The sequence below is a fragment of the Paenibacillus dendritiformis genome (genome assembly GCF_021654795.1).
Lineage (GTDB): Bacteria > Bacillota > Bacilli > Paenibacillales > Paenibacillaceae > Paenibacillus_B.
This window is the reverse complement of record NZ_AP025344.1, coordinates 1,095,760-1,153,430: the sequence shown is the minus strand read 5'-3', so window position 1 is coordinate 1,153,430 and position 57,671 is coordinate 1,095,760. Positions and strand designations below refer to the sequence as shown.

Annotated in this window: 43 protein-coding genes and 1 riboswitch (2 of these 44 only partly in view); of the genes, 7 read left to right on the top strand and 36 right to left on the bottom strand. The window is 57.7% G+C overall.

Annotation, left to right across the window (positions count from 1 at the left end; translation table 11 throughout):
- The 5 genes from L6439_RS04940 to L6439_RS04920 form a co-directional block, all read right to left on the bottom strand.
- Positions 1 to 929 carry the 5' portion of an ATP-binding protein gene (locus L6439_RS04940; RefSeq protein ID WP_168181627.1) on the bottom strand. The gene continues 286 nt to the left of window position 1, outside the view, so 929 of the gene's 1,215 nt are visible here — the first part of the coding sequence; the start codon lies at positions 927 to 929; the stop codon falls past the left edge of the window.
- An 11-nt stretch (positions 930 to 940) separates the two neighbouring features.
- The gene (locus L6439_RS04935; RefSeq protein WP_168181639.1) at positions 941 to 1,807 is read right to left on the bottom strand and encodes a CheR family methyltransferase; all 867 of its coding nucleotides are present in this window, start codon (positions 1,805 to 1,807) and stop codon (positions 941 to 943) included.
- Positions 1,808 to 1,858: 51 nt separating this feature from the next.
- Entirely contained in the window at positions 1,859 to 5,281 is a 3,423-nt protein-coding gene (locus L6439_RS04930) for a response regulator (RefSeq protein ID WP_213471469.1), read from the bottom strand.
- Positions 5,282 to 5,299: 18 nt separating this feature from the next.
- Positions 5,300 to 6,439, bottom strand: coding sequence for a SpoIIE family protein phosphatase (locus tag L6439_RS04925; protein WP_168181640.1), 1,140 nt, complete (start codon positions 6,437 to 6,439; stop codon positions 5,300 to 5,302).
- A 176-nt stretch (positions 6,440 to 6,615) separates the two neighbouring features.
- Positions 6,616 to 7,200, bottom strand: a complete 585-nt coding sequence (locus tag L6439_RS04920) for a DUF948 domain-containing protein (RefSeq protein WP_213471468.1) — start codon at positions 7,198 to 7,200, stop codon at positions 6,616 to 6,618.
- A gap of 249 nt (positions 7,201 to 7,449) precedes the next feature.
- Here L6439_RS04920 and L6439_RS04915 point away from each other — a divergent pair, with 249 nt between their 5' ends.
- The gene (locus L6439_RS04915) at positions 7,450 to 7,611 is read left to right on the top strand and encodes a DUF1328 domain-containing protein (RefSeq protein WP_168181630.1); all 162 of its coding nucleotides are present in this window, start codon (positions 7,450 to 7,452) and stop codon (positions 7,609 to 7,611) included.
- Between the two features lie 137 nt (positions 7,612 to 7,748).
- Here the strand turns inward: L6439_RS04915 and L6439_RS04910 are convergent, their stop codons facing one another.
- Positions 7,749 to 9,143, bottom strand: a complete 1,395-nt coding sequence (locus L6439_RS04910) for an L-cystine transporter (RefSeq protein ID WP_213471467.1) — start codon at positions 9,141 to 9,143, stop codon at positions 7,749 to 7,751.
- Between the two features lie 158 nt (positions 9,144 to 9,301).
- Complete coding sequence (locus L6439_RS04905; RefSeq protein ID WP_213471466.1) at positions 9,302 to 9,880, bottom strand: hypothetical protein; 579 nt, start codon at positions 9,878 to 9,880, stop codon at positions 9,302 to 9,304.
- Positions 9,881 to 10,044: 164 nt separating this feature from the next.
- On the opposite strand from L6439_RS04905, the gene L6439_RS04900 reads away from it, so the two are divergent.
- Complete coding sequence (locus tag L6439_RS04900) at positions 10,045 to 10,704, top strand: hypothetical protein (RefSeq protein ID WP_237096749.1); 660 nt, start codon at positions 10,045 to 10,047, stop codon at positions 10,702 to 10,704.
- Between the two features lie 57 nt (positions 10,705 to 10,761).
- Here the strand turns inward: L6439_RS04900 and L6439_RS04895 are convergent, their stop codons facing one another.
- The 4 genes from L6439_RS04895 to L6439_RS04880 all read right to left on the bottom strand — a co-directional run bounded on the left by L6439_RS04895 (position 10,762) and on the right by L6439_RS04880 (position 15,102).
- Complete coding sequence (locus tag L6439_RS04895; RefSeq protein WP_213471464.1) at positions 10,762 to 12,015, bottom strand: anaerobic sulfatase maturase; 1,254 nt, start codon at positions 12,013 to 12,015, stop codon at positions 10,762 to 10,764.
- 145 nt (positions 12,016 to 12,160) lie between these two features.
- Positions 12,161 to 13,582: a glycan biosynthesis hexose transferase WsfD gene (gene wsfD, locus L6439_RS04890; protein WP_213471463.1), complete on the bottom strand. Its 1,422-nt coding sequence runs from the start codon at positions 13,580 to 13,582 to the stop codon at positions 12,161 to 12,163.
- 42 nt (positions 13,583 to 13,624) lie between these two features.
- The gene (locus L6439_RS04885; RefSeq protein ID WP_168181636.1) at positions 13,625 to 14,101 is read right to left on the bottom strand and encodes a GtrA family protein; all 477 of its coding nucleotides are present in this window, start codon (positions 14,099 to 14,101) and stop codon (positions 13,625 to 13,627) included.
- Positions 14,098 to 15,102: a glycosyltransferase family 2 protein gene (locus tag L6439_RS04880; RefSeq protein WP_213471462.1), complete on the bottom strand. Its 1,005-nt coding sequence runs from the start codon at positions 15,100 to 15,102 to the stop codon at positions 14,098 to 14,100. Before L6439_RS04880 ends, L6439_RS04885 begins: the two co-directional genes overlap by 4 nt.
- 510 nt (positions 15,103 to 15,612) lie before the next feature.
- Here L6439_RS04880 and L6439_RS04875 point away from each other — a divergent pair.
- Entirely contained in the window at positions 15,613 to 16,905 is a 1,293-nt protein-coding gene (locus L6439_RS04875; RefSeq protein ID WP_213471461.1) for a family 8 glycosyl hydrolase, read from the top strand.
- 831 nt (positions 16,906 to 17,736) lie between these two features.
- On the opposite strand, the gene L6439_RS04870 is transcribed toward L6439_RS04875, so the two are convergent.
- The 15 genes from L6439_RS04870 to L6439_RS04800 all read right to left on the bottom strand — a co-directional run bounded on the left by L6439_RS04870 (position 17,737) and on the right by L6439_RS04800 (position 36,025).
- A complete protein-coding gene (locus L6439_RS04870) occupies positions 17,737 to 18,438 on the bottom strand; it encodes an AroM family protein (RefSeq protein ID WP_213471460.1) in 702 nt (233 codons plus the stop codon).
- A 64-nt stretch (positions 18,439 to 18,502) separates the two neighbouring features.
- The gene (locus L6439_RS04865; protein ID WP_213471459.1) at positions 18,503 to 19,447 is read right to left on the bottom strand and encodes a DUF1177 domain-containing protein; all 945 of its coding nucleotides are present in this window, start codon (positions 19,445 to 19,447) and stop codon (positions 18,503 to 18,505) included.
- 120 nt (positions 19,448 to 19,567) lie between these two features.
- Positions 19,568 to 20,530, bottom strand: a complete 963-nt coding sequence (locus L6439_RS04860; protein WP_213471458.1) for an ABC transporter ATP-binding protein — start codon at positions 20,528 to 20,530, stop codon at positions 19,568 to 19,570.
- The gene (locus tag L6439_RS04855; protein ID WP_213471457.1) at positions 20,527 to 21,507 is read right to left on the bottom strand and encodes an ABC transporter ATP-binding protein; all 981 of its coding nucleotides are present in this window, start codon (positions 21,505 to 21,507) and stop codon (positions 20,527 to 20,529) included. Before L6439_RS04855 ends, L6439_RS04860 begins: the two co-directional genes overlap by 4 nt.
- A 1-nt stretch (position 21,508) precedes the next feature.
- On the bottom strand, positions 21,509 to 22,768 hold the full coding sequence (locus L6439_RS04850; RefSeq protein WP_213471456.1) for a M20 family metallopeptidase: 1,260 nt from the start codon (positions 22,766 to 22,768) through the stop codon (positions 21,509 to 21,511).
- A gap of 48 nt (positions 22,769 to 22,816) precedes the next feature.
- Positions 22,817 to 24,424: an ABC transporter substrate-binding protein gene (locus tag L6439_RS04845; RefSeq protein WP_168180147.1), complete on the bottom strand. Its 1,608-nt coding sequence runs from the start codon at positions 24,422 to 24,424 to the stop codon at positions 22,817 to 22,819.
- A 41-nt stretch (positions 24,425 to 24,465) separates the two neighbouring features.
- A complete protein-coding gene (locus tag L6439_RS04840) occupies positions 24,466 to 25,386 on the bottom strand; it encodes an ABC transporter permease (protein ID WP_168180148.1) in 921 nt (306 codons plus the stop codon).
- A 41-nt stretch (positions 25,387 to 25,427) separates the two neighbouring features.
- Positions 25,428 to 26,438, bottom strand: coding sequence for an ABC transporter permease (locus tag L6439_RS04835; RefSeq protein WP_213471455.1), 1,011 nt, complete (start codon positions 26,436 to 26,438; stop codon positions 25,428 to 25,430).
- 73 nt (positions 26,439 to 26,511) lie between these two features.
- Entirely contained in the window at positions 26,512 to 27,273 is a 762-nt protein-coding gene (locus L6439_RS04830) for an IclR family transcriptional regulator (RefSeq protein WP_213471454.1), read from the bottom strand.
- An 858-nt stretch (positions 27,274 to 28,131) separates the two neighbouring features.
- A complete protein-coding gene (locus L6439_RS04825; RefSeq protein WP_213471453.1) occupies positions 28,132 to 29,301 on the bottom strand; it encodes a serine hydrolase domain-containing protein in 1,170 nt (389 codons plus the stop codon).
- A gap of 72 nt (positions 29,302 to 29,373) precedes the next feature.
- Complete coding sequence (locus L6439_RS04820) at positions 29,374 to 30,561, bottom strand: anhydro-N-acetylmuramic acid kinase (RefSeq protein ID WP_168180142.1); 1,188 nt, start codon at positions 30,559 to 30,561, stop codon at positions 29,374 to 29,376.
- A 297-nt stretch (positions 30,562 to 30,858) separates the two neighbouring features.
- Positions 30,859 to 31,155 carry a Fur family transcriptional regulator gene (locus tag L6439_RS04815; RefSeq protein WP_168180143.1) on the bottom strand — a complete coding sequence of 99 codons (297 nt, stop codon included), beginning with the start codon at positions 31,153 to 31,155 and terminating at the stop codon, positions 30,859 to 30,861.
- 51 nt (positions 31,156 to 31,206) lie between these two features.
- Positions 31,207 to 32,679 carry a catalase gene (locus L6439_RS04810; protein ID WP_213471452.1) on the bottom strand — a complete coding sequence of 491 codons (1,473 nt, stop codon included), beginning with the start codon at positions 32,677 to 32,679 and terminating at the stop codon, positions 31,207 to 31,209.
- 195 nt (positions 32,680 to 32,874) lie between these two features.
- The gene (locus L6439_RS04805) at positions 32,875 to 34,869 is read right to left on the bottom strand and encodes a copper resistance CopC/CopD family protein (RefSeq protein ID WP_213471451.1); all 1,995 of its coding nucleotides are present in this window, start codon (positions 34,867 to 34,869) and stop codon (positions 32,875 to 32,877) included.
- A gap of 88 nt (positions 34,870 to 34,957) precedes the next feature.
- Positions 34,958 to 36,025, bottom strand: coding sequence for a DUF4198 domain-containing protein (locus L6439_RS04800; protein WP_213471450.1), 1,068 nt, complete (start codon positions 36,023 to 36,025; stop codon positions 34,958 to 34,960).
- Between the two features lie 530 nt (positions 36,026 to 36,555).
- Between L6439_RS04800 and L6439_RS04795 the strand changes: the two genes are divergently transcribed.
- The gene (locus L6439_RS04795; RefSeq protein ID WP_172879205.1) at positions 36,556 to 36,876 is read left to right on the top strand and encodes a transposase; all 321 of its coding nucleotides are present in this window, start codon (positions 36,556 to 36,558) and stop codon (positions 36,874 to 36,876) included.
- Entirely contained in the window at positions 36,873 to 37,808 is a 936-nt protein-coding gene (locus L6439_RS04790) for an IS3 family transposase (protein ID WP_168182744.1), read from the top strand. Before L6439_RS04795 ends, L6439_RS04790 begins: the two co-directional genes overlap by 4 nt.
- Positions 37,809 to 38,528: 720 nt before the next feature.
- Here the strand turns inward: L6439_RS04790 and L6439_RS04785 are convergent.
- The 7 genes from L6439_RS04785 to L6439_RS04760 all read right to left on the bottom strand — a co-directional run bounded on the left by L6439_RS04785 (position 38,529) and on the right by L6439_RS04760 (position 52,370).
- Positions 38,529 to 40,352 carry an ABC transporter ATP-binding protein gene (locus tag L6439_RS04785; RefSeq protein ID WP_168179326.1) on the bottom strand — a complete coding sequence of 608 codons (1,824 nt, stop codon included), beginning with the start codon at positions 40,350 to 40,352 and terminating at the stop codon, positions 38,529 to 38,531.
- A complete protein-coding gene (locus tag L6439_RS04780; protein WP_168179327.1) occupies positions 40,345 to 42,090 on the bottom strand; it encodes an ABC transporter ATP-binding protein in 1,746 nt (581 codons plus the stop codon). The genes L6439_RS04785 and L6439_RS04780 overlap by 8 nt, the downstream gene beginning before the upstream one ends.
- A 341-nt stretch (positions 42,091 to 42,431) precedes the next feature.
- Positions 42,432 to 44,090, bottom strand: coding sequence for a methyl-accepting chemotaxis protein (locus L6439_RS04775; RefSeq protein WP_168179328.1), 1,659 nt, complete (start codon positions 44,088 to 44,090; stop codon positions 42,432 to 42,434).
- A gap of 127 nt (positions 44,091 to 44,217) precedes the next feature.
- Positions 44,218 to 44,580: a protein kinase gene (locus L6439_RS04770; RefSeq protein WP_168179329.1), complete on the bottom strand. Its 363-nt coding sequence runs from the start codon at positions 44,578 to 44,580 to the stop codon at positions 44,218 to 44,220.
- A gap of 38 nt (positions 44,581 to 44,618) precedes the next feature.
- Positions 44,619 to 44,753: a hypothetical protein gene (locus L6439_RS29270; RefSeq protein ID WP_269155980.1), complete on the bottom strand. Its 135-nt coding sequence runs from the start codon at positions 44,751 to 44,753 to the stop codon at positions 44,619 to 44,621.
- Positions 44,754 to 44,903: 150 nt separating this feature from the next.
- Positions 44,904 to 51,650, bottom strand: a complete 6,747-nt coding sequence (locus L6439_RS04765; protein WP_213471105.1) for a non-ribosomal peptide synthetase — start codon at positions 51,648 to 51,650, stop codon at positions 44,904 to 44,906.
- Between the two features lie 6 nt (positions 51,651 to 51,656).
- Entirely contained in the window at positions 51,657 to 52,370 is a 714-nt protein-coding gene (locus tag L6439_RS04760) for a 4'-phosphopantetheinyl transferase family protein (protein WP_168179331.1), read from the bottom strand.
- 88 nt (positions 52,371 to 52,458) lie between these two features.
- Positions 52,459 to 52,548, bottom strand: a riboswitch (cyclic di-GMP riboswitch).
- Positions 52,549 to 52,667: 119 nt separating this feature from the next.
- Between L6439_RS04760 and L6439_RS04755 the strand changes: the two genes are divergently transcribed.
- Complete coding sequence (locus tag L6439_RS04755; protein WP_168179332.1) at positions 52,668 to 53,138, top strand: helix-turn-helix domain-containing protein; 471 nt, start codon at positions 52,668 to 52,670, stop codon at positions 53,136 to 53,138.
- Between the two features lie 1,575 nt (positions 53,139 to 54,713).
- Here L6439_RS04755 and L6439_RS04750 read toward each other — a convergent pair.
- Positions 54,714 to 55,079 (bottom strand): helix-turn-helix domain-containing protein, encoded by a 366-nt coding sequence (locus L6439_RS04750; RefSeq protein ID WP_168179334.1) that lies wholly within the window; start codon positions 55,077 to 55,079, stop codon positions 54,714 to 54,716.
- A 138-nt stretch (positions 55,080 to 55,217) separates the two neighbouring features.
- On the opposite strand from L6439_RS04750, the gene L6439_RS04745 reads away from it, so the two are divergent.
- Complete coding sequence (locus L6439_RS04745; RefSeq protein ID WP_213471104.1) at positions 55,218 to 55,658, top strand: arylsulfatase regulator; 441 nt, start codon at positions 55,218 to 55,220, stop codon at positions 55,656 to 55,658.
- Positions 55,659 to 55,677: 19 nt separating this feature from the next.
- On the opposite strand, the gene L6439_RS04740 is transcribed toward L6439_RS04745, so the two are convergent.
- Positions 55,678 to 56,895 carry an acyltransferase gene (locus L6439_RS04740; RefSeq protein ID WP_168179336.1) on the bottom strand — a complete coding sequence of 406 codons (1,218 nt, stop codon included), beginning with the start codon at positions 56,893 to 56,895 and terminating at the stop codon, positions 55,678 to 55,680.
- Positions 56,896 to 57,085: 190 nt separating this feature from the next.
- Positions 57,086 to 57,671 carry the 3' portion of a LacI family DNA-binding transcriptional regulator gene (locus L6439_RS04735; RefSeq protein WP_237096748.1) on the bottom strand. Its footprint extends 455 nt past the window's final position, so the window shows 586 of its 1,041 coding nt (coding positions 456-1,041); its start codon lies off the right edge, out of view — the gene reads right to left on this strand; it ends in the stop codon at positions 57,086 to 57,088.

Genomic DNA, 57,671 nt, shown 5'->3' with positions numbered 1-57,671 from the left:
GAGATGCGGATCTCGACCTCGCCGCTGTCAGTGAATTTGACGGCGTTCCCGACCAGATTGACGAGAATCTGGCGCAGCCGGAACATGTCCCCGTAAAGACAATTCGGCACATCGGGAGCAATCGTGTACGTCAGCTTCAGATCGCGCTTGCTCGCTTCCGGCGTGAACAGCTCATACACTTCCGAGACGAGCGATGTGCAATCGAACGGGAATTCATCCAGCTCCAGCTTGCCCGACTCCATCTTCGTGAAGTCGAGGATGTTATTGATTGTCCGAATGAGCGCATCCGCGCTCTTCCGGATCATCTCGGCATAATTCCCCTGCTCGGGAGTGAGCTCGGTATCCATCAGCAGATCGACCATTCCGAGCACGCCGTTCATCGGAGTGCGGATCTCATGGCTCATCATAGCCAGGAACTGAGTTCTGGCGAGTGCGGCGCGTTCGGCGGCTTCCTTGGCCGCAGCCAGCTCGCGGTTCATCCGCTCCAGTTCCTGCGTCTTCTGGTGAAGGAGCATCTTCTGCGCTTGGAGCCGCTTCTGAGCCAAGAACATGCCGACGAAGCTGTGAATTTTGGACTTGAGAATATGGGGGACGAACGGCTTGATCATGTAATCGACCCCGCCGGCCGAGTAACCGGCGAAGAGATGCTCGGTCTCTTTGTAATTGGCGGATACGAAAATGATCGGGATGTTTTTCGTCTTTTCCCGCGCTTTAATCCACTTGGCAGTCTCGATGCCGTCCATGCCGGGCATTTGAACATCGAGGACGATGACCGCGAATTCGCTCTTCATCAGATGGCGCAGAGCTTCCTCGCCGGACGTCGCCTTGACGAGCCGGTAGCTCTCTTCGGACAAGACCGCCTCCAGCGCCAGCAAATTTTCAGGCCTGTCATCGACCAGCAGTATATTTATCGGTTCCAAGGCAGTCATCCGTATACCTCCTACCGTATTTTGCGATAAATCTTCTCGTTCCGATCCATCTCCTCATAGCGCGCTTCATGCACCGTAAAATGCAGCGATTCCTTGGCTCCGACAATGAGCACGCCAAGCGGTGCGAGACTCTCATAGAACAGCTCATGCACCCGGTTGCGCAGCGGTTCGTTGAAATAAATCATGACATTGCGGCAAAGAATGACATTGAACTCGTTGAAGGAACGGTCCGTCGCCAGATTATGCTCGGCAAAAATAATGTTTCTGCGCAAATAGGGATGAATAACGACGCCTTCTCCGGAGGCCGAGTAATATTCGGAGAAGGAACGGGTGCCGCCCGCTTCCATATAGTTTTTGGTGTACAATTTCATTTTGTCCAAGGGGCAGATGCCTTCCTTGGCTATGCGCAGCGATCGCGAATTCATATCGGTCGCATACAGTCTGGTCTTCTCGTACAGTCCTTCCTCGTGAAGAAGGATAGCCATCGAGTAGACCTCCTCCCCCGTAGAGCAGCCGGCATGCCAGATCCGGATGTACGGATAGGTTCGAAGCAGAGGGACGACAGTGCGGCGGAATGCGCTGAACATCTGGGGATCGCGGAACATCTCCGTCACCGGAATGGACAGGCTGTGCACGAGCCGCTGCAGGCTGTCCCGGTTATGAAGCACCCGGCTTTGCAATTCCGAGATCGTCTCGACCTGCTCGGCAAAGACTTGATGCCGGATCCGCCGCTGGAGAGAAGGAAAGGCATAGTCCCGAAAATCGTAACCATAGACCCGATAAATCCCCTCCAAGAGCAGCTCGATTTCCGCCCTCTCCCGATCCGAATCCTGAGGGCGCCGCTCCTCGCCGTTCCCTTCGTTATCTCTCCCTGTCATCTCCATCCCCCGCTCCTTCATGTCTGTGTCATCTTGAACAGAAAAGTCCATCTATTTATACAGCCAGACCCGCATCAGCGACAGCAGCTGATCCGTCTGGAACGGCTTGCTAACATAGTCGGAAGCCCCGGCTTCGATGCATTTGTTCCGGTCTTCCTTCATCGCCTTCGCGGTGAGGGCAATGATCGGGAGCTTCTCGAACGCAGGCATCTCCCGAATAAGGCGCATCGCCTCATAGCCGTCCATTTCCGGCATCATCATGTCCATCAGCACCAGGTCGAAATGCTCGGGATCCGCAGTCAACGCCTCGATGGCTTCTTGGCCATTCTCCGCGTAGATGATGTCCATATCGTACTGCTCCAGCACGCTGGACAGGGCGAACACGTTGCGCACATCGTCATCGACGAGCAGGATGCGCTTGCCTGCCAGCAACTGATCATTCGATGCCTGACCGCTCGCGCGCGCGCCCGCGTCCTCTTCCCCGGACCGGTTCAGCAGCATCATCGTCTCCTGAAGCAGCCGCTCCGGCGATTTCACGTCTTTGATAATGATGCTCCGGGCACGCTTCTTCAGCTCCAGTTCCTCCTTCTTGTCCAGCAGCTTGCCCGTATATACAATGACTGGAACCTTGCTCGACTCCTCGCGAACGCCCATGCGGTCGAGCAGCTCGAAGCCGTCCATGTCAGGCAGCAGCAGATCCAGCACCAGACCGTCGTACTTCGCGTCCGCCAGCGACTTCAGCGCCTCCGTGCCGGTCGAGACGGCATGCACTTCGACATCGGCGCCCTCGATGAGCGCGATCAGCGACTGCCGCTGCGGGCCGTCGTCTTCTACAATGAGCAGCTTCTTCCGTTCCGGCGGCCATACCCGATCCCGCTGCTCCCCGGCCGCGGCGGCCTCATGCCTCACCGCATTGTCCCACTCCCGGTGCGACGTCTTCCACGTGCGATCGGACGAAGCCGCCGGCTCTTTGTCCCGCGGCTCCTCTTCCGGCTGCGCTTCGGATGATCCTGCCGCTGGAGATGTTCCTGCCGGTGCCGATAATTCCTCCGCCGCTGACGCCATCGCCTTCTCGTTCCAATGCTCGATGAGGCGGACGTTGTCCTCCGCCGCTTCCGGCTGTCTGGTCGCCCGGATCGGCAAATAAAAGGTAAAGGTGCTGCCCTCATTCTCTTTGCTATCCACCGTAAGGGCTCCGCCGAGCAGGCGAGCCAGCTCCCGGCTGATGGACAGCCCCAGCCCGGCTCCGCCGTACTTGCGGCTGGTCGTGCCGTCCAGTTGCTGGAACGCTTCGAAGATCAGATCCTGCTTCTCCTCCGGAATTCCGATTCCGGTATCCGCGACCCGCATCGCGAAGAAAGGCATCCCCTCCTTGCGAATATGGGCCGGTATCTCCTCCGCCGCCGCCATGCCGATATGGAAGGCGACGCTTCCGCGGTTCGTGAATTTGACCGCATTGGACATGAGGTTGCGGATAATCTGCATAACCCGGTGCCCGTCGGTTACCAGACTGTCCGGCACGTCCTCATCCATATGAACCTCAAGCCGGAGGCCTTTTTGCGAAGCGATCTCGGAGAAGCTGTCGCGGATATAAGCGGTTAGCTCCGACAAATGCACCTTTTCAAAGTTCAACTGCATTTTGCCTGCGTCGACTTTGGACAGGTCCAAGATCTCGTCAATCATTTTCAACAGGTCCGATCCGGACATATGAATCGTACGTGCATACTCCATCTGCTTCTCCTCCAGATTGCCCTCCTTGTTCTCGGAGAGCAGCTGGGACAGAACGAGGAGGCTGTTGAGCGGCGTCCGCAATTCATGCGACATGTTCGCCAGGAATTCCGATTTGTACTTGGAAGCGAGCGCAAGCTGAAGCGCCTGGCGCTCCAGCTCCTTGCGGGCGCTCTCCAGTTCCTCGTTCTTCTCCTGGGTGGCCAGCATCTGCTCTTCCAGCGCGCGCGTCTTCGCGATCAGCTCCGTATTGTAATGCTCAAGCTCCTCCTGCTGGCGCTGCAGCATCTCCTCCGAGCGCTTCAGCGCCTCGGTCTGGGCTTCCAGATGCTCGTTCGAGCGCCGCATCTCCTCTTGCTGCGTCATCAGTTCCTCAGATTGGCACTGCAGCTCCTCCGTCAGCGCCTGCGATTCGCGCAGCAATTCCTCCACTCTGAGCCGTCCGGAAATCGTGTGAATGATGACCCCGAGCTTGTCAGCCAACTGATCGAGAAGCTGCTGCTCCTTCCTCGCCAGCGGCGACAAGGAAGCCAGCTCCAGCACGGCGATAACCGTAGATTCGAAGATGATGGGATAGACAATGAGCTCCACCGGATCCGTATCGCATATCCCGCTCTGGATGCGCAGCGAACTGTTTTTCAAATCATGAATATAGATCGGCTTCTCGTCCTGCGCGCACTGTCCGACCAAGCCTTCGCCGACGCGGAAGCCCGTCACGGCCTGAAGGCTGCCGGCGGCCGCATAAGCGCCGCACAGATGAAGCCAATCCGGGTTCTTCAGGTCATCCCGGATATAGAGCGCCCCGTACTGCGCCCCGAGCGTCGGGACGAACTCGCTCACGAACGTCTCCCCGACCTGGTTCAAGGTCGTCGCGCCGTTCAACAGCTCCGTCACGCGGGCGATGTTGGCGTCCATCCAGGCTTGCTCCTCCTGCGCCAGCCGGAACTGCTCCTCGCTCCGCTTCCGTCTCTCGATATCCTCGGCCATCTGCTTGAAGACATGGATGACTTCCCCGATCTCGTCATTCGTATCCGGTTCCAGCTTCTGAATGACGCGCATCCGTCCGCGGGCCAGACTCCGAATCATGACCGACATCGTATTCAGATTGCGCGTGACGCTGGGCATGACCCACAGCATGACCGCTACGGTCACGATAATGCCGAGCAGCATAATGACCGCCGTCCAGGTAAGGGCGGCTTCATACGTATCGGTCGCGGCCGTCACCTGATCTTCCATCATCGCTTCATGGTAGCGGGCCAGATCGCCCAGGCTGTCCAGCAAATCGTTCTGATAATCAAGCCCGTATTCATTGCGGAGCTGGTTCGCTTGCTCATACTCATTCTTCATGCTCAGCCGAATCGCATCGGTCACGAATTGGTCGTAGCGGCCCCAATCGTCAAGCGCCGCCTCGACCAGCTGCTTCTCCTCGGCCTTGGCCGCTTTGCGGGTCAGCTCTTCCAGGGAACGGTTGACCCGCTCCTTGAAGCCGTCGACCTTATCCAGCACTTCTCTGCCGCTCTGATCGGCTTTGTCCGGATTGAGCAGCTCGGTTACCAGATCGCGAGCGATCGCATTGGCATCGTCCCGCGTCGTCAGCGCGAGTTCAACCTTCCGGAAGCTGTCCCGGTAGAAATGATCCAGATCCTGCTTCAGGCCCCCCATCCGGGCAAAGGAATACCAGCCCAGCGAGAGAATGATGATCATGAACATGACATAGCCGATGATGAGCTTCGTTCGCAGCTTCAACGCCTGCTCCCCCTCTGTCTAATGAATGTCGACCCATACGAGGCATTTATCGTCCTCGCTCTCTTCTCCCGGCGGATGAAGCAGCTCCTCCCAGGCTGCGCTTTTCAAGGAAGATTCCTGCTTCAACAGCGCTCCCATCCGCTCCATGGCGCTCTCCACGGTTGCGCCTGCCGTTTCCAGCAGCCCGTCGGTATACAGCGCGATTCGCGCCCGCGAGTCGAATCTCAGCGCATGGGTATCTACTTCCAGCTCGGCGAACATGCCGACAGGATAGCCTGTCGATTCCAGCGTCACCATCCGGCCGTCCTCCATCATGACGATCCCCGGCGGGTGGCCCGCATTGGCATATTGAATCGTGCGCTCATTCGTATCCACGACGACATAGAGCGCCGTCATATAATACAGCATCAAATTCCCGTTCATATGAAGCTGGTGGAACTTCGTGTTCAACCGCTTCAGCACCATGTCCGGCTGCTCGGTCTGCACCACCGCGTCCCTCAGGACCGAGGCGATGAACATGCACAGCAGCGCGGAGGAGACCCCATGCCCCATCATGTCGATAATCATGATGCCGTACCGGCCTTCCCCCAGCTTGAACCAGGCATACAGATCTCCAGCCAGCTCCTCGGACGGCTGATAGAGGGCGTCTATCGTAATCCGCTCGTCGGAGAGCGGCTCCGTGAGCACCGACGTCTGCACCCGGGCGGCGAGCCTCAGCTCCTCCCGGATATGGCGGTCGCGTTCCTTATGCCAGTCCTTCTCCTGCTTCAAGCGAAGGGCCAGCCGGATGCGGGCGAGCAACTCGATGCGGTTAATCGGCTTCGTCACATAGTCCGCCGCTCCCGCGTCCAGCGCTTCGGCCAGCATATGCGAATCGCCGATCGCCGTCACGATAATGATCGGAATATCCCGCAGCTCCGAATACTGCTGAATGGTCCGGCACGCCTCTAGCCCGTCAATCTCGGGCATCATCATATCCAGCAAAATAAGATCAATGTCCGGCACATAGAGCGGACCTACCGGTCCTTCCAGGCCCAGCACTTCGTACATTTCCCGCGCCGATGAGGCGGACTGCACCCCCGTATAGCCCGCCTTGCGAAGGATCTCCCGAATCAGCATGACATTGGTCGGATTATCGTCGACAACAAGTACGTTCAACATCCTTCTCCTCCCCTCAATCGACAGCATTCCACTGCCCGAACACTTACAATCTCTACCTCCAATATAACGGAAACGCGGCCGCTTTCGCACCCCTTTTTCTGGCATAGGATCCAATGGCATTCCCGTTCAGATCGGAAAAGCCGGCTAACGTAACCGTTAGTCCGGCTGGATAACTAGCTTCGTTGTCTCCATAGCTGCCATGCGCGTATTCCTAGATCGACCCAGGACTTCCAATCGTCCCCGCCCTGCTTCGCCCGCGCTCCCGGTTGCGGGTCGGCGGCCGGGACCGGCATCGCGGAACGGGCGCTTGCTCCGAGCGCTCCGTCCTGCCGCGGCGCAGCAGCCTCTCCGCCCGGATAGGTGCCCGCCGCGTTCTCCGGCCGGCCTGCCGAGGCTGGCTCGTCCCGGCGCTTCTTCTCGAACCGGCTGGCCGCTCTGCGGACGCCGCTGACCAGGCCGACCGATATCTGCTTCGCGGCCAGCGTCAATTCATTCAAGGCTTCTCCGGCATTCTGGACCGAATCGGCCACAGGCTCGATCTTCTTCAATTGTCCCTGCAACTCCTCGGTCATGTGATTGGCATTCCGCGCGATCGCCTGCAGATCCCCGCTCAGCATCTGCACGGTCTGCTGCACATCCTCCAGCGTCCTGGCCGCCTTGTCCAACGACTGCTTGGCCGACCGCAGCGTCTGAATCAGGAAGACGACAAGCACTGCAAAGGCCAGCGCCGCAATCAACGCGCTGATTTCAACTAGCATAACATCTCCGCCTTTCTCTCTCTCTGTTCTAAATGTGAACCCAAGCATCTATTTGCAAAACGGATGTGCATGTTGCCCATGAAATCATCCATTTAGTACCCGTCTTGTCCGCTTGTGAAACAGTTATCTCGCTGGTGTTTCATTCCGGCTGGAGGCCGGTTATTCATCCTTAGCTTCACAATGGGTCCATCGGCCGGTGAGCATCCATGCAAGCATTAGCCCATTAATCTGCCAAAGGAGTGGAAACCGATGCTAAGATGGTCCGTCATCTTTTTGATTATCGCGATCGTAGCCGGGATATTCGGGTTTTTCGGCATTGTGGATGCCGCGGCGTCCATTGCCAAGTTCCTGTTCTTCCTGTTCCTGATTCTGTTCGTCATCTCCCTGTTCACGGGACGAAGAACGCCATAGCGATGCGGCGCGCAGCCGCGTCGGTTCCCCAACTAATAAAGGACGCCTTCCGACGAAGAAGGCGTCCTTTGTATTGTATCGCATTTGCGGGCAAAAAAGTGTGAAAGCTTGTTCATATTTTCCATGCGGCACACCGGCTATATGTCCTCGCGATGCGCCTGGCGCTCCGCATAGAACCGCTTGCGGTTCCATTGGCCGAGCCAGCGGGAGGACAGAACCCCGGCCGTCATCGAGCCGTTCACGTTCAAGGCCGTCCGCCCCATGTCAATCAGCGGCTCGACGGTAATCAGCAGCCCCGCCAGCGCCACCGGCAAGTTCATCGAAGACAACACGATCAGCGCGGCGAAGGTCGCTCCTCCCCCGACCCCGGCGACGCCGAACGAGCTGATGGCCACGACCGCAACCAATTGGAGCAGAAAACCGAGGCTGTAAGGATCGATACCCGCGCTCGGGGCGATCATCACGGCCAGCATCGCCGGATAGATGCCGGCGCAGCCATTCTGCCCCATCGAGGCGCCGAACGAGGCGCTGAAATTGGCGAAGCTCTCCGGCACGCCGAGCCGGTTGACCTGCATCTCCACGTTGATCGGAATCGATCCTGCACTCGTGCGGGAGGTGAACGCGAAGACGAGCGCCGGCAGCGCGCCGGTCACGTACCGAATCGGCGAGATGCCGGACAGCGCCAAGAATAGCAGATGCAGACAGAACATAATCCCGATCGCCACATACGAAGCGATGACGAATTTCCCGAGCTTCCATATCTCCGCCGGCGTTGTCGTGGCGACCACGACGGCCATCAGCGCCAGCACGCCATACGGAGTCAGCCTCAGCACCAGCGTGACCATCCGCATGACGACGGCGTGCAGCGCGTCGATAATGGACATGAAGGCGGCCCCCGCTTCCGGCTTCTTCCGCATTACGCCAAGCGCGGCCACCCCGGCAAAAGCCGCGAAAATGACGACGGCGATCGTCGAGGTCCGCCGCTGCCCCGTCATGTCGAGGAACGGGTTGGCCGGAATGAATTCAATAATTTGCTGCGGCAGCGTCATCTCGCTGACTTCGCCCAGCTTGCTGTCCAAATAATTGCCGCGCTCAATCTCCTGCTTGCCCGCCTCGATCTCGAACGAGGACAACTGAAAGACGAGGGCCGTGACGATTCCGGCCACGGCGGCCACGGCGGTCGTGCCTATCAGGATGCCGATGATGGAAGCGCTCATCTTGCCTACCCCCGCCTTGGCCTTCACATGAATGATAGCGGAGATGATGGATACGATAATGAGCGGCATGACGACCATTTGCAGCAGCCGGACATAGCCGACGCCGACAATCTCGAACCAGTCGGCCGCCCGCTCCACCACGGCGCTGTCCGGGCCATGAAGCCACTGCAGCGCCGCCCCGTAGACCACGCCGAGACCAAGACCCGCGAATACCCGCTTCGTAAAAGAAACATGCTTGCGCTGCATGCGGTACAGCAGCGCTACCAGGCCGAGCATAATGAGGGCGTGAACCGCTGCCCACCATCCGACTGTCATCTCTAATCACTCCTTCGTCCGCCGACGATTCAAATCGCTGGAGCAGCCGCTTGCCGTTCCCCTGCGTTTTTATTACTGCCCAATTCGGGAACAGTTATCCAGCGCAGGCAACCCGATGCATCCGATGAAGGGGCTTCAATGAAGGGGCGCGGGCGTTTTTATCTGGCCAAGGACAGCCCCAGCTTCATCACCCACCCGTCGGCATGAAAATCGAACTTTTTGACCTTCACCCAATCCGGCAGCTCCGCCGCGATCGGGAACTCCATCGGCTTCAGGTTCAGCCAGGACTCCGGAATCTCCCAGCCCTTTATGCGCACCGACTGCGGAACCGCGCGCACGCTCTGCCGCTCCGGGTTCCATTCCATCTCATAGAGAATGTTCGCCTCGGCCCGGATGCCCGGGAACGGCTCCATCTGCACCTGCGCCTCCAGGCCGCCCGGTTGAAGATGAATCCGCATGCCGTCCAGCTTCCACAATTTCATGTACGATCGGTACGGCTCCGTTTTCTGCATCCCTTGCACCGCCAGCGCATTGATCTCGTCCTCGTTCAACTGCAGGGACAAGGAACGGTTCTTCACCATCTGCTCCAGCTTGCCGAGGATCGAGACCTCGACGTGGCCCGGCCACCCTATCTTGTCAGCCGGCCTAATATAGAATATGACAGCAACGCTTGCGATAATCACGAATAAGATCAGGAAGGCAATCGTTCTCCCCAGCCATTTCCATCCTTTTTTCATGCAATCTCCTCCCTCTCCTTTCTATTTAACCAGCGGGAAGGCTCTGTTTCAAATCGAATTGCCCACGGTTACATAGTGTACAAGCAAGTATGAGATATACGGCGTCACGTATATCTCATCGCTGTAAACCATACCATTGTATAACCATGAGAGAGGAGAATTCAATGATGAAGAAATTATCGGCAGTCTTGGCATTGACCGCAGCCCTGAGCGCTTTCCCGGCTGCGGCGGCATGGGCCGCGGATTCTGAGGGACACGCGGTTCCCGGCGAGGTCGGGAAGCCGACGAACCAGATCGATCTCGATGAGTCCGTCCCGTTCTATACGTTTCCGGGCGGGAAGAAGATGGGGGCTTTGGGGCCCCAGGTCGTTAATATTGAAGAATCGGTCGTGGATCAGGACAACCGGACATGGCACAGAGCACTGACCTGGATCGGATACGGCTACTTCAAGGATCCGAACGCTTCCTACAAGACGATCGGCCTGCCTGACAAAACGGTCTTCTACGATAAAGTCAACGGCAAGCGGCTTGGAGTGCTCAGCCGCCAGACCGTGAACGTAATCAATGAACAGGTCGACGACTCCGGGTTCGTCTGGTATCAGCTTCATACGTACAAGGGCAAGGCCTGGGTCATATCCCCAACCGAGGAGAAGCAGAAGGCGAAGCTGACGAAGACGACGGCGCTGTATGACCAAGTCAATGGCCGCAAGGCAGGCGCCCTCTCCCCGCAGACGGTGAACGTGTCGGAGGTCCGGTACGACGGGAATAACCAGCGGTGGGCCAAGGTGTTCACCTGGAAAGGCGACTTGTGGATGAAGTGGTAACATACATAGGAGGCGATGCCGTCAGGGCATCGCCTCTTGTCGTTGAAAGCGGGCAGTCTACGGCAGCAGCGGCCCGCAGCATTGCTTGAATTTGCGCCCGCTGCCGCATACGCAAGGTTGGTTGCGGGCGGGAAGCGGACGGCCGCTCCCCCGGAGCCGCAGCAGCTCCTGCAAGCGGATCTTCCGGCCCAGCGTGGCAATGCGCTCGCCCGCATGGGCATACAGCATCCGGTAGCTCTCGCAGAAATAGTCGGTATGGCCTTCCCATAATCCGTCCCGGCCGATCCGGTTGCGGGGACATCCGCCATGACAGTAGCGCCAATATTCGCATGCGCGGCAAGCATCCGGCACCTCCTGCTTCATCTGATGGAATTGCTGCCAGCTCGGATGGCGGGACAAGGAGGCCAGCCGGCCGGTGCCGACATTGCCCAGCCGGTAGCGTTCGTGCAGGAAGAAGTCGCACGGATAGGCGTCCCCGTTCGGCTCCAATACGAGCGCCGAGGGACAGGATTCGCGATGAGTGCACATTTCCGGCTCCAGACCCAGTTCGGCCTGAAGGACATTGTCGAACATCCGGACGGAGAAGAGCGGCTCGCCGCCGTTGTACCATTTATCGAAAGCTTCGCATAGAAATTGTCCGTACTGCTCCGGCGTGATCGCATAGATCCCGGGCGCGTCGGCATTCTGAGAGCGGAAATCCATGCACGGTATGAACTGGACATGCGTAAACCGCTCCCCCGCAAAGTAATCCATCAGCGCGGCCGCCTCGCCCACATTATCCTCGTGAATGACGGTCAGAATATTATAATCCACGCCTGCCTGGCGCAAATATTCGATTCCGCGCATGACCGCTTGATAGGAGCCGGCTCCCGATCCGGTGACGCGGTGCTTGTCGTGAATCGGCTGCGGTCCGTCCAGACTTACCCCGATCAAGAAGGCGTATTGCTTGAAAAAGGCCGCCCATTCCGCATCGATCAGGGTGCCGTTCGTCTGCAGCGCATTGCTGATCACGGTGCGCGGCGGCGCATAGGCCGCCTGCAGCCGGACGACCTGCTCGAAGAAGGACTTGCCCGCGAGCAGCGGTTCCCCCCCTTGCCAGGCAAAAGAAGCGACCCCCTGCGATTGCTCCATCCATTGGCGGATGAACGTATCCAGCACCTCGTCGTCAATCCGCTGAATCGCATGGCCGGGCCGACCCTGGCAGGAACTGTAGTAACAGTAATCGCATGCGAGATTGCAATCCTCGGATACGGTCTTCCACATGACTCCAGTGAATGGCTGGCGGGCGATGTCTCTCACGTCAACGTTCATATCCCGTGCCCCCTTACTCTATAGATGCGGCCTGCGTCACCGGCTGTCGCATCTACAATATCCTTATTTTTGAACGATTCGCTAGGAACAAGGTCATATGCCGGCGGGTGCATACGCCCCGGATCGCCATCTCGCCCGTGCTCCATCAATGCAATTCGGGGGATCGGTCAAAAATTCTGCGAATCTGAGCTATCACCCAGACGGCCGATACGATAATCATCATGTCGAAGCTGACGTTGAACAGGAACAAATGCTTGCCCAGATCCGCCTCGCCATCCCCCACCAGCGGCACCGCCACCGCGATCATGGCTACGAAGCCGATGGCCAGCGCCGCATCGACCACCTGCTTCCCGTAGCGTCTGCGGGTATATTCCCTGAGCCCAACACCTATATATAGAAGGAAAAAAACGAGATAAAAAGCAAAGCGCTGCGGGATCAGGTCCTTCTTCGTCTCGCTCCAGACGCTGTATGTATACGACAGGGCGCCCCGAGGCTTGCCGGCCTCTTGCTCATAGTTGCCCAGATAGTACGGCCGAATCATCGCCGCTTGGGACGAGGCGGCCTCCAGCTTATCGATCATCCGCCCGGGATGGCGCATATAGTATGCGGCCACATCGACATGCCCGAGCCGGGAGTAGACATGCTCCGTTAATTCCGGATCGTCCTGCCGGATCGGCACGTCCTTCTGGAAATAATTCGTCCCGGCAAGCGGGGCGAACTTCTCCGGGATGCCCAACTCTGCCAGATCTCTCTCCACATGAGGCGAGTCCTTCAATATTCCGTAAAATATCGTCTGGTACAGGTTAATCTGCTTCAGCTCCTGCGGGGCATAGGCATACATCAATACGGAGATCGCCAGTATCGAGGCCGAGCCGGCAATGACCGTGCTCCTCCAGCTCCGCTCCGGGCGATTCCGGTATATCCGGCAAGCGAAAAGGATGAAGACGAGGCCGATCGGCGCGTTCTGCAGCTTGGATGCGGATAGAATCAGGACAGAGATGAAGAACAGAACGAGCCAGCCGATGGAAGGCTTGCGCCGCGATGCCAGCACGAAGGACGTTCCGGATGCGAGAAGCAGGAAGATGAGGGAGACCGGCTCGCCGAAAAAAGACTGAAAATACGCCACATAGCCAATATCGAAGAAAATAAACAGCAGGCAGAGGGCGACGGTCACCTGCAGCCAGCGCTGTCCGGAACAGGCGTGCCGGACAATAAGGAACAGCGCCGCCAGCAGCAGGACGGCGTAGATCGTCCCCATCGCCACCAGCGGGAACGAAGCGGAGCTCCATGCCCGCCCGAGCAGCCCGGCCAGGAAGACGAACAGCGCTTGGGATGACCAATAGTTCACGGAGAAGGGGCCGTAGTCATAGTGCGAGTGGCTGTATCCGAAATATTTTTGTTCATAGGTGAATTTGTCGCTCAGCGGGGCAATGCCGCCGCTGCCCACAATTCGTTCGAAATCGCCATTGTTCGCGACTCCGATGAACGGGGGAATGAACAGAATCACGATGAGAATAAGCGCGCCTATTCCCATGGCTCCCCACGTTACCCAGTCTTTCTGCTTCATGCATGAATCACTCTCCCGTGTGGATATCGCTATGCTTGCCTGCTATTTGACGCCGGCTTCGACAGGCGAGGCATCGTCGTCCTCCCCGCTGGATCGGGCGAACGTCACGCCCCGGTGAAGCCGGAACGAGGCGGCCGTGTAGACCGCCGCTTCCCCCAATACGGCTGCATACGGCTCCCAGGGCGAAGCCCAAGCGGGCAGCAGCAGGGCGGCCATTGCCGATATGGCAGGATGCAGCGCCTGGTACGCCAGCACATAGCAGAGCAGCGCGATGGCGAGGAACCGGAGCAGGCTTGCCAGCCATTGCCCGCGATAGCGGAACGTATAGCGGCGGTTCAGAATGTAGCTCACCCCTACGCCGACCGAGTTGCCCGCGAATGTCGCGTGAAGATGGCTCCAGCCGGCGTACAGCAGCACATACGCCGTCCCGAGCCCGACCAGCGTGTTCACGGCTCCGACGGCGGCATAGCGGCCGAACTGGCGGGCGCCGCCCCGAACGGCCAGCTTCGCGCCATTCACTCCGCCCACCCCGTTCCATAGGCCCGAACCGGCTGCTCGATCCCCGGCTTGTCCGCCAGCACCTGCTCAATGATGTAAGGCGGGCGCCGCTTGACCTCGGCATAGATTTTGCCGATATATTCCCCGACCACCCCCAGGCCGAGCAATTGGACGCTTCCGACGAACCAGACGGACAGCATCAAGGAAGTCCAGCCGGATACGGTCTGTCCCAGCAGCTTGGACAAGAGGGCGTAGAGGCCCGCCAGCGCGCTTGCGCCCAGACTGACGAAGCCAAGCGCGGTGACGACCCGCATCGGCTTCATGCTGAATGACGTAATGCCGTCCCAGGCGAACGACAGCATTTTGCGGAGCGGATACTTCGTCTCGCCCGCAGGCCGCTCCTGTCTCCGGTAAGGAACGACGGAAGACGGGAACCCGATGAGCGGCACGATCCCGCGCAGGAACAGATTGGACTCGGGGAACTGGCTCAGGCAGTCGAGGGCACGGCGGCTCATCAGCCGGTAATCGGCATGATTGTAGACAAGCGGAATGCCCATCCGCCGCATCAGCTTATAAAAAAATTGGGCGCTCCACCGCTTGAAATACGTATCGCTATCCCGGTTATCCCTTACGCCGTACACAATATCGCAGCCCCCGCGGAACTGCTCGACGAACTGTCTCACGACGGCGACATCATCCTGCAGATCGGCATCAAGGGAGACGGCGCAGTCGGCAAAATTTTTGGCATACATCAGTCCGGCGAGCAGCGCCTTCTGATGACCGGCGTTGCGGGACAGCTTCAATCCGGCAATCCAGCGGTTCCGTTCCCGCTCCTGAACGATGGTCAGCCAGGTCGCATCCCGGCTGCCGTCATCGACCAGCAATATCCGGCTCTCGGCGGAGACGACGCGGTCCTGAACCAAGCGGGACAGCACGCCCGTCAGCGTCTGCATTGTGAGGGGAAGCACCGCCTCTTCGTTATAGCAAGGAACAACCATATACAAAATCGGTGACATACTCATAACATCTTCCTTCGGAGAAGGAATTCATATCCTCCTTAGTATACAAACATTTTCCATTATATTCTATAACATGGAATCGTTTTTTCAAAATTTAGGGATTTATGTCGCGCTTTAAGATATTTTCGGATCGCATCTTCGGGGAATAGAGAGAATCACTTCAAGGTTGTGTAAGCGCTTTAAGTTTTTCTTTTCTTTTTGGTGAAGTCGTATTATAATGGAAAAAATGACGTTGACTCATACGCGCGTTTTTTTAGATCTAAAAGTTAAAACGCTTATATTCTCATTGGAGATTACCTGCCTTGTTTATTTTCTGATTCCCCGACATCCCGGAATTGCTTGGCTTCCCTTTGGCTTCCCTCTTTCTCTCGCACCCTGATGGCGTTCCTTTTGCGTAACGTTTTCCCATCATGAACTTCTCGCCATCGGCATAGCTTTAAGTGAAACCGATTTAATTTTCATTCATGAAAATTGAGTCGCTTCAACTATAAAATTGAAAGGAGTCGTATTGCATTGCGAAAGTCAGTAAAATGGTTTCTCTGTCTTACCCTGCTTCTCGGCTCAGTTCAGACCCTCTTTGCCATGTCCGAGAAGACGGTGTCCGCCGCCACAGTCAACCGTCCGTTCCCGCAGCACCAAGCGTACGCGTCAGGAGTCATTAAGCCGAATAACGTAAGCCAGAGCCAGATGGATAACGAAGTGAAGCGGCTGTACAACGAATGGAAGGCCCGATACTTAAAGAAAAATCCGTATGTCAGCAATCAATATTTCGTTCACTACAATTTAAACGGCGAATCCGATGAAGACTATCCAAATGCCGTCACGACCAGCGAGGCGAACGGCTACGGCATGCTCATTACCGCCTATATGGCGGGACATGACGCCGATGCCAAAACCTATTTCGATGGATTGTACCGCTTCTACAAGGCGCACCCGAGCGAGATTAACTCGAAGCTGATGGCCTGGCAGCAGATCGATAATGGCTTCGCCATCGTCAATAATACGGAAGCCGGCTCGGATGCCGCGACCGATGGCGACATGGATATGGCCTATGCGCTCCTGCTGGCCGACAAGCAATGGGGCAGCTCTAGCGGCATCAATTACCGCGCGGAAGCGGTCAACCTGATCAATGCCATCATGCAAAGCGAGGTCAACCAGAAGTCTTGGCATTTGAAGCTCGGGGATTGGGCATCCGATACGGACTCGAAATGGGGCAAAGGAACGCGGCCGTCCGACTTTATGCTCAATCATCTGCGCGCCTTCAAAGCAGCGACCGGAGATTCGCGTTGGGACAATGTCCTGAATCAGACCTATACGATCATTGAGCAGCTGTTCTCCGGCTACTCCAGCACGACCGGGCTGATGCCGGATTTCGCCACCAAAGAATCCAGCGGCTATAAACCCGCCTCCGGAACCTACCTGGAAACGCCGAATGACGGCAACTACTATTACAACTCTTGCCGGACACCGTGGAGAATCGCGACGGATTACATCTTGACGGGAGACACCCGCGCGAAGGCGCAGCTCACGAAGCTGAACAGCTGGATCAAGAGCAGCACCGGCAGCAATCCGGGGAACATCCGCGCGGGATATAAGCTGAACGGGAGCCCGCTCGTCTCTTACTACGATCTTCCGTTCTCCACTCCGTTTGCCGTGAGCGCCATGATCGATGCCGGCAATCAGGAATGGCTCAATTCCTTATGGAGCAACACCACCTCGAAGTCAACCAACGCCGACACCTACTTCGGCAACAGCATCCGCCTGCTCAGCCTTATCGTCGTCTCCGGCAACTGGTGGACGCCATAACTTGAACGCATCTTCCAGGGGCTGTCCCATTAAGCCGTTTTGGCTGCAGGGCGACAGCCCCTTTTTCTAACAGCCCGCCAAGTCGAGCTTCTTCCCGCACGCTCGACTTGCCAAGAAAAATGCAAAAACGCAGGATTTCCTTGTGACGTTTACTCCGTGACCGAGGTTCCTGCAAAACTGCAGGAATTTTAGCCGGGACAATGGATTCCCATTGAAAATTAGGAAAATTGATGCGTTTATGCAGGAATTTCACCAAATAACGTCTCAAATCACGAAAAATCCTGCGCTTTTGCAGGATTTCTCTGCCACATCTCTCTTACGCCGCTTGGCCCGTCGCCGTCTTTAACCTCCCAATGTTCCCTGTTGCCCTTCTTGCCCTTCGAGTTGCCCCATCTTACCCTGTAACATGATTAGGGGACCGTCCCTTGTTGTTGCGGGGCGGGGTCAAATATTCGGGTAGAGCCAAGGGCGCAGGTAGTATTTGCTTCAGAAGCGGCGAGCAGACATCCCGATTCTGTTCTTACTATATACATGGGGATCTAGAGCTCGTCGGCCCCCGTGCAGCAACACTGCCATCGTGTAGGCGGGGCAGGCATTCCTTGCTGCCTATACATACTTGCTGCTTATACTTAGAAGTGTAGTCATCCCGCACTTCCCCATCAGTCTGAACCGATGGGATAGTGAAGCTAAGGGCGGGAGAAGGCGCATCCTTTCCAGAATAGAGCGGCCTCAGAGCAGGTAAAAGCAGGCCCAAACTTAAAAACCGCCCGCTGCTTGCATCCGCAAGCAACAGGCGGTTATCATCTGTCAAAATTCCCATCGTTCTAACCTTTACTCGCACAATTCTGTTACCAGCCTGAACAGCAAGCTGCTCGACAGCAGCGCGAAGCATCCGCTCGCTTCTCTGGCGATCTGCTGATGCTCTAACGTGTACCCCATGCAATCGAGCACGATGATTCCGGCGCCGGCAGCTCTCAGTTCCTGTGCGGCGGCCGCAAGCTGCTCCCGCGTCGCCGTGTAGGGAGAAGCGGCTGCCGTCGTAATCGAAGCGCCGAACGCGCCCCATTTCCGGTGCATCTCCTCCGCTTGCTCCGCGAGCGGAATGATTAGTCCTATCTGCGTCCCGCCGGCCAGCTTCGCAATCGCGGGGGTCAGTATCCGCTCCGGTTCAATCAATAAAGCCCGTTCAGCGGCAAGATGCTGGAAAGCCCCGGTGCAGAGCAGAATGATTACTTGGCAGCCCTGCCGTTCGCACTCGTCAATCAAGCGCTGCATTGCCGTTTCCGTTTTGGCCGCGGACAGGACGACGGCTTGACCGTCAGCCAGCCGCGTCGTGAGGACGAATTCGCCCTGCTGCGGGCCAAGCTCGCGCTCTATCTCCGCCACCGCCATACCATCGAGCACGCCAAGCTGGATGATATCCGCACAAGGCGCCAGCCAGCGCTCAATCAATGGCTGCACATCCGTTCGCGGCGCTTGTCCTATCGTAATGAGACCTATTGTGACGCGTTGCCGGCTGTCGCTTCGTTCCATCCCGGCAGCCTCCTTTCTCTCTTGCGGCGGGGCCTTAAGCCACACGGCGAATGACCTCGCAGGGTTAAGCTTGCACCGTTTTTCCCAGCGTCTGCAGCGCATTCATCGGTCCGTACAGGTTAAGCATATGCTCGAACTCCTCCTTATTATAGAAGGCACAGACTTCATTCGTGAATTCCTTGGCGACCTCCACCGCGAAGCGCGCGGCGAGCGCGACGTCGACTTCATGACTTGCCCCTGTCCCGCAGCCGGGCACGGTCGATTGCGCCGTAATCGCGACGCCGACGACCGGCGCAGCAGTCGTGACGCAAGGCTGCAGGATGCTGTTAATGTGATAGAGCCCGTTGCCGTACGGCGTAATGTCCTGCGTGGTCACCGGGAACGTGACCGGAAGCTGCCCGGTCGTCATCTCCATGATGCGAAGCAGATCGTCGCTGACGCGCAGGATATAGCCTTCCTTGACCGTCGGGGAAATCGCGATTCCTTTGTGATTGATGACGCGGTTGCCCTTCGTCGTGTCGATGGACAAGACCGCTTCCATCTCGTCCAGCACCTCATAGTCGTTCATCGTCGCAATATCAACGGGGGAATCCATGAAGTCGACCGGTTCATGCGGCAGCGTAGGCGCGTCCGGGCAGATGTGGGTCGTAATGTATACGTCCCCTCTAAGACGGTCGCCCTTCACGCTCATGTCGGCCAGCTTCAACGCAGCGGACAGCGCCGCAATCGCGCCGTCGCCATCGGAGACGAGCCCGATGCGCTGCGGCCGCGCGCCCAGCCCGCCCAGCCGGCCGACGATGCCGAAGCTCGGCGCTTGTCCGCCCCCGTGCTTGCCCTCCGTTCCCGGGATAAGGATGCGGATGAAATCCGTAAATCCCTTCTCGCCATGAACCCGCTGCACGCTGACGTCGGCCAGCGGATAAGGCTCGAACAGCTCCTTCACCGCCTCGCCGGATGTAAATGCATTGTCCACCGCTTCATAGATTCGCAACGTTTGCAGTAAAGCCATCATTTTCTCTCCCTTTCCGCTCGATGTCATAGAGTCATAGTTGTCGGTATCATCGTTACGTTGCAGCCCAACCTGCCAGCCTCTCTGCCGGGCCGGAACCAGACAGGGAAGCCTTAGACCTTAAATATGATGGCAGGCCACCCAATGCCCTTCATCCGCCTCCCGCCATTCGGGCTGGACGGTGCGGCAGCGCTCCGACGCCATCGGACAGCGAAGATGGAAGGCGCAGCCTTGCGGCGGATTTTTGGCGCTCGGCACTTCGCCGGACAAGACGATTCGCTCCTTCTTCGCCTTCGGGTTCGGCACAGGCACCGCCGACATGAGCGCCTTCGTATAAGGATGGAGCGGATTCGCATACAGCTTCCGCTTCGGCGCCAGCTCGACCATTTTGCCAAGATACATGACCCCGACTCGGGTGCACAGGAACTTGACGACCGATAAATCATGAGAAATGAACATATAGGTCAGCTTCTCTTGCTCCTGCAAATCCTGCATCAGGTTGAGCACCTGCGACTGAATCGACACGTCCAGCGCCGAGACCGGCTCGTCGCAGACGATGAACTTCGGGTTGAGCGCCAGGGCGCGGGCGATGCCGACGCGCTGCCGCTGGCCGCCCGAGAATTCATGCGGAAAACGGTTCGCTTGAAATGACGACAGCCCTACCCGCTCCATCAGTTCCTGCACGCGCTGCTTCCGCTCCGGGGACCGCATCGGCAGATGGGTCTGCAGCGGCTCCTCCAGGATGCGCTGCACGGTCCAGCGCGGATTCAGCGACGCGTACGGATCCTGGAAGATCATGCTCATCTCGGGGCGAAGCTGGCGCAGCTCCTTCGGAGAGAGCGCCATAAGATTGCGGCCTTGGAACCAGACTTCGCCTTCCGTCGGTTCAATGAGGCGCAAGACGGAGCGGCCTGTCGTCGACTTGCCGCAGCCGGATTCGCCGACGATGCCGAAGGTCTCGCCTTCATAGATATCGAAGTTCAAGCCATCCACCGATTTCACGGAGCCGACCTGCTTATTCATGAGCCCTTTGCGAATCGGATAATGCTTTTTCAGATTGCGCACTTGCAGCAATGCCGTCATCGCGCCACCCCCTTCTCGACGAGCAGACAGCGGCAGCGGTGCCCGCCGCCCAGATCCGTCAGCGCGGGCTGCGCCTGATCGCACGCTTCCGTCCGGTATTTGCAGCGCGGGGCGAAGCGGCAGCCCGGCGGCATCTGCAGCGGACTCGGCACCGTGCCGGGAATCGACTCCAGCCGCTCCTGCTCCCCGGCGAGCTGCGGCAGCGAGGCCAGCAGCCCTTGCGTATACGGATGCTGCGGCGATTCGAAGAGCGTCTCCACATCCGCCTCCTCCACGACCTGTCCCGCGTACATGACGACGACGCGGTGGCACATCTCGGCGACGACCCCGAGGTCGTGGGTAATAAGCAGGATAGACGTCTTCTCTTCCTCCTGCAGCTGCCGCATCAAATCCAGGATCTGCGCTTGAATGGTCACGTCAAGCGCCGTCGTCGGCTCGTCCGCGATCAGCACCTCCGGATTGCAGGACATCGCCATCGCGATCATGACCCGCTGGCGCATCCCGCCCGAGAGCTGGTGCGGATATTCCTGCGCCACCGACTCGGGATGCGGAATGCCGACCTTGCGCAGCATGTCGACAGCATGCCGCATCGCTTCCTTGCGCTTCAGCTTCTTATGAAGCTGGATGGACTCGGCCAGTTGATCGCCGATCCGGAACACCGGATTGAGCGAGGTCATCGGCTCCTGGAAGATCATCGCGATCCGGTTGCCGCGAATGGACCTCATTTTCTTTTCCGGGACTTGCAGCAGGTCGTTCCCATGGAACTGAATGCGTCCGCCCTTCACCCGGCCGATTTTCTTCGGGAGAAGCCCCATGATGGACAAGGAAGTGACGCTTTTGCCGCAGCCCGATTCGCCGACAACGCCGAGCGTCTCCCCTTGGTGCACGTGGAAGCTTACGCCGTCCACCGCCTTGAAGACGCCCCCGTTCGTAACAAATTCCGTTTCCAGCTGTTCGACTGCCAGCACCGGTTCCATGTTACTCACCACCCAAGTAGCTGAGCGCCGTCAGCGTGTACACCTTGGCCGCGTCCACCACGTCCTGCACCGGCGCCTTCTCGTTGAAGCCGTGAATGGTGGACAGTTCGGCAGGGCCGTACTGGAGCACCGGAATGCCGGCGCGGCGGAAATGGCGCGCATCGCTGGATGCCCATTGCAGGACGCCGTAGCCTTCTTCCTGCTTCACGTCGCAGATATGCTGCACGAGTTCCTCCACGATCGGATCCGTCGGCGGCGTCCAGTTCGCCAGTCCCTGGAAGCCTTCCGGATGAAGCTCCGTCTCGATGCCGATCTCGGCCAGCAGCCGCTTCGCCTCAGCCAGCACCTGGGCCGGCTCGACGCCGAACGGAAGGCGCGTATCGACGCTGACCGTGCAGCGGTCAGGCACGACGTTCGTCTTCGTTCCGCCTTCGATCAAGCCGACATTGACCGACACGCGATCGATGATGGCGGAGAAATCGGCATTTTCTTTTTCCGCGATATAACGCTTCGTCACTTCGATAATATCCTTCACTTCCTCTGGCAGCTCGACCGGATAATGATGCAGCTGCTGCAGCGCCTGAACGGCTGCGGCCGCCTTCATAATCGCATTGTCGCCGAGGAGGGGAGACAGGCTGCCGTGGCCCGGCGTGCCTGTCACCGTGAAGTTGAACCAGCAGCTTCCCTTCTGCCCGATCGTCGGATGCAGCGGATGCGACGGCTCGGCGATAACCGCCGCCGTGCCGTGGATCAGCTTCCGCTCGAACACCCACGGCACGCCGAGATGCCCGCCCGTCTCCTCATCCGGCACGATGAGCAGCGACACTCTGCCTTTGAGCGGAACCTGCAGCTCCTTCAGCAGCTTCACGCTGAAGATAAGCCCGGCCAAGCCGCATTTCATGTCGCTGGCCCCGCGTCCGAGCACATAGCCGTCCCGCACTTCGCCGGAGAACGGATCGAAGTCCCAGCGGGAGCGGTCGCCTGCCGGCACGACATCGGTATGGCCGCAATAGATCAAATGGCGTTCCGATGCCGATTCATCGCCAATCGTAGCAATGAGATTGAGCATGTTGTCTCCAGCGTCATACACCTTGGTCTCGATGCCAACCCCGGCCAAGTAGTCGATAATGAACTGGCTGATGTCACGCGAGTCCCCAGGCGGATTTTCCGTCGGGAATTGAATCAGCTTCGAGCACAAGCCCAGCAATTCGTCCTGGCGCCGTTCCACTTCGTCTATCCAGCGTTGCTTCCATTCATTCACCGTAATCCCCTCCTGTATCCATATCCATTGCGATCGTTATCTCTTGTCTTATTTGGAAAGCGGGTAAAAACGCAAGCATTCATCCGGGAAGAAAATATACCCCTTCACATCGTTGTTGAACGCCACGAGGCGGTTGTACTCGTACATGTACACATATGGCATGTCCGCATTGATCAAGCCCTGGATTTCTTCATACATGGCATTGCGCTTCGTCATGTCCGTCTCGACCGCCGCCAGATCCAACAGCTCATTGACCTTCGCGTTATCGTAATGAACGTAGTTGGAAGAGCTCTCGCTATCGACCAGGAATCCGAGATGGTATTCCGGATCGTTGACGAAAGAAGTCCATTTCGACATGAAGGACTGCACGTTGCCGGTGCGAAGCTGTTCCAGGAACTGCGCGCGCGCCAACTTGTTGATGTTCATTGTGACGCCGATCTTTTTCAGTTCAGCCTGGATGACCGTGGCGGCGTCTTCCCAGTCTTTGAAGCCGGAGCCGAGCGTGAAGTCGAACGAGAAGCCATTCTCGTAGCCCGCTTCCTTCAGCAGCTCCTTCGCTTTGTCCAGGTTGTATTCATACTCGTAGCCCTTATCGGAAAAGCCCGGCGTATTGCTTGCCACGATGCTCTTCATTTGCTTGGCTTGTCCGTACATGACATCCTTCAGAAGCGCATCATGCGGAATCGCGCAGGCGATCGCCTGGCGCACCTTCGGATTGTCGAACGGCTTCACGTTATTGTTCAGACCCATGTACAAAATGCGGTTGCTCGCGTCAGAGCGCACGGTCAGCCCGGTGTTCTGCTTCAGCGTATCGACATCCTTCGGCGGAATCTCCATGGCCAGGTCGATATCGCCCTTGTTCAGCATCATCGTGCGGGACGAAGCTTCCTTCATGAACTTCATGACCACTTTGTCCAGCTTGGCGCGCTCCTGCCAGTAATCGTCGTTCGCCACGAATACCGCCTCGGAGGAAGGATCCCATTTCTCCAGCTTGAATGGCCCGGAACCTGCCGTCTTCGTCTTCAAAAATTCACTTGGCTCCCCTTCGATCGCTTTCGGATCGATGACGGAGAAGGAGTACATCGCTAAAATTTGCAAGAACATATGGTTCGGGCGCTCCAGCTTTACCTCCACCGTATGGTCGTCCACCTTGCGGTACGACTCGATCGAGGCTTGCTGATACAAGAAACCGCCCGAGTTCGAGTTTTTGATATGATCGAGCGAGAAGACGACTGCATCCGCGTCGAGCGGATTGCCGCTATGGAACTTCACGTCCTGGCGCAGCTTGAACGTATACGTCTGCTGGTCATCGGACACGTCCCACGACTCGGCCAGCATCGGCTTGATTTCTTCGGTGGCAGCGATATCCGCGCCATCTACGTTTTTGACGCCGTATGTGACGAGCTGATCATACGTGGACAGCACCAGCGTATCCGACGTCAGATCGTTCGCTTCCGCCGGATCGAGCGTCTGCCCGCCTTCGGAATAGGCGACGGTCAGCGTTTTGCCGCCGGAGCCGCTGCCGGATGCGTTCGTTTGTTCGCCCGGGCCGGCGGCACTGTCTCCCCCCGACTGGTTCGCCTTCGGCGCGCAGCCCGCAACCAGAGCCAAGATGAGTGTCAATACAAGGGCCATCGTCAAGTTGCTTCGTTTCATCATTGTTTCCTCCCCCTGAAGATTCGACTGAAAAATATCGCTTATTTCCGGCTTGTGCGCAGCCGCGGATCAAGGACGTCGCGCAGTCCGTCGCCAAGCAGATTGAAGCCAAGAATCGTTGTTGCGATGGCAAGCCCCGGGAAGGTGACCAGCCACCATTCGCCGGTAATAATGTACTCGCGGCCTTCGGATATCATCGCCCCCCATTCCGCCAGCGGCGGGCGCACGCCGAGACCGAGAAAGCTCAAGCTCGCCGCCGTCAAGATGGCGAACCCCATCCCGAGCGTGATGCGGACGAGCAGCGGCGCGAGCGCATTCGGGAAAATATGCCGGACAAGAATGGTGCCGTCCTTGACCCCGATGGAACGGCTCGCCTCCACGAATTCGCGTTCCTTCAAATAGATAGTCTGGCTGTACATCAGACGGGCGAACTCCGGAATGCCGACGACGCCAACGGCCATCATCGCGCTGACGAGGCCGGGGCCCATGGCGGCCGCGATCGCCATCGCCAGAATGAGCGAAGGGAACGCCAGAAAAATATCCATGACGCGCATAATCACATTCCCGATCCAGCCGCCGTAATAGGCAGCGATGCCGCCGAGCGGAACGCCGATGAAGAAAGAGATTCCGACGGCGATAAGCCCGGTCCAGATCGAGATGCGCGCCGCATAGACGACACGGCTGAAAATATCCCGGCCGAACTGGTCCGTCCCGAACCAATGCTCCCCGCTCGGACCTTGCAGCTTCGCAGCCAGCTGCGTGGCATCCGGCGCATAGGGCGCGACCAGCGGCGCGGCGATGGCCAGGAGCGTCCACACCACGATCAGGATGAGGCCGAGCGCGGCAAGCTTGTTGCGAAGGAACAGCTTGCTCCACTGCCGCAGCCCATGCCATAGCTCCTGCAGCCTGGATGTGTCGCTCGCCGCCGCGATGGCAGCGGTCGATGAGGTTGATCCTTTCATCACGGTTGCACCTCCTAAGATGTCATGACATGAGAGATGGATTATTCATAGCGGATGCGCGGATCGATTAAGCCATAGATGACATCGACCAGCAAATTGATGCCGCTGTATACGACGGCGCTTAGCAGCGTGAACGCCTGAATCGGGGCGTAATCCGTCGCGAGAATCGACTCCGTCACATAGCTTCCGACGCCCGGCCAGGCGAAAATCGTTTCCGTGATGACCGCCCCCCCGAGCAGGTAGCCGATCTGGAGACCGACCATCGTAATCGTCGGGATCGAGGCATTGGCCAGAGCATGCTTGTACACGACGGAACGTTCATTGAGCCCTTTGGCGCGGGCCGTCCGGATATAATCCTGGCCGATGACCTCCAGCATGCTGGAACGCATCATGCGGGCGATGATAGCCATCGTGCCGGCGCTAAGGCAAATGGCCGGAAGAATGAGATGGGACAAGGATTGCTTGAAGGCGACCCAATCCGCCGTAAGCAAGCTGTCCACCAGATACAATCCGGTAATCGAAGTGGGCGGAAGGATATCTCCGCCGATTCGGCCCATGGGAGCGGGCGCAATGCCGAGCTTGGAATAGAAAAACAGGATGAGCAGCAGTCCCAGCCAGAAGACCGGCATGCAGGCGCCGATTAGTGAAAAAACGCGGGAGATGTGGTCCACAATCGATTCTTTTTTCGTAGCGGCCACTATGCCTACCGGAATAGCGACCAGCAACGCAATCAACAGACTGGCGAAGCCAAGCTCTATCGTGGCCGGGAGACGGACGGCGAAATCCTCCAGCACCGTGTGTCCCGTGTGCCAGGCGATTCCCAGATCCCCTTGGGCCAACTGCTTGATATAAGTGCCGAACTGGACGTACAGCGGCTCGTTCAGCCCGAGCTGGGCGCGAATGTTCTCCACCACATGCTGCGGCGCTTGTTCTCCGGCAATCATCAGAGCAGGGTCGCCCGGCAGGACTCGGGACAGAATGAACGTGATGAGAACGATGCCGAGCAAGCTTGGAATGAGGTACAACAGACGTCGAGTAATGAATTGTAGCAAGAGCAACCCCTCCCCCTTTAAAGCGGTATCTCATTATCTAGATAAAGTACGGCTGTGTAAAAATGTAACCTGGTTACCACATATGCGATATAATATTGCAGCTTTGACGTATTAAAGGGACTTGGTCAATCAAAATACGCAAGTACGACTCGCATTTCTCATCGTCGATCCGGTACCTTGGCCCGGCTATCGTAATGGAGCCAAGAATGCGGCGATGACTGTCCAGCATCGGCACGGAAATGCCGACGACATCTTCCGTATACTCCCCGACGGACATGCACCAGCCCTCCTCCTTGATTTGCGCCAACTGCGCCCGCAAGCGGAGCGGATCCGTTATCGTTCGGGAAGTGACGGCCCTCAGGCCTTCCTGGATGATTTCCTCCTGAAGCTCCTCCGATAGGTAGGCCATCATCACCTTCTGCGAAGCTCCGGCATACAGCGGCGAACGGTCGCCGACCGGAATCAGATATTGAATATCCTTCGAGCTGAGGACGATGGATACGCAGACGCCCTCTTTCCCTTCAAGCATATTCAGGTACACCGATTCCCCGGTCGAATTCGCAATCTCCTTCAATATCGGCTGAAAATATTGCTGGATGTTCAACTGCTCGGTCACCACCTTGCCATACTCCAGCAGCTTCAAGCCGAGATGGTATTTCTGCGTGTCTCTGTTCTGAATGAGAAAGCCATGCTGTTCATACGTACTAACGATGCGATGCACAACCGAGTGGTGCATTCCCAGCTTCTTCGCTAAATCACGTACCCCCCATATCGGATGATCCGATGTAAAGCAATCGAGCAATTCAAGCGATTTGGCCAGCGTCTTGAGCGACACTTCCTCACCTCTTCCCCTTTTTCAGTCAACAAGGCCTCTGTACCGATAATCGGTACACTGTTTCTATAAATAATTTTTCATCATTATAAACGATGCGAACGAAAGATCAACAACTATTTTTCCTTGTTTTTACCATGCGGACATTACGGTTTTTATGTCCTTTTGCAGTAGACATATGTATATTATGGAAGTACATACCTTACATTTGATGTAATGCCTGTGAGGAGGCACAGGCCCCTGGCTCAGGAACGCGCCGAGGGGATGTTGCGTCTTCTTCCTCAGGGTGATGCGTGTTGTTCTATTTCTTTGCGTCACTATCCCATCGAGTCAGAAGCCGGCACGGGCTTGCCCACTCCCGATGCCTTATAGCCAGTCTCCCACTGGCTCAGGGGCGGGCTGAAGGTGCGTTGGTTGGCATCCCTTTATTTGCTATTCCGTCTTCTAAATTCAACCACTTGGTCCATCTGCTTGATGTGTTTCCTGGCTCTACAACTTGCTCGCCTGATGGTAGTGGCTCGCCCCGACTTATTCCACGCTAACCGGGCCTTACTTGCTTTCTCTCTGAGCCGAAGGGAGAGTGGATCAAAGACCTCGCAGATACACTGCTGCCTGGATTCAACTGCCTTCGATCTGGCACGTTGCCGTCTATCACGGCATGCGCCAATCCAACTGCTCGGCAGAGCCTAGCCTGTTTGCCAGCAAAAAAATCCCTGGCCGGCATCCCGCCGGATGCGCTTGCCAAGGATTTGATACACTCAACTGGTTCTGGATGCACTCTCCAGATTTTGGATTTAATCTATAGATTCTGGATTTGATTCGCAAGGTTAGGATCTACTTCCCAAGGTTTTGATATAGGAATTAGTTCTGTATAGCCGCGGACGCAGCCTCGTGGAACTGACGGCGCAGCGCCGCGATCGAGTTGCCCCGGCCGAAATGGACGCGGTTCGTCAGCAGAATTAAAATGAGATCCTGCGCCGGATCGATCCAAAGGCTCGTTCCGGTGAAGCCCGTATGGCCAAAGCTGTAGGGAGACAGACCCTTTCCGCCAACATCGGCCGGGTCTCCGTGCAGCACCCATCCCAGCCCCCGGTTTGCTCCCGGGATGTCATTGGTATGGCTTCGCAGCGCTTCCTTCACGGCCTCGCGCGACAATAAGAAGGCGGCCGGACCCTCCTCTGTCCGGGGGCGGCTTAAGGAGGCGTTCGTCGCGCCATCGGCGGAACTGGCGCTGCCAGCCAAGGCCAGCCACATGCGGGCATACCGAAGCAGATCCGACGCGGTCGAGAACAGCCCCGCATTGCCCGCCGCCCCGCCAAGCGCAAAGGCGTTCTCATCGTGCACGAAGCCCCAGCGGTATTCGCCCAGCGCCGCATCGTATTCCGTCGCCGCGATGCGCGGCTTCCATTCCGGCGGCGGATTATACCGGCTCGCCGTCATTCCGAGCGGCTGAAGCACCTCGCTCCCGGCGGCTTCCTCTAACGGACGGCCGAACTGCTGCCGGATAATTTCGCCGAGGATTATATAACCCAGGCAGCTATAGACGCAGCGCGTCCCTGGCGGATAGTCCGGTTCCATCGCGCAGATCGCCTCCTGGATCTGCTGCGGTGTCCAGCCGTGCGAATACAGATGGCGAAGCGCGGGCAGGCCCGAGGTATGGGCCAGCAATTGCCCGATCGTAACCTCTGCCTTCCCCGCGGCCCCAAATGCGGGGATATGCTGTGCCACCGGATCGGCAAGCCGAACTTGGCCCCGATCCATCAAGAGGAGCATGAGCGCCAGCGTAACAACGACCTTCGTCAATGACGCGCAGTCATAGATCGTGTCCACGCTGGCCGGAAGGGAACGCTCCTCGCTGAGGAACGCATGCCCGGCGGCATAAGCCGCCGCATGGCCGCGGCGCCCAATAAGAGCCACGCCCCCGGGGATAAGTCCCTGCTCGATCGCGTTATCGAGCGGCGACCAAGCGGCCTGCAGTCCTTCCTCGCTCAAGCCAGGCTGCCCGGCTGCAGACAGATCCCATTTTTTCATGGAAAAAACCGCCTTATTGTCGTATTGGATGCCAATCTCTCGGTTAATAACATTCATGCTCCGCGTCAGAATTCACGGAAGGGCAAGCTTGCCCATGACGGTTGGGCGCGACGCTCCGGTTACGGAAGGAAGCTGATTGGCAATCCCGTGCACAAATTCATTCGCCAGCACGGCGAAGGCAATCGCCTCCTTCGCATCGCCAGGCAAGCCAATCTCATCGGAGCGCTGGACGCGCTGTCGGGGCAGTTCTGCCGCGAGCCATCGCATCATCGTCTCGTTGCGGGCCCCGCCTCCGCTGACGATCACGTCATGGATGTCATGCTCAGGAAATATAAAATCGCGGTATGCGCCGGCGATGGTCCGCACCGTCAGCATCGTGAAGGTCGCCACGATATCGGCAGCCGGCAAGCCCCGCTCCAGACCGTCCTGAATCAAATCCGTGGCATACGCCTCGCCGAACATTTCTCTGCCCGTCGTCTTCCGCGGCTTCTGGGCATAGTAAGGATGCTCCAGCAGCTCGGCCAGCCATGCTTCGCTCACCTGGCCTTGGGCGGCCCAGCCGCCATTGCGGTCATAGGACAGCGCCCCTTCCGTCAGCCGATGGACGGCCTGATCAATCAGCATATTGCCCGGCCCGGTGTCGAAGGCCACCACTTGATCCGCGTCGGCCCCGGCCGGAACGACCGTGCAGTTCCCGATACCGCCGATATTCTGGGCTATGCGGCCTAGGCGCTCATGGCGGTGAAAGAGATAATCCGCATAGGGGGTAAGCGGTGCCCCCTGGCCCCCGACGGCCATGTCGGCGGGGCGGTAATCCCCCACCACGGGCCGCCCTGTCAGCTTCGCGATGACGGATAAATCTCCGATTTGAAGCGTGGAGGGAACGCAATATGGCTCTTCGCCGTCCGCCACTGGCTGGTGCCAGACGGTCTGCCCGTGGGAGCTGACGAGATCGATGTCTTCCATCCGAATCCCGGCCGCTGCTGCCGCTTCCCGGGCGGCCGCCGCGAACCGCTGGCCAAGATAAGCATTCATCATGCAGAGGTCGGCGGCATGGGAATGCTCTTTTCCGCATAATCGCTTAATTCTGCCTCGCAGCCCGTCATCATATTCGATGCAATGAAACGCCAGCAGCTCGGCTTCCGTTCCGATCCCGCTTCCGTGCACCCGGACAACGGCGGCATCGATTCCGTCCAGCGATGTGCCTGACATCAGGCCAATGATGGTACGATAAGGGCGGTTCGGCATGACAATCCGCATCGCAGTCTCCCCCTCCTCTTCGATAAGCGCAATAGCACGATGCAATCGACACTTTATAGTACCCATATAAAATAAAAGTGGATTTTAGCACATTCGTTGTACAGGGGCGTTTGCCAAGTTAGCTTTATTATACGCGATTGAAATATTATTTTAAATATGTTTTCTTCAATATAATATTTTGTTTCAGATACTCGCCGCCCGGCCGCAAGCAGATCAAAAGCCCTCTGCAGCGGTTCTGCAAAGGGCTTCCTGTCTGTCGGGTTCAAGGAACCTCGCGATCAACATCATGAACGGCCGTTACGCGCCGCGGCAGATGGGGCAGGCATGCTTGTAACGCTTGGAGAGCTGATCGTCTTGAAGCTCGTGAACAAGTCCTTGTTTGACGAAATACTTCAAGCTGCAGTAGACGGTAGAGAGGGAAATCCGATGCCCGCCCGACTTCAAAGCCAGAAAAACATCCATTGCGGTCAATGGGGTTGCCGCTTGACGAATGCAAGCATAGACGGCCTCTCTTTGCTGCGTCATATGCATTTTTTTGTCCTTGCCCTGCCGAACAACCGAAGCTTCCAGATTGTTATGATTCACGTGCCCCATTCCTTTCCTCACAGAATTTTCAAAGAAACGCTGAACTTCTCTATCTTCGCGCTAGGAACGCGGTGCATGCTGCAAATATTCGCTCATATCCACGCCAAGCCCGGCCGCAAGCTTCATTCCATACTCCGCATCGGCCCGAAAGAAATTGCACAGCGCCCGCATTTGAACTTCGGGGCGTACCTGCTTCAGATCGTTCACCAGGTTCTGCACGAGCCGATCCTGTTCCTCCGGGGACATTTCACGATATTTCTCTCCGGCCTGGCCGAAATTATTCGTCTTGTCTATCGAGCGGCGCATCGTCGTTCCTTCCACCGCCGTTTCGCTCTCGGCATAAGCCTCGCCCGCTTCCGGATATGCCCCGGCATGACTATTCGGCTCGTAGTTGACCGGGGACGTATCCTGCTTCATGGTCATCAACCCGTCCCGTTGATGATTCCTTACCCGGGCGAACGGGCAGTTCACCGGGATTTGCAGGTAGTTCGGACCGAGCCGGTGCCGCTGCGTATCCGGATAGGAAAAGAGACGGCCCTGAAGCAATTTGTCCTCGGACGGTTCAATGCCGGGCACAAGCGCGCTAGGGGAGAACGCCGCCTGCTCGACCTGGGCGAAATAATTGTCCGGGTTCTGATTCAGCGTCATCCTGCCTACCTTCATCATCGGTATACTCGCTTCGGGCCATACCTTCGTCGGATCAAGCGGATCGAAGTCGAAATCGTCCAGACGCGAAGGCTCCAGCATTTGAACGCAGAGCTCCCATTCCGGGTAACGGCCTTCTTCAATCGCCTGATGCAGATCGCGCGTCGCATGGCTGAAATCTTTGGCTTGAATCCGCTCCGCTTCCTCAACGCTCAAGCCGCGAACGCCCTGCAGCGATTTCCATGTATATTTGACGTACACGACGCCGCCTTTCTCATTGACCCATTTGAACGCGTGGACGCTGAAGCCGTCCATCTCGCGATAGTTGGCCGGAATGCCGAGGTCCGAGAAGAGCCAAGTCATCATATTCGTCGATTCCGGAGACAGTGACATGAAGTCCCAATAATGATCCGGCGTCTGTACATTCGTATGCGGGGCCGGCTTCAGCGAGTGGACCATGTCCGGGAATTTGATGGCGTCGCGGATGAAAAAAATCGGAAGATGATTGCCAACCAGATCGTAGTTGCCTTCCGTCGTATAAAATTTGACGGCAAATCCGCGCGGATCCCGCACGGTCTCCGGGGAGGTCCCGCCATGAATCACGGTCGAGAACCGGACAAAGACGGGTGTCTCTGCATCGGGATCCTGGAGAAACGCCGCCCGCGTGTACTTCGCCATGCTGCGGTAAGGCTTGAACACGCCGAACGCGCCCGCTCCGCGCGCATGCACGACCCGCTCCGGAATGCGTTCCCGATCGAAGTGAGCCAGCTTCTCGATAAGATGATAGTCTTCGAGCAGAACGGGGCCGCGCGCCCCGGCGGTTTTCGACTGCTGATTATTGGCAACGGGCGCACCCTGATTGGTCGTCATGAAATTGGATTCCTTCATCAAATCCCCTCCGTTAGTCGAGTGAAATCAAATCACTATCAAGTGATAATAATTATCATTTTCATCAACTAATGTATCACATCCAATACAGCTAATCAATAATAATTCTAAATTAATATCTATTATATTCTGGAAATGAATAAAAGAACACCCTTTTGACGATGAAAGTTCATTCCATGGTCAAAAGGGTGTCATTTAGCCCAAGCCCGGCGGCATTCCGGTGGACAACATCCCGGCGGTAATAAATATAACCGCGCCGCAAGCTGCCTCCAGACTGACGCCGCGCAGAAAGACCCGGACCCGCTCCGGGTCGCCTTCCTGCTTCATGAAGGCGGGCAGCCAGAAGAACCGGTGGAAGGCGGCAATCACGAGCACGCCCGCATAGAGCGCGCTCTTGACGAGCAGCGTCTGTCCGTAAGCAGACGTATAGAGCGCCTCCCAACTTCCGACATGCATCACCGCCAGCACCAAGCCGGTCACTACCGTGATGACCGTCAAAGGCAGGGCGGCGGCTGAGAAGCGCGACCAGAGGAGCCCTGCTTCCGCGAATGCATCCGCATCGGGCTGCCGGCGCAGGCTCCGGGTGACAATCAGCAGCCCGGCGAGGCCGCCGAACCAGATGCCTGCCGTCGCGAAATGCAGCGCATGCGAGACGACAGCGGCCGCCGCCTGCAGCGGGGCCCCGGATGCGGCATGGCCGGTCAACGGGAAGGTCAGCGCCAGGCCGAAGAGCAGCAGGCCGCGCAGGGCGGCCAACGGCCGATGGGATGGGCGCTGCCTCATCAGGAGCGTCCCGCATAGTCCGGCGGCCAGCACGATGCGCGCTGCGTCCGCCAGGCCGACGCGCGTCGCTACGGCCAATGTCCACGCCGTGGAGACGATGGCACCGGCGCCGGATCCGGCGGGCGTCAGCTGCGCGGCAAGCAGCAGCATATGCGCCGCATAGGTCAGCGCATAGAGGCATGCGGCCGCAAGCGCGGCAGCCTGCGCCGCCTTATGGGTCCGTGCGGCCATGTCCGCCAGCCGCGGCCCTCCCCTCCCGACCGAACAATGATGGAACAGGAGGGCAAATAAGGCGGCTGTCGTCATAATATTGACAATGCGTATCACAGTATTCCACCGATCAGTCATGCCTGTACCTTGCGCCGTATGGCCGGATGCATGGTCATGATGATGGGCGCGATCGGCGGACGCCCCAGGCACGTCATCAGGAGCTTCATCAGGCGCGGCCCCATCCGCCGAACGGGCATCCTGGCTGCCGGGTGCCGCGGCTTGTTCTCCGACCGGCGCGCTTCCCTCATCCTGTTCCGCTCCGGATGGATCGGACGGCTTCGGGTGAGCCGCCTCCGCTTCCCGGCTTCCGTTCTCTTGGCCGGCCGATGGCGCAGCTTCGGCTGCTGAAGCCTGGACGGAAGGAGCTTGCTGCCCCTTGTCCGGGTCCGCTCGGCCAAGCTCCCCGGCCGGAGATGCCGCGGCATCTCCGGGCGCGCCGCTTCCGGAGCCGGACGAAGCGGGCGCGGCGGGCAGCGCCTTCGGCTCCTTCGCCTGATCGGGAGCCGGCTGACGCGGGCCCGCCTTGCCGGGGCCGGACGCTCCGGCATCCGTCTCGCCGCCGGCCGGCTCTGTCTGGTCAGCCGGAGGCTGCGGCCCGCTTCTGTCCGGCTGGGCCGTTCCACCTGCCGGAGCCCCGGGCTTCACGGGATCGCCCTTCCCGTCCTCTCTCGGTGAGCCCCTGTCCGGCTTGGCTTGCGGCTCGTCGATGTCGTCCAGCGACTTGGTCGGCGCGGGCCCGCTCTTGTCCAGCGTCGTCCCGACCGCGAAGCGGTACGAGCCCTCGGTGACATGCGTGTCCACCGACAGCACCTGCCACTTCACCTTATAGACGCCGTTCTTGAGCTCGGGAAGAGCCTTGACCAGCGTGTCGCCGCCTTCCCCGCTCACGGCGCCGCCGATCTCGCGCCCATCCTCGTCCCACAGCGTCAGCGAGCTCAGCTTCGCATCGATGCCCTCGGTGAACGCGATGCGTATCTCCGTCGGCGCCGTGTCCAGCTCCGCATCCGCCAGCGGCTTCGATGACGCCAGATTCGCATGGGCCGATACGGTCAGCGGATGAAGCAGAAGGGAGAGCAGCAAGGCGGCTATACCCAGCAAACAGCCGGGTTGTCTCGAATTTCCCTTCCCTTTTCCCATAAACGTTCCTCCTGACTTCTGACATGCTTCTATTCCCGGACAGACGGGCCGCCACCACATGCAGCGGCGCGCCCAAGGGAAGCCGGTTTTATTTCGTCAGGTACAAGTAGACGGCGGCGCGGTTCGCTCCGACCGCCGGCAAATATTCCAGCACGGCCCCCGCCTCGGAAGCCGCCTCCCGCAGCGAGACCGCAGATGCGGCGTTCTTGGTCTTGCCGCCAAAGGCCTCCTTCACCCAGGCCGCATCCGCCGCCAGCGTGCCGTTGGCGAACGAGAACGAGGCATCCGGTTGCGCCTTGCCGTTCAGGAACACCTGCGGCTTCGCTTCGGCCGGGGTGCCTGACAGTTCGTAGGCGCCGTTCTGGGCGATGAAGGTCATCGTCGCTTCATAGCTGACGGTGTCATACTCGCCCTCGCGCTTCTCATTGGCGGCCGGCTTGGCGCGCAGCAAATAATAGTCGGCGCCGCCCAGCTTGAACTTGACGATGCCCTTGGCATCCGTCTTCACGGTCGCCGCTTCCGAATTGCTGCGGCGGATAAGCGATACTTCGGTATCGGCCAGCGGCTTGCCCTTGAGCAGCAATTGGACTTCTGCGGTGGTGTTCGCTTGGGCCGCAGCCGGATTGAACAACGGCACCAGCTCGGCGCGGTCCGGGCTCACTTGCCGCTGGAAGCCGGTCAGCAAGGAGGCCCGCTTCATCGTCGGGATGTCCATGACGGCGACGAACGATTTGGCGCTCCGCAAGGTGCGGCTCGCCGCATCGGCTCCCTGGAAGATGCTGTCTCCCTCCACGGAGACGATATAGGCTCCAGGCTGGGAGGAGGAGAAGGAAGAGACAAAATAGTTGTTCACCGCCGGCTCCGTCTCTGTCGCCGCTTCGCCCGCGTAGAAGCGCGTATCGGTAATGTCGATCTTTTTGCCCGCCGGGCTCACGACGTAGACTTGCGAGGAATCCGGGCTCCATTGGCCGGCGATGCGGTAGCTGCGGTGCTCATTGGAATGATTGCCGAGCATCATGTCGACATAGGCGACCTCGCCCGCGCCAATGACGGGACTGTTCGTCTGCGACCATCCGTCATGCGCGAGCGCGGGGATGGCGATCGTGGCGGACAGCAGCGTGCCCAGCAGGATGCTGGCGGTTTTTTTCATGTTCATACCTTTATCCCAACCCTTCCATTGCGAAATTGTGATCCAGATCACGCTTCCACAGTGTAACCGAGCTGCTTACGCCTGACATGACTCCATCTAGCTATAAAATGTAGCAATCACGTGAACATTCCTCGCCGGCGGAAGCGGGGGCTTATCCCGGCCGTCCGGCGGCTTCGGCCAAAACTGCAATTCTGCAGCTTTTTTCTGTACGCCCGATCGGGACCAAGGAAATCCTGCAAATGTGCAGCAATCTCCTCCGTTTTGGGCTGGGTGGAAGGGATTTGGGGCGAAAAGCTGCAGCTGTCAGGCTGTTGAGAAAGAAGTTTTGAGTAGGAAAATGGATATTTCCACCATTCTGAAAACTGCACCATTTCCCTAGACACGCCCATCCGGCAGTCGAAATCCGCAAAACTCCACGATTTCTCCAGACGCTCCTATTCAGTAAGCGAAATCCTGCATAAACTCCTAGGCCCCCTAATTAAACTGGAGCTTCCGGCTCCAATATTATAAGCTGTTATCAGAGGGGGACAACTAGTATGGGAAAGCACTTTAGCAAGGAAAAACGCCTGCAAATTGTAAAGGAAGCAATGGCCGGCATTAAGGTGGGAACACTTGCCCGAATGTACGGTGTCCATCCGGAGACGGTACGTGTTTGGGTTAGAGACCACCGTGACGAAATTAGCCAAGAGGAGATACCCGCAGCAGACGAGCATCTGCAAGAACTCCGTCGACTTCAAGAGGTAGAGGCAAAGTTCGAGCAGGCAAAAAAGCTCCTGGGTGAAAAAGAGCTTGAGATCGAGATCCTGCGAGAAGTCGTAAAAAAGAAGAACCCCGCTTATCTGAAAGACTTGAAATAGCAGAACCGTTTATTAAGCGGGGGCATGCAGCAGCTAAAGTTCTGCGTATCCTGAAAGTTCGCGAATCGACGTACTATGGCCGGAAGAAACGAGAGGCATCCAGTACCGAAGAACAGGCTTCATGCGCTCTAAAAGGGCGTCCTGTGCCTGGATTTTCCTCTACGAACACGGGCCGGAAAGTTTCAGATGAACAGATTAAAGAATGGATGCTCGAACTCCTGGAAGGAGAAGAGCACATTTATGGGTATAAGAATTTGGCGCTGTGCCTCCGCAAACAACGTGGATTGATTCTAAACAAGAAAAAGGCGTACCGCATTTGCAAAGAGTTAGGAATTCTTCAGAAACAACGGAAGAAAACAAGCAAACATCCTCGAAGAGTACCGAGAAACCGGACGGTAACCGGGGTGAACCAGCTATGGCAAATTGATATTAAATATGGGTACGTGATTGGTCGCCAGCGTTTCTTTTTCGTGCTCAGTATCATCGATGTATTTGACCGCGTCGTCGTCGGACAATACCGGGGTTCCGTGTGTGAGGCCAAGCACGTCGTACAGACACTATGCCGGGCGCTACAAGAACGCCTGAATCCCGGCGATGAGTTGCCCACCGTCCGCACCGACAACGGGCCTCAGTTTGTCAGCAAGTTGTTTGGTGATACGTGCGAGAGTCTGGAGATCGTCCATGAACGCATCCCGCCACGCAGTCCGAATATGAACGCCTACATTGAGTCATTTCATAGCTTACTCGAACGTGATCTGTTCAGCCTGACGGAATTTATGACATTTGAAGAGGCCTATGAAGCACTTGATCGTTACATGGATTTCTACAACAACCGCAGAATGCATGGTAGCCTAAAGAGCATGTCACCATCGGAATACTCAAAGTGGGTCATGACGCTGGAGGACCGATCAAAATATCATCGGGCCGTGTAACCACGCGAAATAGGAAGCAATTCTAAGAACGCATCTTTTTTGGTGGACATGACTCCAGATATAGGGGGCCTAGCCGTAAATACAGCAATTCGATAGGGACGACGATTCCAGAAAGGGAATCCTGCAAAATTACAGGAATTTCCCCCGTTTCGCTTCGGCTTGAAGCAAAAGGGCCTAAAATGATGCAGATTTCCAGCAATTCCTCGGGATGTGGACTCATTAAGCCGAAATTCCTGTAAAATAGCAGCAATTTCCTCCGCACGTCCAAGCCCCAGGAGGCAACGATGCTTCGAGCAGGCCGATAATGCTTCCAGCAGGCCGGATAATGCGATGATGCCCCCAGCATCCGACGCGGTCGCTTGGATCCCGTAACATCAGGCCATTGAGTAGTCTATGGGGCTTTTTACTTGTGATTGATCTCTTCTCCCGGTAGAGAAAATCGATTTAAAACACTCTAAGAGCCAAAGTTTGGATGACGAAAATGGACCATCTCCACCCCTTCACAAAAAAACAGGGGTTTTCCAACAGCCTGAGCTGTGCAGCATTTTCAGCCGAACCTCCCCTTTGAAGGGGAAAATGCTGCACCTATGCAGGAATCAAGCCCCTAGAAATGCAGCAACCCGCATGGGTGCCGTCCATGCGGGTTCGCAACGATTTCAACTATTGGGGCAGGGCGGAGCATGGGCAGAGCGGAGCATGGGCAGAGCGGAGAAGCCCGCGCTACATCGACGCCTGCAGCTCCGCCCCGCCGGCGCGGGAATGACGCACCAGTTCGGCGTAGCTGCCGCCCTGCTTCAGCAGCGCCTCGTGATCGCCCTCCTCGATGACGCGGCCGCCGCTCATGACGATGATGCGGTCGGCATGTTGAATCGTCGAGAGGCGATGCGCGATCACGATCGTCGTCCTGCCCTTCGAGACGACATTCAAGGCCTGCTGGATGAGGCGCTCGGTGTGCGAATCCAGATGGGCCGTCGCCTCGTCGAGAATCAGGATGCGCGGCTCGAACACGAGAATCCGGGCGAAGGAGATCAGCTGACGTTCGCCGGCAGACAGCCCGCTGCCCCGTTCCGAGAGACGCGTGTCATAGCCGCGCTTGAGCCGCTTGATCATGCTGTCCGCGCCGACCGCCTGACAGGCCCGGATGACCCGGTCTCGCGGCACATCCTCCTGGAACAGGCGGACATTGTCCACAATCGTGCCGGAATAGAGATACGGGTCCTGCTGGACGAGGCCGACGATCCGGTGCAGCGTCTCTTGCTTCATCCGGCGAATGTCGATGCCGTCGATCTCGACGCTGCCCTGGCGGACATCATAGAAGCGCGCCAGCAGACTGACGAGCGAGCTTTTGCCCGCGCCGGTCGTGCCGACAATTCCGATGAATTCCCCGGGAGCGATATGCAAGTCGAGATCATGCAGCACATCGCGGTTCTCGACATAGGCGAAGCGGATATGGTTGAAGTCCGCCTGGCCGAGAACCTCTTCCGGCTTCACCGCAACCGTCTGACCGGGTTCCGGGTCGGTCACCTGCGGCGCGGCCCGGAAAATGCGCCAGAGACGTTCCATCGACACCGTCGTCGACTGGAGCGTGTTCCATTGCTGGGTAATCTGGTTGATGGGCTGGAAAAATTGGCGAATATAATTGATAAAGGCGTAGAGTACCCCGAATTCCAGCGCTTTGTCCAGCACGGCCATGCCGCCCAGCCAGACGACGAAGGCAACGGACAGGTTGCCGAGCATATCGAACGAGCGGTTGAACAAAATGCTCGTGCGCACTTCCCGCAAATTTTCGCGCAAATAGCTGCGGTTGCGGCTGGTGAACCGGCCGGTCTGCTCTTTTTCCTGATGGAACGCTTGAATCAAGCTCATTCCGGCCAAGTTCTCGGCCAGAAAAGCGATAAGCCGCGACAGCTCCCCCCGCACCCGCTGGTAGGCCGACCGCAGGAGCGAACGGAAAGCGGCCGCGATAGCGAAGATGACCGGGAACAGCAGCAGGCAGTACAGCGCGAGCTGCGCATCCAGGGAGAACATGAAGGCGACGACCAGCAAGAGCGACAAGCCGTCGCGCACCAGGCTCAAGAGCACTTGCGTAAAAAATTGGTTGATCGTCTCCGTGTCGCTGGAGACATTCGTCACGAGACTGCCGATCGGATTGCGGTCGAAGAAGGACATCGACTGCTTCGAAATATGGCGGAACAGATCTTTGCGAAGCTGGCCGACGATGCTTTGCCCGACCTTCTGCAGCAGGTTCGCTTGAACGTAGGAGAAGACCAGGCTGACCGCCGCCAGCAGGAAGTAGCAGCCGCCGAGCAGCAGCAGCGTCTCTGCCCCGTGCGCGCCCGTCAGCAAGTTCTCGTCGATCGCCACCTTCACCAGATACGGCTGCAGCAGATCCGCGCCGATGGCGAAGAAGGTGCAGACGAACACCGCGAGGAAGGTGAGCCGGTACGGCTTGGCGTAGGCCAGCATCGCCGCGAAGGAACGCATGCGATCCTCGCGCGAGATGTCCTGCGCGGCATTCGGCTTCGCGCTTGCGGCTTCACGCATCGAGCATCCCCTCCTCTTGAATGGCATGCAGCGAAGCATAGTAGCCGCCCTGGCGGAGCAGCTCGGCATGCGTGCCGCGCTCCGCAATCCGCCCCTCATCGAGGACGACGATCTCGTCCGCATGGCGCACCGCGCTGATGCGATGGGCGATGATAAGCGTCGTCAAGCCCTTGCGGGCGCGGCGCAGATTCGCCAGGATAGCGGACTCGGTGACGACGTCCACGGCGCTGACGCTGTCGTCCAGGATCAGGATCGGCGCGTTCTTGATGAGCCCGCGGGCCAAGCTGGTGCGTTGGCGCTGGCCGCCGGACAAGGTAAGTCCCCGCTCGCCCAGCTTCGTGCCGAATTTGTCGGGGAATTCCTCGATATTGCGGTAAATGTCCGCCAGCTTCGCCGCTTCCTGAACCGGACCGTCATCGATCTCGCGGTTATAAAAAGCGATATTGTCGCGAATCGTCGTACTGAACAAAAATCCGTCCTGCGGGACGTAGGCAATCTGCGTGCGCAGGCTCTCCAGCGTCAGATGCCGGATATCGCCGCCGCCGATAAAGACGCTTCCCTCCGGCGGATCGTATACCCGCAGAAGCAGCTTGACGAGCGTCGTCTTGCCGCTTCCCGTCTTGCCGACAATGCCGAGCGTCTTGCCCGGAGCGACGCGGATGCTGATATCCTCCAGCGAGGGGGTATCGCTTTCCGGATAAGTGAAGGACAGATGGCGCAGTTCCAGCTCCGCCTCCCCCGGACGCAGCGCAACCGCCTCTGCCGCCTCCTGGATATCCGGCTCCTCTTCCATCAGCCGGTTCAGCCGGTCCAGCGACGCGCGGGAGCGCAGGATCGTATTGATCACGTTGCCAATCTGCTGCAGCGGCGTCATGATCATGCGCAGGTACAGCGTCAATGTAACGAAGTTCCCGAGCGACAGCTGTCCGCGGATGGACATCATCCCTCCGTATGTGATCGCTAACGCCAGCGACAGCGCGCCGGCGAACGGGATCAGCGCCTGGAACAAGGACGTCATCCGCACGAGGCGAAGCTGATTGTCGCGGATATGGTCGACCGTCCCGTCGAAGCGGGCTTGGGCGATATGCTCCACCGCGAACGTTTTCGTTACTTTGATGCCGCCGAATTGTTCTTCCGCGGATTCCGTCATCCCGGCAAGCGCATCCTGCACGGCGCGGGAGCGCATGCGAATGCGGGGGCCGAAGTAGACGACGAACAGCGGAATGGAGAGGAGCGGCAGGACGCAGACCAAGACCAGATGCAGGGGTATATGGCTCAGCATCATCATCACGAGGACGGATACGAGCAGAATCGTGGCATTCGTCATCTGATTGACGCCGTTGGCGATGGATTCACGGACGGCCCGGACATCATTCATGAAGTAGCTAAGCAGCTTGCCGACCCCGTTTTTGGAATAATAATGCTCGCTCAACCGGGTGAATTGCCCGAACAGCCGCTGCCGCGTATTGAACTCGAACAGCCGGCCGAGACGGTGGTTCATGTACTGTCCCAGGCCGAAGAGCACGCCATACCCGACGCCTATCGCCGCGAGCCAGAGGCTGTAATGAATGACCGCGCCCCGCGTCAGCCCCTTCTGCTGCAATTCATCGGTGAACTGGCCGAGCAGGGCGGGGTAGAACGAATTGATAACGTTGGCGGCCGCCATGAACAGCACCGCCGTCACATAAAAGAACCAGTGAGCCCGAACATGACCGAATAACAATGACTTTCCTTTCATCTTCACTCTCACATCCCGTACCGTTATCGAGTCCGGCGCCGTCAGAGATCGCGATCGGATCCGCAGTCCTTGAAGGCCGGCGGAACGGATCCATCCATGTCTCTCATCGGCATGTTCGCCTCCTTTCAGGACCATTATGTCAACATATAGATAATAAAACAATTGGAATAACCGTTCAATCTATTTGTTTACGAATTGTTCACTTGATTTTTGCCCCGGCATCCCCTTGGGCCCTGCTTTCGGCTTGCTCAAGCCTTCCTCCGGCCCCCCGAATGCAACAATGGCCGTGCTCTCTCGAGGAGAACACGGCCGATGCCGATGAGACACATATCCTTTTTGCATTATACGGTGAATTTCGTCAAGGCTTCCCGCAGATTGCCCGACAAGCGAGTGAGCTCTTCGGACGAGAGGGCCAATTCTTCCATAATGGCATTTTGCTCTTCGGTCGCGGCAGCAATCGACTGCACGTTGGCCGACGATTCCTCGGAAATTTGGATAATGCCCTGAACCCGCTCCAAAATTTCTTTCGCGTTCAGATTGACCTCCTGCACGATCGCGTCGACCATTTCCACATTGCTCGACACTTCCTGAATCGTCTTGACGATCGCTCCGAACACTTGCCCGGTCTGGTTCACGCTCTCCATGCCCGACTCGACCAGCTTCGTGCTCTTGCTCATCGACTCGACGGCCTGGAGCGTATCAGCCTGAACGAGCGAAATGATTTCCTGGATTTCCAGCGCAGCCTGATTCGATTGATCGGCCAGCTTGCGCACCTCATTGGCGACAACCGCGAAGCCAAGACCGTGCTCGCCCGCCCGGGCCGCTTCAATCGCCGCGTTCAGGGCCAGCAGATTCGTCTGTCCCGCAATCTCGGTAATAATCTGGATAATCTCGCCGACCTTGCCGGAACGATGCTCCAATTCGGTGATGACGACGGAGCTGGATCCGACGTTTTCCGCCAGCTCGTTCATCTGGCTCACCGTGTCCTTGACCATGACGCTGCCGCTCGATACCAGCTCGCTGGCGCTCGCGAAATCGCTCGTCATCGACTTGACGACCTGCTCGACTTCGCCGATGGCCATCGTAATGTCCTCCATCGTGCCGCCGATATTGCGGAGCATGCGCGCTTCCTCGTCGACCCCCTGCGAGATATCCTGCAAGGAGAGGGTCACCTGCTCAGAGGCTTTGCTCGTCTCCTGCGCGCTGTGGACGAAGTCTCCCGAGGTGACGGTAACCTTGTCGCTTGTCGCGACGACCTGTTCGACGAGATTCCGCAGATTCGAGGTCATATTGTCTACCCCGCGGGCGACCATTCCCCATATATCCTGCCGGTTCACATCCATGGAGAGGCGCTGCGTCAAATCGCCGCTTCCAATCCGGTCCAGCGTCTCGGCCACTTCATGGATCGGCTTCACCATGAACCGATTCACAAGCAGCCATATCGTTCCGCAAATCACCAGGATGGAGGCGATCGCAACCGCAAGCAGCATCAACTGATAGTATCCGACCCCGTCGCTGAAATCGAGCAGGCTGGACACGATGATGACGCGGTACTTCCCGGCTTGGCCGGATACGCCATATTCCAGTTGATTATCCAGGAACATGCTTCCTTGTGGCGACTCCAGCAGCGGCTTCAACTGCGGATAATCGGCCAGCTTCGTCTTCTCTGCGGCGCCTGCGGCCGCCGCGATCTCGTTGCCGTCGACAATGAGCGCGAAGCTGTGTTCCCGGAGAGCGATGTTTTCAAGCATTTCATCCGGATTCAAGTCGCCGCCGCGTTCGATCAAGCTGATGACATGGGAGACGTCTTGCTCCGTATCTTTAATCATCAAGTCCGTTATCGTTTCTTTTAAAAAGTTGACATTGACCATGCTTGTCGCTGCAATGATTAGCAAAGTCAAGAGCGTCATGGGCACGAGGATTCGCGCCAACAGCGACTTATGCCACCAGTTGCCCATGAATTTCAGCCGTTTGGTCACGGATGTGATTTGAGCGTTCATTGTCTTCTCACCTTCGGGTTGTATTCGTTGAACACGACTCATTCAAGTTGTGTACGTTACAGGCCGCTATGCGGAAAAAGACTCCCCGCATCGCGGGCAAGTCTTTTTCGCATCAGTCCGCACTCTCTTATTTAAAGCTGTCGAGATATTTGTCGGCTTCTTCGTAGCTCTGGAATACGCCGTTGTCGCCGCCGAGCTCCTTAATCAACCGGGACAGCTGCAGCTTCGTGAGCGCCGAGCTGACGATCATGGCCGAGCCGAGAATTTTCTTCTTGGCCATATATTCGCGCAGGCCAGACAAATATTCATTTACGTCGGCCGGAGCCGGTTGCGCATCCGCCATGTCGATGCAGAACGTGTATCCTTCCTTCGCCTTGTCAACATATTGGCGGGCCGTTTTGTCATACTCCTTCGCCTCGTCCATGCCCATCATGCCTTCAAGCTTGATATAAATGCGGTTCTTTGCTGCGTCGTATTTTACGTTAAACATAGTTGTAAGTCCTCCTCAAATGTAGTCGTTTTTGATCGTTAGAAATCATGCCATGGCAGGATGCGTCCGGCATTCCCGCTGTCAATCCGCCTCTCGATGTTGTGCTCTCTTATCCCCTCCCAGACGTGGTCTACCCCTGCCGCCGCGGCGCGAACCAGTCCAGCGTAACGCACCGTGCCGCTCCGATTGCCCGTATCAATCCATTTCGGCGCGCGTCAATGCGTATCCGTCTGCATCGGTCCGTATCCAACGCACCAGTCCTTACATCCGTATCAGGCCGTATTTGTACTTATTGACCACACTAGGCCTGACAGGTGAACCGGCTATTTCCGGCTTGATGCTTGCGGCAGGAAGCCTACCGCCTCGGCATGCGCAAGCAGCCGCCGGAATTCCGCCGCGGCCGGCTTCGTCCATGCGAAGCCCAGGCGAGCGAGCAGCGCTGCCGTCCGTTCCGCCGTATGCACGAATATGGTCCCGTTCGATGCTTCATCCATCCAGCCGTTGTGCAGCAGCACGCTCTCGACCGCCTCCCGGTTCTCTTCCCGCTCGAAGCGGGCGTACAGTTCCTCGAAGAACGGACCGGCAGCCAGCGGCTTCACCGTGGTGCCAGGATGAGCGGCCAGCAGGTCGGCCAAGCTGATCAGATGCGGGTTGTACACGTGATACGTGCCGTTGTACAGCGCCGGCTTGTCGAACAGCGTCACGATGGCCGCGCTCACCTGATTGACGAAGGACAAATCGGTATCCGGCTCCGACGCCAGCACCGCCCCCAGGCCAAGATAAGATTTCAGAGTATTGTAAAAAGCGTTGTCCGCAATATTTTCCTGGAAATGGCCCGTGTCCGAATGGCAGACGATATTGCCGACCCGATAAATGCTCGCCTGCAGACCGCGGGCGCGGGCTTCCTGAATGCGGAGCTCTGCTTCGAACTTCGTCTTCACATAGACGTTATGATGCTGCTGGCCGAGATCCCCGTCATCTTCCGTGAACAGCGCCTCGGCTCGGCCATCGATGGTGCCCATGCCGACCGACATCGTCGATACATGGTGGAACGCCTTCGGCGTCCGTTCGAGCGCCAGATCAATCAGCCGCTCCGTTGCCGTCACATTGCTCCGCACGAAGTCGTCATAATGGCCGTAATGCTTCACGTTCGCGGCCGCATGAACAATGCAGTCCACTTCGCTGGCGAGCCGCTCGTAGTCCCCGGTCTCGAGGCCGAACCGTTCCGCCGACAGTTCGCCGTTCACGGGATGGATCCGCGCGGCATGCGCCGGGAACCAATCCGGGCCAAAATAGTAAGCCAGCTTGTCGGCCAAGCGCCCGCGCGCCTCGTCCGGCGTCCGTCCCCTTACAATGACGCTGATTTCGCTGCCCGTGCGCGAGATGATCTCATGCAGCAGATAAGCGCCCAGATAGCCGGTCGCTCCCGTCAGCAGCACGTGGCGGTACTCGGTCCGGCGCTCCGCCTCCGAAGGAATCCGGCCTTCGATCCCGCTGCGGTAACGGCGGCGCGCTTCCGCCACGGCCGGCGCTTCCCCGTTCGGGGCCGCGGCGTACCGTTCGCGTATCCGCGCCAGCTTCTCCTGCAGATGGTTCGGCCGGTATTCAATGCGGCAGGCGAGCTGCCGAACCGTCGGATACGCGAAGATATCGGCGACATCGACGATGAATTCCTGCTTCAGCCGGGCAACCAGCGTGATTGCCTTCAAGGAATGGCCGCCGATATCGAAGAAGTTATCTTCGACGCCGACCTGCGCCAGCCCAAGCACCTCCTGCCACGCGTCGGCCAGCTTCTGCTCGATCTCGTTCTCCGGCGCAACCATGCTCCCGGACGCGCCTTCGAGCTTCTCCGGCTCCGGAAGCTTCGAGCGGTCGATCTTGCCGTTCGTCGTCAGCGGCATCCGCTCCAGGAAGGCGTAATAAGACGGCGCCATATAATCCGGCAGCCCGGTCAGCACATAGGCGCGGACATCGGCCGCCGTCAGCGCGCCTTCCGCCACGATATGGGCGCAGAGCGCCTTCTGCCCCGGCGCTTCCTCGCGCACGGACACGAGCACGTCCTTCACCTGCGGATGAGTGCGGATCTGCGCCTCGATCTCGCCCAGCTCCATGCGGAAGCCGCGAATTTTGACTTGATGATCCTTGCGCCCGAGGAATTCAATATTGCCATCCGGCAGCCAGCGCACCAGATCGCCGGTCTTGTAGATTCGTTCCCCTGGCCGGAACGGGCTGTCGATGAACTTCTCGGCGGTCAAGCCGCTCCGGTTCAAGTAGCCGCGAGCGACGCCGTCGCCGCCGGCCCACAGCTCGCCCGGGACGCCGATCGGCTGCAGCTTGCCGAACGCATTGACGACATAAGCCGTCGAATTGGCAATCGGCTTGCCGATCGGGATCGAGCCAGGGCGCTCGCCGGCAATCTCGTAGCAGGCCGTGAACGTCGTGTTCTCTGTCGGCCCGTACCCGTTGATGATCGTGATCGGCGCGCTCGCTTCGCGCACCCGGTAAATATGCTTCGGCGAGAGCACGTCGCCGCCGACGAGCAGCGTGCGCACCGGACGGAACAGCTCCGGATTCTTCTCCGCCAGCTGGGTGAACAGCGGCGAGGTCAGCCACATCATCGTGACCCCGTGGCGTTGAATCGCTTCGGCCAGGGCGGTCTCATCCAGAATCGTCATTTTGTCGACGAGCACCAGGCGCAGTCCGTTCAGCAGCGCTCCCCAGATCTCGAACGTCGAAGCGTCGAACACCAGCGAGCCCGTCTGAAGAATGCAGTCGTCCTCCCGGAAGGAGACGAAATTCGTATTCTGCACGAGCCGGATGACGTTGCGGTGGGTCACCATGACCCCCTTCGGCTTGCCTGTCGATCCCGACGTGTACATCAGATAGGCGAGATCCTCCGCCTCATTCACGCTGTCCGGATCGATCGCCGCCCCTTCTTCATCGCTTGGGCCGTGCGCGGCCGCTTCGAACCCGACACGGGCGATATGCGGCGGGAGCTGCCCTGCCAGCGACCCGCTCGCAAGCACGAGCTTCGCGCCGCTGTCCTCCAGCAAGTAATCGACGCGATCCGCCGGATAATCCGGATCGATCGGGACATACGCGCCGCCCGCCTTCATAATGGCCAGAACGCCGACGATCATTTCCGCCGTCCGCTCGGTCAAGACGCCGACCGCCTGCTCCCGGCGGACGCCGCGGCGCCGCAGCTCATGAGCCAGCCGGTTCGCCTCCGCATTCAGCTCGGCATAGGTAAGCGAGCGCTGCGGATCGGTGACCGCCGTGCAATCCGGCGTGCGCCGCGCCTGCTCCTCGAACAGGCCGTGAATCGTCGCCTCGCGCGGATAGTCGGCTTGCGTCCGGTTGAACTCGGCGACGATCCGCTCCCGTTCCCTCGCCGTAATCATGTCCAGTTCGCCGATGAGGGCCTCCGGCTTCCGCACCGCCTCCTGCACGAGCTGCAGGAAGTGCCCCGCCAGCCGCTCGATGGTATCCCGGCGGAAGAGAGCCGTATTGTACTCGAAGTTCAGCAAGACGGCATCTTCCCGCTCCACGGCCTCCAGCGTCACGTCGAACTTCGAGGTGCCGTTATGATAAGGAATGGCCTCGCAGGCCGCGCCGCCGAGCTCAAGCGTCGTATTGCCCATGTTCTGCATGACGAAGACCGTGTCGAATAGCGGGTTGCGGCTCATATCCCGCGGGTAGGACAGCCGGTCGACCAGTTTGTCCAGCGGATAGGTCTGGTATTCATACGCCGCCAGCAAGCTCTCCTTCAGCTCGGCCAGATAGTCCGCGAAGGATTTGCCCCCTTCCGGATAGCTGCGAATCGGCAGCGTGTTGACGAACATGCCCATCATCCGCTCCAGATCGGGATGCGTCCGGGCCGCGACGGCGCAGCCGACGATAATATCCTCCTTGTCCGCATAAGCGGCCAGCAGCAGATTGTACACGGCGAGCAGCGCCATGTAGAGCGTCGTCCCCCGTTCCGAAGCCAGCTTCTTCAGCGCGGCGGCATCGGCGGCCGGCAGCGCCGCCCGGACGATATCTCCCGCGAAGGTCTGCATCGGCGGCCGCGGGAAGTCGGTCGGAAGCTCCAGCACCGGCAGCTCGCCTTCCAGCATCCGCAGCCAATACGCCTCTCCCGCTTCCTGCTCCCGAAGTTCCCGCTCCGCCTGCCATTCGGCGTAGTCTTTGTAATGCAGCGTCTGCGCCGGAAGCTCCCGGCCCGCATACAGAGCGGCCAATTCCTCGGTCAGGAGGCTCAGCGAGGTGCCATCGAAGACGATATGATGAACGTCAAGCAGCAGCGCCGCCTCGCCTTCCGCGAACCGGATCCAGGCCGCCCGCAGCAGCGGCGCCTCCTCCATTCGGAACGGCCGCAGGAACGAGGCGGCCGCCTCCTGTGCCGTGCGGCCATCGGCCTCCAGCCGCTGCATAGCGAAGTCGACGGCCGGATGCACCCGCTGCACGACTTCGCCGTCCTCCCAATGGAAGGATGTCCGCAGCGCCTCATGGCGCTCCACCAGCTTCCGGAGGGCCCGCTCCAGCCGCTCTGGTTCGCAATCTCCCGGCAGGCGATAGAGGAGCGGCACATGGTACGCCATGCCGATATCTGCCCGCTGCTGCAAGGCGTACATCCGCTGCTGAGCCGGGGCGAGCCGGTAATGCGGCTTGTCCGGCGCAGACTCGATCGCTTCGAAGCCGCCCTGCTCCAGCTGGGCGATTAGCGAGGCGAGCGAGCGGATATACGGCATCTCGAACAGCAGCTTGAAGGAGATGTTCACCTGGAACGTCTCATAGATTCGCGCCTGCAATTGAGCGACCTTGAGCGAGTGTCCGCCCAGCTCGAAGAAATGATCGTCGATGCCGATCGGCTCGATGCCAAGCAGTTCCTCCCAGATAGCCGCCAGCTTGCGCTCCGTCCCGTTCGTCGGGGCCGCGTAATGGATCGCCGCCCGCTCTTGCCGCTCAGGCCGCGGCAGCTTGGCCCGGTCGATTTTGCCGTTGATCGTGAGCGGCATCCGCTCCAGGAACATGAAATAGCCGGGAACCATATATTCCGGCAGCTGCTGCGCCAGATACGCTCTCAGCCCGGCCGCGTCCAGCCCGCCTTCCGCGACGACGTAGGCGCATAACGCCTTCTGGCCCGGGGCTTCCTCGAAGTCGGCGACGAGCGTCTCTTTCACCTGGCTATGGCTGTGAATGCGGGCTTCAATCTCGCCGAGCTCCATCCGGTAGCCGCGAATTTTGACCTGATGGTCCTTGCGGCCGACGAACTCCAACTGGCCGTCTTCGCATAAGCGGACCAGATCCCCGGTCTTGTAGATTCGTTCCCCCGGCACGAACGGACTGTCGATGAACATTTTTTCCGTCAGATCGTCACGGTTCAAATAACCGCGGGCCACGCCGTCTCCGCCGACCCACAGCTCCCCGGTCGCCCCGGGCGGCTGCAGCTTGCCATGCGCATTGACGACATATATCGTCGAGTTCCCGATCGGCGTGCCGATCGGAATCGGGCCCTCCCGCTCTTCCTTCAGCTCATAGCAAGTCGAGAAGGTCGTATTTTCCGTCGGACCGTAGATGTTCGACAGCCGAATCGGCGCGCACTCCTGCGCAGCCCGGTAGAAATGCTTCGGGGACATCAGCTCGCCGCCGACGAACAACTGGCGCACCGGCTTGAAGATGGCCGGATTGCGGTCAACGAGCTGGAGGAACAACGCCGTCGTCAGGAACATCGTCGTGACGCCGAAGCGGCGCAGCGCTTCATCCAATTGACGGCTGTCCAATATCGTCGTCTTATCGACCAGCACGAGGCCGATGCCATTCAAGAGGGAGCCCCAGATTTCAAAAGTGGACGCATCAAAGACGAGCGACCCGGTCTGCAACATCCGATCTCCGGGCTGGAAGCTCACGTAATTCGTGTTTTTGACGAGACGGACCACGTTGCGATGAGTCACCATGACCCCCTTCGGTCTGCCGGTCGATCCCGACGTGTAGATAATGTAAATCAGGTCCTCCGCGCTCCCGGCCGGCTCCGGGTTATGGCCCGGCTGATCGGCCCAAGCCGTCGCCTCCAACGGCACCTGCACCGCATCCGCCGGCAAGCGTCCGGACAGTCCGGCGCTCGTCAGCACGAGCCGGGCCCCGCTGTCTTCCAGCAAATATTGAATCCGATCCTGCGGATGATCCGGATCGATAGGGACGTACGCGCCCCCGGCCTTAATGATCGCGAGAATTCCGATGACCATCTCCGCCGTCCGCTCGGCGAGTATGCCGACGGCTTGCTCGCGCGCGACCCCTTGCGCACGCAAATAATGAGCAAGCCGGTTCGCCGTTTCGTTCAATTCCTTGTATGTAAATTGGCGGCCTTCTTCGATGATGGCCGGTTCGTCAGGAGTGCGGGCCGCCTGCTCCTCGAACAGGGACGGCACCGTCCGGTCCTTCGGATAAGGATACTGTGTCCGGTTATGCCTCTCGATGTAGCGCCGGATTTCCTCCTTCGTCAGAAGATCCCACTCTCCGATCGGCTTGTCCGGGGCTTGCGCCGCCTCCCTCAGCATCTGGTTCAACTGTTGGCCCATCCGTGTGGCGGCATCCAGGCTGAAGCGCTCCGGCCGATAATAAATCGTAAATAAAAACGGGCCAAGAAATGCCGCTTCCCGCCCCAAAATCCGGGCATGCAGGTCCCCGTCCGAAATCTCGGCTCTCGTCTTGCCCGGCACCTCGGCATCCTGGCACCAGCAGCATGTGGTAATGTCGCCGCTTGCGCCCGAATCCTCCCCGCCGGTCTGCAGTTGGCCGCACAGCGCCTCCGCCGCGCTCCACAGCGTCTCCTCCGGACGAACCGCCACCAGCACGCCGTCCCGGCTCCGGCTGGCCATCGCAAGAAGAACGACTTCCTCTGCGTTATGGTACCGCGCAACCAGACCGCTCCATGCCACGCCCACTGCAGCCTCCAATGTGACCGAACGGGTGCGTGTCAGCTGTTCCAGACCATCCACGATGGCGGAAGGAATCTCGAATGTATGGGCGTCATAGCCCGTAAGCTGTTCGGTTGTAAATGGAATGGCAGACAAATTGATTCAGCTCCTTCTCATTGACGAACAATAGGGTTGGAACCTATCCAATAATTGTTCCAATGTCCAATGCTCTATGGGCGCAATCTTGGAATCGACACCGCATGCCGTCACACAATACCCGGCATCCAGACCCTCCATTCGGGTAAAGACATATCCCCGCGCATGCCAGACGGACGGAAGCCGCCACGGGTGAACTCCGTCCGGCAGGATCTCCAGTTCATCCAGCGGACCGTATCGTCCGGTTCCGCGGGCTTTGAGATAGCTCTGCTTGGCCGTCCACAGCCAATGGAGAAAGCGGGCGCGCGCATCCGCGTCCAGGCCGGAAGCGATCCGGTATTCCCGGGACGTGCATAACAAACGCGCCTCCTCTGGCTTCATAGGCCTGATCCGCTCGATATCGATGCCGACCTCGCAGCGATCGATCGCCGTCACGATCCAGCAACCCGAACGCGATATATTGAAAAATAGGGAACTGCCTGGGGCCATATACGGCTTGCCGAACCGGTTCCGGATGAATGCGATCTCGTCATTCCTCCTCCCGGTCAGACGGCAAATCTGACAGCGGGCGAGAACTTCGGCGATAACCATGAGATGACGATCCGCACGCCGGCTCAGTCTCGCGTAACGCTCCTGCCGTTCGGCAGACAGGAAGGGAACAAGACGTTGAACCAGGCGATCGTCGGTATGGTGGTCCCAGCGGAGAGCAGCAATCTTCATAGGCTTCAACATCCTCTATAGAAAGAAAAAAGGCTACTTCCAGCAATAGCCTCATCACCATAAAGAACGTGAATGGTCCCCTATTCAACATGGCAACCCGGCCGCCATAGCTCCATGAAGGAGAGTTAGGCCCGAGGCTTTGCGTCCTTGCCTTTCGACAAGTTTGCCTTTATCAAGTTTTGTTGTATGTAAACGGTACGGTTGCTTCTCTCTCCGCGGCAGTAGCTCTCTCTGTATAGCGTCATGCTTCAATACCCATACTACGAATAAAAATATAGATACGAGCGTGAGCCGATAATGCGAAAACTGTTGATTACGAACCGTCATGGATGGAATATTTATTCCTTGAACCGCTTGACGTCCACCATCCAAGATCCGAAGCAGCGGAGCAAGGTGGAGGCCGTCCGTCTTGTCATGTCCGGACACACTGCCAAGGATGTCGCGAAGCAGTTGGGCATTCACCGCCAGACGGTATCGAACTATGTAAAAATTTTCAACGACGGCGGCATCGAACAACTGCTATCCAATGTTGCATCTCCCGGGAAGCCAAGAATACTCACCCCTCAGCAGGAAGAAGAACTGATCGGCATCATCAGCAGCCGCATGCCTTCTCCCGGCTCATCGACAGGCTGGTCGATGCGCGATATCCAGGATCTGCTCGAGAAGCATTTCCAGGTGCAAATGACGCGGACGGGCGTTCGGGATATGCTTCGCAGATTAGGTCTTAAGTACACCTCTCGCGGTTATGTGCTCCATCGTACCGAATAGCTCCTTCTCAGGCTCTATTCAGAATATCGGCAAATATATGTCGATTGATTAACGCCACCCCTTAATAATACGGAGCAAAATTCGACATTGCAACTCAGTATATGTCACTTTTTGATGAAAAAGAGAATAAAACGTAATAGGTAAATAGAATTATATACCTGTTGAGGATCATGATAAATAAGTCTCATTCGAAAGAAAAAGCAGAGATAAGAGAGAGAAATCATTCTGCGGAGACCGCGTGGCTGCGGGGTGTTTTAGGGTTACGTTCTGGCCTTACGGTATCGTTCTGGGGGATTGCATAACAGTGGGGTTAAGGGGCTTCTGTATGTAAACATATGTAATTAAAATTTTTATGAATGTTCCCCCTGACTTTCGTTGTAATAACCCAAGGAATGAATTCTTTCTTTGCTGTCTATGTGTGGGGGGGAAACCCAACAGCCGGGCCTTTGTAAGCTGAAGATATTAAGGCGCTTGATTTAAAAATACAGAATGATCGATGGATCCTCTTCCGGCTGCTTGACTCTCGTTGCTACCTGTTCTCCATATTTCTCATTAATCCAGTTTGGGAAATCCTTATTTCCGATACAAATTACGTAATAAGTATTGATTACTTTGCCATCTACTATTTCTTCGCGATACTCTTTTATAGGGTGATCCTCACTACATTCATGCACCATCTGTCGAACTCATTCTGTAATTTTTTGATCTGAAGAGCAACGTCATCTCTGCAATCCAAATATAGTGTCCCCGGGGTTCGCTCACTTCCGAAACGTACCTCAACGATCATATTTTTCCTCCTTATCAAATATTGGCTTATGGCCAGAAACCATATCTGGATATATTTTACATACTAACTCTGCTGGCTGCAAGTTAGTAATAAGGCTGCATAGATTTCAAGTTGTTGAGAAAGTCCGAGGGATTTTGTGGCACTTTATTTTTTGTGTGGTGGATCTCGTCTCTCAGTAGAAAAAAATCGGTTTAATACGCTATGGGTGCCAAGTTTTGAATAGGGAAATGGACAATCTCCACCCCTTCGTGAAAATCAGGGGTTTTCCAACGGCCTGAACACTGCACCATTTCCCTAGACACGCCTATTCGGTAAGCGAAATCTGCAAAACTGTACGATTTCTCCAGACACGCCTCTAAGCGAAATCCTGCGAAAATACAGCAATTCGATAGGGGCGACTTTACCAAAAAGGGAATCCTGCAACACGGCAGGAATTTCACCCGTATCGCTTCGACTTGAAGGAAAAGGGCCTAAAATGATGTAGATTGCAGCAATTCCCTCCACACGTTCAAGCCCTAGGAGGCAACGATGCCTCCAGGATTCGACGCGGTATCTTGGATCCCGTAAAATCAGGCCGTTGAGAAGCCTATAGAAATTTTCTCCACTTCTCAATAAGCTCTTTTAACATATCCCCTTTTATCAAGCGGGCCGGGCATCCTATGTCATTCTTCATAAAATCTGCAACTTTTCAAAGACAGATTCAATCAAGCGTGCGTATTTACTTTCACAAAGAAAAAGGAAAGCATCGCCAATGGCGCGCTTCCCCGCTCTCAATACTCATCGCTGCACTAGTTATTGTTCATTCTCCGATCGAACGTCTCCAGCATGTCCTTCGCAATCCGGTGTACCAGCTTCACATCTTCGGCTTCCCGGCCCTTCAACAGCTTGACGTGCAGTTCAAGAGTGCCGGCGATGCCCAGACGCTCCGCATCTACGCTTGCCATGTCGAACGAGAAAAACTGTTCGATGCTGACATCCAGAGCACGAATGATTCGTTCCAGTGAATCCAGCGAAATATTTAAGCTGCCGCGTTCAGCGCCGCCGATATACGAAGCCTTCATTCCGCATTGCTCTCCCAGCTCTGCTTGAGTATAGCCCCTCTGTTTGCGAAGCTCGCGAATCCGTGCGCCTAAAAATATTTTCAAGTCCGACATGCCCGTCACCTCACAGTTAAGCTTATAAAAAACTTCCGGGAAGCAAAATACCCATATACATGCTTTTATTGTTTTTAAAACTTATAAATGTTATTATGTTCTATATGAAGTTATTTATGTTTTTTGCGAGGTGATGATGTGAATGTCAAAATCCACAACGTTCAAGACGTCGTACTATGCAACGAATGGAACGAGCATCTCTGGTATCAGTATAAAGGGCTGTACATGCTCAACAAGGAACATATCGTCGCGCTGCAGCGCGAAGAGAGTCTGTACGGATTTGTTATCGTGGACAGTTCCCCTTACAGTTATTTGCAGCCGCTGACCCACGAACGTTCACGGATGCTTCAGCAAGATTACCCCGCCGTCTTTGCCGCCCTCCAGCCATCCGTGATGAATCCAGCCGTACTGCTTCGCCTGATCGCCTTTACGTATAATGAAGTCAAGACCAAAAGCAAGTATAGCATCTGCATCTCCTTCGCCTCCGACGCACATCCGCTGGACGCGTATGCCTTCTTCCTGCAGACAGGGGCCGATTATGTGCATTTCTTGACAGACCGGAAAGACCGCAATTCATAATTGCGGTCTTGCTGTCCTGCTATCGGTACGGGAGCACGGCCGGATTGCTGCTCAGCGGCTTGGTTGAAGCTGACTGACGCCGGCCCATCGGTCCAGTCAGCCAGATGCCGAACGGCAGCCGATCCAGCAGCATCGTAATTCCAATCGACAGCGCGGCGACGGCGGCCCACGTCATCAAGGTCAATGCGGCATGCATGCCTGCAAGCGGGATCTCGCGGGTAAAGCGGGCAATCTGCCCCAAGACAAGCGCATGTACCAGATAACCGCCGAAGGAATACGTGCCGATTGTGTGCAAAATGCGGTAAGCTCTTCCTTGGCGACGGCAGACATAGAGCGCAAGAGCATACATCAGCGGCATTTGAGCGAGGATAAGCAGGAACACCGACGGCTTGAGATAGGTGGAAATATTCAAATTAATGGGTGCTGCCCCGGCCTCCAGCAGCCGATATCCGGCATATGCGTAGAAGATAATGAACAGCAGCAGGCTCCAGGGCACGCTTCGGCGCATCAGATCGCGCCAGCGCTGCACATGCCATGCGCAGACAATGCCCAACGCGATATAGAAGAAATAGAACGGCAGCAGCATCGTCCGGTGTCCGAGCAGCGGCTGCAGCCAGGCTGGCGCATCCCAGGCCGGAGCCACGCTGTAGGACCAGTACATCAGGCCCGCATAGGCGGCGGCCAATGCCCCCAACAACAGGACAACGCGCCGCACGATCTGTCCCTGCCCGGCGGCATGGGAGCGAATCCTACGCCCGATAGCGCGGGCACCCCGATCAAGCCACGGGAAAAGAAGATACAGTTGGAAGATCATCAGGACGAACCAGAGCTGATAACCGTAAGTCGGGGTAATGAATTGCACCGCCAGCAGCCTCCATCCTTCCGGCTCCAGCAGCTGCCCGCGAAGCGTATAAATCCCGTAAATGATGGTCCAAATGGCGAACGGCGCCAGTATGGCTGCCGCCCGGCGCTTCAAAAAGTTCCCGTAAGGTACGGTGTAATCGTAATTATAGAACAGAATAACCGCCGATAAAAAAACAAACGTTAAGGTCCCATACCGGGTAAAATGATAGATCATTCCAAGGAAAATCGCTTGTTCCGCCGGAATGTCCGGCCGGTAAATATACTCTCCAATAGAGTGCTGGAGCACAATGGCGAAAAACGCAAACGCGCGCAAGATCGTGATTTCGTCAATCCGTTCCTTCCTCGGTGCGGCATGAGACTGATCGACTGCCATGGCCAGTTCCTCTCCCCTCCGTCAACAAGGTGATGTGAACCCCATTGTATCTCATTAACCTGAAAATAAGATAAAAAAACACGGAATGTGTACAGAATGACAAAAAACTTTGTGCAGAGCGCTCCCCCGCCGTTCCGCCCGATCGGCAGCATGCCGCTCCTTAAAACAGGGCAGCCTGTTCATTGGGAGGCTATGCGAAATCCGGAGCGCCGGCCGCCCGGCACGACTCCCGCACCATAAGCTTCGCGCGGAAGACCGGCAGCGGATATGCTTCGTCCGGACTTTCCAATTGGTGGATGAGCCGATTCGTCACGTAAGCGGCCATTTCTGTCCGCGGGATGGACATCGTTGTCAACGGCGGACAGGTGTACCTTGAGATAATCAGATCGTCGAAGCCGACCACGGACAAACGGTCAGGAACCGCTACCTGGTGCTGCCGCAGCACCTTCAGCAGCCCGTATGCCATCAGATCATTGGAGCAGAACACCGCCGCGGGGAGATCATCTGCCTCCAGCCATTGAATAGCGGCGGCCGCCCCGGCCTGCTCGGCGAAGTCTCCGCACCATATGCGTGAATCCGGCACCTCCAGTCCTTGACCAAGTGCCGCGTCGAGAAACCCGGCCAGCCGTTCGGACGAGCAGGGCTGTCCGGTCGGACCGGTAATAATGGCTACGTCACGATGGCCCAGCTCAAGCAAATAGCGGGTCGCCTCATAGGCGCTCCTCCGGTTGTCCAAATAAGGAGCCGGCAGCACAGTCGCGGACTGTGTGACGTTG

Coding starts and splice junctions, on each gene's coding strand:
- L6439_RS04740 (WP_168179336.1), bottom strand. CDS start 56,895: ATGGCAGTCGATCAGTCTCATGCCGCACCGAGGAAGGAACGGATTGAC.
- L6439_RS04805 (WP_213471451.1), bottom strand. CDS start 34,869: ATGGGAAAAGGGAAGGGAAATTCGAGACAACCCGGCTGTTTGCTGGGT.
- L6439_RS04895 (WP_213471464.1), bottom strand. CDS start 12,015: ATGAACGTTGACGTGAGAGACATCGCCCGCCAGCCATTCACTGGAGTC.
- L6439_RS04880 (WP_213471462.1), bottom strand. CDS start 15,102: ATGAGTATGTCACCGATTTTGTATATGGTTGTTCCTTGCTATAACGAA.
- L6439_RS04770 (WP_168179329.1), bottom strand. CDS start 44,580: ATGTTTAACGTAAAATACGACGCAGCAAAGAACCGCATTTATATCAAG.
- L6439_RS04910 (WP_213471467.1), bottom strand. CDS start 9,143: ATGACAGTCGGATGGTGGGCAGCGGTTCACGCCCTCATTATGCTCGGC.
- L6439_RS04935 (WP_168181639.1), bottom strand. CDS start 1,807: ATGACAGGGAGAGATAACGAAGGGAACGGCGAGGAGCGGCGCCCTCAG.
- L6439_RS04860 (WP_213471458.1), bottom strand. CDS start 20,530: ATGACGGCATTGCTGCAAGTGCGCAATCTGAAAAAGCATTATCCGATT.
- L6439_RS04870 (WP_213471460.1), bottom strand. CDS start 18,438: ATGGAACGAAGCGACAGCCGGCAACGCGTCACAATAGGTCTCATTACG.
- L6439_RS04920 (WP_213471468.1), bottom strand. CDS start 7,200: ATGCTAGTTGAAATCAGCGCGTTGATTGCGGCGCTGGCCTTTGCAGTG.
- L6439_RS04750 (WP_168179334.1), bottom strand. CDS start 55,079: ATGTCGGACTTGAAAATATTTTTAGGCGCACGGATTCGCGAGCTTCGC.
- L6439_RS04800 (WP_213471450.1), bottom strand. CDS start 36,025: ATGAACATGAAAAAAACCGCCAGCATCCTGCTGGGCACGCTGCTGTCC.
- L6439_RS04775 (WP_168179328.1), bottom strand. CDS start 44,090: ATGAACGCTCAAATCACATCCGTGACCAAACGGCTGAAATTCATGGGC.
- L6439_RS04865 (WP_213471459.1), bottom strand. CDS start 19,447: ATGGCTTTACTGCAAACGTTGCGAATCTATGAAGCGGTGGACAATGCA.
- L6439_RS04820 (WP_168180142.1), bottom strand. CDS start 30,561: ATGCGGATTGTCATGCCGAACCGCCCTTATCGTACCATCATTGGCCTG.
- L6439_RS04755 (WP_168179332.1), top strand. CDS start 52,668: ATGCGAAAACTGTTGATTACGAACCGTCATGGATGGAATATTTATTCC.
- L6439_RS04760 (WP_168179331.1), bottom strand. CDS start 52,370: ATGAAGATTGCTGCTCTCCGCTGGGACCACCATACCGACGATCGCCTG.
- L6439_RS04810 (WP_213471452.1), bottom strand. CDS start 32,679: ATGAAGGAATCCAATTTCATGACGACCAATCAGGGTGCGCCCGTTGCC.
- L6439_RS04815 (WP_168180143.1), bottom strand. CDS start 31,155: ATGGGGCACGTGAATCATAACAATCTGGAAGCTTCGGTTGTTCGGCAG.
- L6439_RS04855 (WP_213471457.1), bottom strand. CDS start 21,507: ATGGAACCGGTGCTGGCAGTCGAACAGCTGGAAACGGAATTTGTTACG.
- L6439_RS04825 (WP_213471453.1), bottom strand. CDS start 29,301: ATGAAAAAATGGGATCTGTCTGCAGCCGGGCAGCCTGGCTTGAGCGAG.
- L6439_RS04915 (WP_168181630.1), top strand. CDS start 7,450: ATGCTAAGATGGTCCGTCATCTTTTTGATTATCGCGATCGTAGCCGGG.
- L6439_RS04840 (WP_168180148.1), bottom strand. CDS start 25,386: ATGAAAGGATCAACCTCATCGACCGCTGCCATCGCGGCGGCGAGCGAC.
- L6439_RS04845 (WP_168180147.1), bottom strand. CDS start 24,424: ATGAAACGAAGCAACTTGACGATGGCCCTTGTATTGACACTCATCTTG.
- L6439_RS04785 (WP_168179326.1), bottom strand. CDS start 40,352: ATGCGTGAAGCCGCAAGCGCGAAGCCGAATGCCGCGCAGGACATCTCG.
- L6439_RS04780 (WP_168179327.1), bottom strand. CDS start 42,090: ATGAAAGGAAAGTCATTGTTATTCGGTCATGTTCGGGCTCACTGGTTC.
- L6439_RS04900 (WP_237096749.1), top strand. CDS start 10,045: ATGATGAAGAAATTATCGGCAGTCTTGGCATTGACCGCAGCCCTGAGC.
- wsfD (WP_213471463.1), bottom strand. CDS start 13,582: ATGAAGCAGAAAGACTGGGTAACGTGGGGAGCCATGGGAATAGGCGCG.
- L6439_RS04795 (WP_172879205.1), top strand. CDS start 36,556: ATGGGAAAGCACTTTAGCAAGGAAAAACGCCTGCAAATTGTAAAGGAA.
- L6439_RS04905 (WP_213471466.1), bottom strand. CDS start 9,880: ATGAAAAAAGGATGGAAATGGCTGGGGAGAACGATTGCCTTCCTGATC.